Source organism: Candidatus Neomarinimicrobiota bacterium, assembly GCA_017656425.1.
Classification (GTDB): Bacteria; Fidelibacterota; UBA2242; order UBA2242; family B5-G15; genus JACDNV01.
This window is the reverse complement of record JACDNV010000010.1, coordinates 1-56,682: the sequence shown is the minus strand read 5'-3', so window position 1 is coordinate 56,682 and position 56,682 is coordinate 1. Positions and strand designations below refer to the sequence as shown.

Genomic DNA, 56,682 nt, shown 5'->3' with positions numbered 1-56,682 from the left:
AGGGTCAGGTACAATAAATCCTAAACTATCTCTCTCATTCGCCCATCCGTCATCAATAACAACATATTCGTATCCAGCATCAAGTAATCCATATTCAACCATAGCATCAGCTACTTCTTTTATTACTTTTTCATTAATATTCATACCAAAAGTATTCCAGCTATTCCAACCCATTGGTGGAGTTAATGCCAGCTTTTCAAATTTCTGTGGGAAAACCAAATTTCCTATAATTAAAAATACAATCAATAATTTCCTCATCACTCACACCCTCCTCTGTGCATGATCATACAATTTAGCAATCGATAATATCTTTAAGACTTTTTATAGAATCAAGGATAAATTGAGACTTTATCATGGCTTTATTAAATACATCAATATTTATCTGTTTTTACCAGACATGTGCTCATACCAGGATTAATCGTACCATTCTATCAGTGTTTATATTATCACTAACTATAATCACATTTTTAAATGAGACTCAAATATTATTTATAACTATCCTAAAAATTTCTCTTAAGGGCTTTCCTGCCATAATGCTCTCTTTCCAGGATGTATAATCGAGCGTATATATAGAAATATCGGCATCTAATATATAACCACCCTTTGTCACCCGGTATATATTATTTTGTTAAAAATCTGCTTTTAAATTTCTGCAATTAAATTCACCTCTTATATATCCTATTACCATACATTTGATATTATCTCCAACAATATCAAATTTCTCAAACTTTTCTTAGTTCTTTATCACTATATAATTAAATTTTTCTAACACTCTTTTTAATTAAAATTTCCTTAATTAATGGCTTTAGAAACAATAAATATTTTATTAATGTTTATCCAAACTCGAATTTAGTCAACTCCACTTTTATAATTATCTCTTTAAATTGAATGAACCTATAAATGCTTTTGTACAAGTATAAACATTTACACATGTATAAAAAATATTAGGAAACTTAAAATACCTCTTGATGTTATGTAGTAGACTACTTATATTAAATTTGCGGTAATTGAAAACAGAATGAATAAATAGAGCTTCCTGCAATGGCAAAGTGCTGTATTGCTGGGACCAACACCACAAGAAAGGGAGCTCAACTCCGGGCGCGGAAAGCAGGCCTCTTCGTCGAGGAAGCTTGAACCGCTCGGGAGGCACCCACCGTGACTAAGCTGGGTTCCAGTTAATCTCACTTTGCCATTGCAGGATCTTTTATTTTGATAACACACTCAGTTTATTTTTTAATTTCTTATACAAAGATTCTTTTATCTCAGTTGTAATCTTTACCACATCCTCTTTATAATCTAGGTTATAATCTAGATTGTTAGACCTTAATATATTTACAATATTGGGCAGTTCTTTATAACCAACGTAAAAACAATCTTTTATTATTTTCTCATACGCAGTAATTCCCGCCTTCTCTACGGTTCTTGTCGTTATATTACTGTATGCTCTTATCAGTCCCCCTTTACCAAGTTTTGTTCCGCCAAAATACCTAACAACAATGCAGATCAAATTTACTAAACCCCTGTTACTCAGTACTTTTAATATAGGTTTACCTGCTGTACCAGAAGGTTCTCCCGCATCATCAAAATAATAATACAATTGTCCGGTATCTTGGTCCAAGTATCGCATTGCCCAGCATACATGAGTAGCTTTTGGATGCATTTTCTTTACCTTTTCTATTTTACCATAACCCTCATTTTTAGTCTGTATTTTATAAACATAACCGAGAAATTTCGAATCAACAATTTTTTCGGTATATTCAACCTCATTTACAATCTCATTATACATACTACCTCAGAAATGTTACTTTTTTATAAATATTATTTTCCCCCAGTTTCACATGAACTATATAAACACCCGATGATAGGTTTATTTTAGTAAATTCGCTAATATCTATATCAATGATATTTATACCCAACTCGATATCTTTTTCAATATATCTGGAATATACTTTTCTACCCAGTATATCAAATAAATTCACACTAACTTTATCATAACTATTATCGGAAAATAATTCGATACTTAATCGAGAATCATCTGTAAATAACGGGTTCGGATAAATCTTTGTTATTTCACTAGAAATTTCAACACCTTCTGGTATTGCCAATGCATTAAAAGAAACAGAAATACTGCTATCCAGACTTGTGTTAGTTATAAAAAATGCAAGAGTATCATGAGAACCAAACCATCCAAGGGGAAAATACCTTGAATTTCCAATAACCCCGAATATATCATCCTTCAAATATCTATCAATCAAATACCCGAAGATTGTAAGTTCAAAATTTTTACTAATATCAGTAATTTGAATAATACACCTATCGTTAAATGTCAGAAGTACAGGTAAAGTCGCATATCTGTTGACTCTCTTACCTATACAGATAGTATCCCTGTTAAAAAAGTTACCAACAAAAGAATAATTCAAAGGAGGAAAGAACTTCGCATCAGCACAAAGTGACCTATCTGGATCATATTTATTATTTGAATAATATATTTTATAAAAAAATCCATTCCATAGCTCAGCCATATTTGTATTATAACCACTCATTATCTCATTAAATGCATCCATGGCATACTTATTCTCACCGATCTTATCCCATATCTCTTTTATTATCTTCTCTCCATATAAATCAAAAACATATCGTAAAAAAATACCCAGAGAATAGCTATAACTATTATCCCAGACTGATTTATATGGGAAATAAAAAAATTGTCCTAAATAGTTCAAATAATCATTGGCTTCAGGATATGCTCTTTCCTCAAACCAAACGGAGCACCACTCTAAAAAAAACGTATCTCCATTCGTTTGGTCAACATTATTTGACTGATACCAATTATACCCCAATTGTACCATATGAAAAAATTCATGAGATATTGTAACATGAAGTGCATCAATCCCCTTTGTATTGTATGCCGTCTCTGAATAGTCATTGTCTATTTCCAGGTAAGAAGTATAATCATACTCACGCTTAGTTGAAGTTACCGCATTTTCAGGCCAGGTTATTCCGTAATAATTCCCTTTTAAATTTCTTACATATATATCAATCTCATCTCCATCTACACCATCAATAGGCGGAGGTTCAAAGCCAAGTGTATCAATAAGAAGTCTATAGGCCCTTTCCGCTGTCCTGGACACCTCATCTATATAATCAGGTATCCCATTATTATCTTTATCATCTATACTTACAGAATCCTGACCTGTAGTTGTATAATGTATTTTAAAATGTCCATCAGTACTCAGTATATATTCGGGTAGCTGTGGACGAGATGATATTTTATATAATCCTTTCTTATTTATATACGCTATTAAACCCAGGTCATCCTTACTATTAAAACTCGTTAACTCCCTCTCGTCAATACCCAATTGCTCTAAAAGTGAAGTGGAATAAATGGTGGATAATGAAAACAAACATATAAAGATCACATTTTTAAAAGACAAATCTATTTCCCTCTAAAAAGTAACTTTATTGGAACGCCCATAAAATCACATATTTCCCTTATTTTATTCTCTAAAAATTTTCTATAGTTTTCTTTTATTCCTCTTGGCTCATTGCAAAAGAAGACGAAAACAGGAGGGGCTTGTTTAATCTGGGTTACATATTTTATATGAATAAATTTACCTTTATAGGAAGGAGGAGGCATTGCTTTTATTATCTGAAGTATGCTATCGTTCAGTTTACTTGTTGGAATGCGCCTTGTTAGATTTTCATATATTTGCAGTGCAGTAGGATATATTTGAAATATTCTCTTTTTTGTAATAGCCGATGTAAAAAGTATTGGATAATCTTTTAATATATTTAATCTACTTATTAAATTTTTTTTATATATATCCATAGTGTCATGTTTTTTCTCGATCAAATCCCATTTATTTACAATAATCATCATTCCTTTTCCTTTCTCGATAACCTTTCGAATGATATTTATATCATTTACCCCTATACCTTTAACAGCATCAATTACAACAGCCGCAATGTCACATCTTTCTATTGCTTGAATTGTTCTAATTGCACTGTAAAACTCTATATCACTCTTTACAGCGCTTTTCTTTCTAAGTCCAGCAGTATCTATCAATACTATCTCGTTTCCATAATACTTGACAGTCGTGTCCACAGTATCTCTCGTCGTTCCCGGTATCTCTGTTATTATACTAACTTCTTTACCTAATAGTGCGTTTAATATCGATGATTTCCCTACATTCGGCATACCCACTATTGTAAGTTTAATTTTATTCTCATCTATCTCTTTATCTGCTGTTACAAATGGTAGTTTCTTAATAATTAAATCCAGCAAATCACCCGTATTTGAGCCATGAAGAGCAGAGATTAAAACGGGTTCGTCAAAACCAAGCTCATAAAATTCAACTACATCATTTTGAAGTTTCTCATTATCAACCTTATTCACAACCAATATCACTTCCTTTCCCGATTTCCGTAACAAACTCGCTACTTCTCTATCCTCAGAAACAATTCCACTCTTCACATCCACAATAAATAGTATAAGATCTGCCTCATTAACTGCAAACTCCACCTGCTTCCTGATAGCCTTAGAAATTACATTTTCATCAGTACTATACCCACCAGTATCGACAAGGACAAACCTATTGCCACCCCAGGTAACTATTTCACTAATCCTATCTCTGGTTATCCCAGCTTCAGAGTGAACTATAGCTCTTCTCTTTTTTATTAATCTATTAAATAAGGTAGATTTTCCCACATTGGGACGTCCAACTATTGCAACAATTGGACTATTTCTGGACATGATTTATTAAATCAAAAAAATTTTCGTTAAAAACAATTACTTTTTTGCCCAATTCCCGTTCAATATCTTCTATGGTCATATCATCTATGAATAAGCAATCTTCATTTATACACCGGGGCGGTAAAACTATCACGTCATAACTATTTACAATATCCTTCAACTGTTCTACAATATCTACACCTGCCAACAAACCCGAAACAGTTATAGAATCGCCAAAAAAATTATTAATAACACTTACAGTATCAACATGTAATCCATCAATAGTATTCAAATAGGATATTACGTAATTATTAAGTACTGATCTTGCAAGTACTCCCGTTACAAATAATGCCCTCTTATTACCTTTGATTTTCTTCGGTAATTTTTTGATTATCTTCCTGAACTCATCCAGCATATATCTGGTCAGTCCTACACCATTATCCAATTGATAATAGAAACCATAATAACTTGAAACTGGTATAGTCCTATTTGCCAGAAGAAAAATCTCATCTGATAAGTAGACAAATTTATTCCCCTCCGAATTAAAATAATTTTTTGTCCAATTTTTTGAACACCTTATTAGCTTCCTTGCGTATTCAGAGTCAACAGGTGTCAGTTTGTATCTGTTTTTTCTAAATTTAGTCAGTCCCACTGGAACTATAGCCACTGATTTGATTGAACTTTTATAATGATATAAATCAGAAATTGTTTTCTCTAAGGCTTCTCCATCATTTATCCCTGGCATTAAAACAATTTGAGCATGAAGCTCTATCTCGCCTCGCATTAAATAGTCCAATTTATCAAAAAGATAATCATCACTGTCCCGTTGAAAAATCTTTTTCCTCAGATTCTTATCTGTTGCATGTACTGAAATATATAATGGAGATAATCTCATACGCACTATGCGTTCAAGATCAGATTCTTCAAGATTTGTCATCGTTATATAATTACCATATAAAAAGGAAAGTCTATAATCCTCATCCTTAAAATATAATGCTTTTCTAAGGCCAGGAGGATTTTGCATTGCGAAACAGAAAATACAATTATTATTACATGATCTAACTTCAAAATCTTCAATAACTATACCGAGCTCATCATCATAATCCTTCTCTATTTCATAATCAATAAATTGCCCATCCCGTTTTGTCCTCACATTAATTGTTTCATCAGCAACGTAGTACTTCAGGTCTATTAAATCATTTATCTCGTGTCCATTTATGGAAACAAGGAAATCACCCGGTAAAATTCCAACTTTCATTGCAATGCTATCCATTTCAATCTTTAATATTTTAACCATTTAATTCATACTTTAATTTTGTTTTAAAATTACAAAGAGGGAAAATCGAGCGGGTGAAGGGAATCGAACCCTCGTATCCAGCTTGGGAAGCTGGTGTTCTACCACTGAACTACACCCGCTTATCAAAAATCATTATAATAAATTTAAGAAATGATAAAAAATATTAAAAATCATTTTAAGCACATTGTTCTAAGACCATTTTTAACTAATTTAGATAAGCTAATCGAATACTTAAAAAATACAAGTAATTGTTATCTTTATTAGTTCAAATACAAAATATTGTATAATATTGTATTGCAAATTGGTAATTTTATTTCTATATTATTTTTAGTATGGTGTGGGTAAAAATAGGGAAACAATAATGGGGGAAATGTCAATGGGAGAGTTAACTGAAATTACGATAGATAGAAATGAATTCTATGGTAATGGAACTCTGTTAGAACCTCATTTTTCAAGGAATGCAATGGAAGTGCTTCAGCGCCGATATCTTAAAAAGGATAGTAACGGTAATATCATCGAAACACCTGAGGATATGCTGTGGCGAGTAGCGAGCACGATCGGTAAAGTAGATTTTCTATACAATGCTTCCAAAGATGAAGTAAAAAAGACAATCATTGATTTTTACAACTTAATGGCAAATAAAGACTTCATGCCAAACTCTCCAACCTTAATGAATGCTGGAAGAGAGCTCGGTCAACTTGCTGCCTGTTTTGTATTGCCAATAGAAGATTCAATGGAATCAATATTTCAGACGTTGAAAGATACTGCACTTATTCACAAAAGTGGTGGTGGAACAGGATTTTCTTTTTCAAGAATAAGACCAAAAAATAGTATAGTAAGGTCTACAAATGGAGTAGCAAGTGGTCCAGTCTCTTTTATGAAAGTTTATAACTCAGCAACAGAAGCTGTAAAGCAGGGTGGCACAAGGCGCGGAGCCAATATGGGCATTTTAAGGGTCGACCATCCTGATATTATCGAATTTATTAACTGCAAACTTGACCCAAATGAGCTTAGCAATTTCAATATATCAGTTGCTGTAACAAATGAATTTATGGAAAAAGTCAAAAAGGGAGAAGATTACGAGCTAATTAACCCAAAGGATGGTAAAGTATCAGGTAAATTAAATGCAAGAGAAGTTTTTAATTTAATTACAGAAAATGCCTGGAAGTGTGGAGACCCTGGTATTATTTTTATTGACAAGATAAATGAACACAACCCTACTCCAAAGTTGGGTCAGATAGAAGCAACAAACCCATGTGGCGAACAACCCCTGTTGCCATATGAATCATGCAATCTTGGTTCAATTAACCTCGCTAATTTTGTTGTTAATGATAGTATAGACTTTGATAGACTGGCAGAAGTGGTAGAAAAAGCAGTGCATTTCCTTGATAATGTCATAGATATCAACAAATTTCCTATAAAGAAAATTGAAGAAATGGTTAAAAAAACAAGAAAAATTGGTCTCGGAATAATGGGTTTCGCTGATATGCTTATAAAATTACGTATACCGTATAATTCAGACAAATCGCTCGAAATTGCAGAAAAAGTAATGAAATTCATCAGTGAGGTAGCAAAGTTAAAAAGCATTGATTTAGCAAAAGAAAGAGGAACATTTCCTGAATGGAAAGAGAGCATTTTTTATCCTGACGGTCCAAAATTAAGAAATGCTACCGTTACAACAATTGCCCCAACAGGTACTATTTCTATGATCGCAGAATGTTCAAGCGGCATAGAACCTTTATTCTCACTTGTTTATACTAAAAGTGTAATGAATGGGACCAATCTTCTCTATATAAATCCATATTTTGAGGAAGCATGCCGCGAAGAAAACATATATACAAGCGAACTCATGGAAAGAATAGAAAAAAAAGGATCGATACAGAATATACCTGAGATACCCAAATGGATTAAAGAGGTATTTGTAACCGCCCATGATATTTCCCCAGAATGGCACGTCAGAATGCAGGCTGCTTTCCAGAAATACACAGATAATGCCGTAAGCAAGACATGTAATTTCAGAAAAGAATCATCGGTAGAAGATGTAAAAAAAGCATACATGCTTGCTTATGAACTTGGCTGTAAGGGTATAACCATTTATAGAGATGGAAGCAAGGATCAGCAGGTATTATATATCGGCAAGAAAAAAGAACATAAAAAAGAATCATCTAAACCCCATAAGATTCATCCCCGGACAAGACCTACCGTAACAAAGGGAATAACAAAAAGGGTAAAAACTGGCTCAGGTAACTTGTATATAACAATAAATGAAGATGAATACGGATTATGTGAGGTCTTTACAAATATAGGTAAGGCAGGAAGCCAGGCTCAGGAAGAATCTGAGGCAATCGGAAGATTAATTTCCCTTGCTCTGAGATCAGGAATTGATGTAAAAGATATTATAAAGCAGTTGAAAGGTATTGGTGGGCCAAGTCCCGTATGGGAAAACGGCGAAGTTATACTTTCAACACCCGATGCCATTGCCAAATCCCTTGAATGGTATATTAATGAAAAAGAAAAACAGAATAAAAATGTAAGTGGAAATGGGAAGAATGGTATTGAACTACATAATAGTCCAATAGAATTGCAACAGCTCGATGCAAAGATTGGCGACGATCATTCCAGTAATACAGATAACAAAAAATTAATAACTACATGTCCAGAGTGTGGCACTACCGTTTATCACGAAAGCGGATGCCTGACATGTCCCATGTGCGGATGGTCAAAATGCTAATAAAAAATACACACGAAAAGGGAATTATTATAAAATTTATATCTATAAATAAAATTTTAATTTTCCATAAGTTCTTTTTCTTTGCTCTTTAACATTGAATTTATCTCTTCTATATATTTATCAGTCAATTTCTGTACTTTTTCAAGATAGAGCTCTGCCTCATCCTCGGATATTTCATGGTTTGTTTTCAGTTCCTTAATCATATCATTTGCATCTCTTCTTATATTTCTAATTGCAACTCTTCCATCCTCCGCAAGCTTATGAACGATTTTTACCAGTTCTTTCCTTCTTTCCTCAGTCAGAGGAGGTATAGGTATCCGAATAACATTACCATCATTCATTGGATTTAATCCAAGATTTGCCTGAATAATGGCTTTCTCAATAGACGCCAGTGCCGACCTATCAAAGGGATTTACAACTATTAACCTCGCTTCAGGAGTCACAACATTTGCTATTTGCCTTAAAGGTACCATAGAGCCATAATACTCAACTTTTATTCCATCTAATAGAGTAGGAGTAGCTCTACCTGTCCTAATTGTTAAAAGCTCATGTCTGGTATTCTCAACACTTTTTTTCATTCTTTCTTCGGCATCTTTTAATATCTCATCCAGCATATTTATACCCCATGAATTATACTACCAAGCTTCTCACCAGTTATTATTCTTTTTAAATAACCTCTTTTATTCATATTATAAATAATAACAGGAATGTTATACGTCTGACACATTGCAAAAGCTGTCATATCCATAACATTTAAACCTTTTTTAAGAACATCATTAAATGTAATATCCTGTATAAATGTCGCATCAGGATAAACTTCGGGATCTTTATCATAAATACCGTCAACTTTTGTGCCTTTTATTATTGCATCAGCCGAAAACTCACATGCCCGTATAGCTGCCGCTGTATCAGTACTAACAAAAGGCCTACCTGTACCACCAGCAAAAATTAAGACTTTCCCTTTATCCAATTCCACATTCAACTTATCTATAAAAAGAGGAACTGTAACATTTTCAACATTTATAGCGGATGTAACTACAGCTTCTATCCCCTTTTTCCTGAAAAAATCTCTGAGTGCAAGGGCATTCATTATGGTAGCCATCATTCCCATATAGTCTGCAGTAATTCTTAAAAGCCCTGTACCTTCGGAATTTACACCACGTATGAAATTCCCACCACCAACAACTATACCAACCTTCGTCCCCAACTCCTTTATTGACTTTATCTCTTCAACAATATATTCTGTAATCTCAGGATCAATACCGTTATGTTTTTTACCACCAAGCGCTTCACCAGAGAATTTCAATATTACACGCTTAAAAATTGGTTTTGTCATTATTTTTTTAATTTATATTATTCGTAAACGCCAAGCTGGAATCTTACAAACCTTGATATGACTATATTCTCGCCAAGCTTTGCTACCATTTCCGTCAGGTAATCTTTTATTGTCTTCTGAGGGTCTTTTACAAAAGGCTGCTCCATTAAACAAGCTTCCTGAAAATATTTTTCCAGTCTTCCCTCAACTATTTTTTCTATAACAGCTTCAGGCTTACCCTGAGCTTTTGCTTGCTCAGCATAGATTTCCTTCTCTTTTTCAATGATTTTTGGATCAATATCTTCCCTTGTAATAGCAAGAGGATTTGTCGCCGCAATTTGCATTGCTATATCTTTTGTGAAATTCTTAAAATCATCTGTCCTAGCAACAAAATCTGTCTCACAGTTAACTTCCACCAAAACTCCTATCTTATTACCGGGATGAATGTATGACCAGATAAGACCTTCCTTCACTTCTCTCCCTGCTTTCTTCTCCGCTTTTGCTATTCCTTTTTTGCGCAGAATTTCTACAGCTTTTTCTATATCACCATCAGCTTCTTTCAAAGCCCCTTTGCAGTCCATTACTCCACTGCCTGTCATATCACGAAGCTTTTTCACTAATTCAACATCAATTTTCATCTTCCATCCCCTGTGCCTGCTCCTGTTTTTCTACACTCTCTTCGTGGACACTTTCTTTTGTTTGTCCTTCATCTACAAAACTTGAGCCTTTTGCTTCTATTATAGCATCGGCAATCTTGCCTACCATTAACTGTATAGTTTGTATTGAATCGTCATTCGCTGGAATGGGATAATCCACTAATGTAGGATCCCCATTGGTATCTACAATCGCAACTACTGGAATAGCAAGTCTATTTGCTTCTAAAACCGCGGTTCTCTCATGGGCTTCATCTACAACAACCAGCACGTCTGGTAAAAATTTCATATCACGGATACCACGATGCAAGATAGCTAATTTTTCCCTCTCCCTTTCCAGCATCAATCTCTCTTTTTTAGTATAAGATTCACCGTAACCAGTCTTTTTAAGCTCTTCAAGCTCCTGCAGCCTCTTTATACTTTTTTTTATCGTTTGGAAATTCGTGAGAGTACCACCAAGCCACCTTTCGACTACATAAAACATTCCACATCTATCAGCTTCTTTTTGAACAACTTCCTTTGCTTGCTTTTTTGTACCCACAAATAGAACAGTCCCACCATTTCTTACCGTTTCCCGAATAAATCTCAACGCATCCTCAAGACACTTCTGGGTTTTCTTTAGATCAATTATATGTATCTTATTTTTCTCTGCAAATATATAATCCCGCATTTTGGGATTCCATTTACTCTTTAGATGCCCAAAATGCGCTCCAGCTTTCCATAACGTTTCAAATGTTATCTCTGCCATACACAAACCCTAATTTAAAATATTATCGTTTAGAAAACTGAAATGCACGCCTTGCACCTCTTAAACCGTACTTCTTTCTCTCTTTTACTCTTGGATCCCTTGATAATAAACCAGCAGGTTTCAATATCTTCCTCAATTCCGGATCATATTTCTCAAGTGCTCTTGCAACAGCATGCCTTACAGCATCAGTTTGTCCTGTTATACCACCACCACTAACCTTTACCCTGACGTCAAACTTTCCAAACAAATTTGTAACCTTGAATGGCTGTATAACCCTACTTCTATGATCTACACGGGTAAAATATTCTTCCACAGGCTTTCCATTTACAATAAATTTACCGCTTCCTGGCTTCATTCTAAGCCTTGCGACAGATGTTTTTCTTCTACCTGTAGCTACATATTCCTCAACAGACATTAGATATTACCCTTCTATTTCTATTTCTTGGGGTTTTTGAGCCTGGTGGGGATGCTCAGTTCCAGAATAAACCTTTAATTTCTTAAAAATTTTCCTTCCCAATCTATTTTTTGGTAACATCCCCCAAACAGCATGTTTTATTATTCTCTCTGGATGCTTGGCTAACATCTCTTTAAAAGGGATCTGCCTCCACCCACCAAGATATCCTGAATGCTTAAAGTAGGTTTTCTGACTAGCTTTTTTACCTGTCAATCTCACTTTATCTGCATTAATCACTACTACAAAATCACCTGTATCAAGATGTGGGCTAAAATAAGGCTTATTCTTACCTCTTAAAATACTTGCTATTTTACTCGCCAACCTACCAAGGCTTTTACCCTCGGCATCTACTAACACCCATTCGCGCTTTATATCATCCCTTTTTGGAAAATATGTTTTAAACATTTTCTTACTCATATATCATTCACCTTAATAATTAAAAAGCCAAAAAACTTACAATTACTCGAGGTCATAATCAAGATTTTTTTAGCAAATTAGGAGGTAATTTTAAATCTATCTTATTTATTCTTATATATTCTCTTATCAGGTAAAATTAAATTTACATTACTAAAGATGAAGATTAATAACCTTGATTAAATATTGAACATCAAAAATCAAATTAAATCAAGTTACAACAATCTACGTCTATTCCCATAAAGCTCATAAATATCCTTTTCTCTTATTCTAAAACCCGTTCCTCTATTTCTAACCGTTTCATTTTCTTTCAAATGCATTCTTAAATCAATCCCAACAAGTGAATTTTTAATGGCATCTATAAAGTTTCTTGGATTTGGTTCTGTTAAAAGGTAGGCTTCATTAAAGTGAAACTCCTCATGACCTTGAACAGCACGCCTATCAGCTAGAACAAACAATAATCGACTTAATTTTGAAGAAAAAACTCCGACTACAACATAGATATCCCATTCTGCCAACAAAATATCATTGGAAGACAATAGTCTTATTACTTTTTTACTTTCGTCAATTTCTATAATTAATCCCAAAGAATTTGGTCTATTAAAAAATATTGTTGATTTTAAAGCTTTCCTTCCGTTTTTATCCTCATAACCAAATTGTTCTATAATTTCTTTTTGTTTCCTTAACCAAACACCTCTATTAAAGGTAAAAAGCGTAACAAGCGACGAACTATCTTTGCGAGTCGTTTTTATTTCAACCCTTCCTCCTATATCAGGAATTGGAATATTTGTCTCCTCTAATCCAAACAGTGACTCAAAAGTATAACCGATTCCTGTGCTCCCTCTTCTTAAAGCTCTTATATATCCCATATCACTTATATTTTGCAATCTATTAGTTAATTCTTTCAAATTCATATACAAGTACCTTTTTTAATTTTCGACCTTTTGCATAACAACAATATATTCATAATTCATTGTAGAATCCTTTTCTCCTTTTATATTCGTTGGGCTATTTTTTAATGGCATTCTTTTATTAGGAATCCTTCTAATTATTGTTTCAATATGGTGAAATCCATTAATTTTAAAAATTTCAGATGTTATTTCATCTGTGGGCAAAGTTATAGATTTGACTCTTCGGTTTCCAACCACAAAACATGCAAATCCATTCTTTTTTATTACCTTGGAAATGTTATTTATAGAAGCCAAATAATCCTTATAAAAAGAATAAACATCTTTTACTCTTTTTTCATCTTTGTTACCAACTTGCTCTATTGTTTCATCAATGATTTTAATTCCAAATTTTCCTATTTCTTTGGGTTTTTTACCTCCCATCAATTCGTTATCTAATTTTGAAGCTGTTTCAAAACCTAACCATTGATTGGCCAACCTAGAAAACTGACCATAAGCAACTGTTGTTCGAGAATCTCCATAAGGAGGCGATGTTACAACTATATCTACAGAATCGTTTGGCAATATTTCTTCGGGAATATTGTAAACTGTATTAAAACAACAAATTTGTGAAGTAGAATTATTTTGCTTATTATTCAAAAACTCAATTAAACCTTTCCTATTTCTAGATAGTTTACTCTCCATAATTCCATATACATCGGGATTAAAGGTTTTGATATCCTTTTCTGCAATTCTATAAAGTTTGAATTCACCATTTCTGGTTAAAGAACTTTCCCTAACAGTTTCACTAAAAGCTACCAAAAAAAAGTTTTTTATAGGTTCGTTATCTATGTTATCAATATAATGTTTTAAAATTGCTAATTTCTTTTGAACATCATCGGTAAACCAATAATCGATATTATCAAATACAGGTATGTCAAAGTGAGTATATTTTTTTATTCCAAATCGTAAATTGAAAATCAAATCATAAAAGTCCTTCAGGTATAGATCGAGTATTTCAATACTTATTGGAGTGGTTTTGGCTTTAGCAATTAAACGAGCAAGTGGATTTAAATCTGTTCCAATAGCATTAATATTTCTCATATTTGCCTCTACCAATGATGTTCCTGTACCACAATAAGGATCAAATAATAGATCTGCATTTCTCCCATATTTTTCTATAAGTCTTGCTGCAACCTGAGGAATCATCATTGCAGGATAGTTATGAAAACAATGGGTTAGAGTTTTTGTATTCGCATCTTCAAAATCCCAACTTTCATCTATATATTTTTTCTCTAAAATTAATCCCATGTCTTATTCTTTATCATATCTTAGAATTATACTATCTATAAATTAATTTTAAATGCACAAATATAAAAAAGCAATTTTTTTCTGAGATTTCATAATCCCCGTCATTCAATAGATTCGACATTGAAATAAAATTCATATTAACTATTAAAATCTCACAATCAATCTTTTCCCTTTATATTTTATAGTTTTTGTTGGGTTTTTTGTCTCTTCGACACCTACACCTTTACCCGGTACCACAATAACTACATTGAATGTTCTCTCTTTAAGCATTCCAGGGTAGCTACCTTTCCTTTTATCGATTGTTAATGTTTTATTTTCATCATCCCATATAAAATCTATCGTCGAATATATACCCATTTCATAATTGTACCCATCGCCTTCATCTTCATATAATGTAAATCTACTGTCTTTACCAGGATAAATTCTAATTTCAATTGGATCAGCAGGTTTTTGGTCAGCAAATTCAATAAATGGTCCCATAGGCAAAATAGAGCCAGCTTTTATATATATCGGTATTTTGTCAATAGGAGCTTCGGCAACAATCATCTGACCACCCTGATAAACATTGCCTGTCCAGAAATCATACCATAGATTACTCCGTGGTAAGTACACATTTCGAATCTTAAACCGCTCTACATTTTGCTTCTCACGAGTGAATATACTTGGTGTTTTCCAATAAAGTTTCATTTTCGCTGCACCCGTAGATCTATTCTGTAGTTCTAATCGAAAATCATATTTTTTACCTGATTTGAGAAAAATCGGTTCTGTATACTGCTCTACACTTGTATAAACATAATCCAATTTTCTTCCATTGATATAAATGTTCTTATAGTCATAGCTAATCAAGTGAAATTGATGTTTACCTGTCTCATTGGGAATTAGGTATCCTTCCCATATTACAGAAAAAGCGGAATCGGTCATATATTCTGGCCTTCCTGTATACCACATATGGTTAATGCAAGGTTCTATCTGAGTATGCGATTGGATTTTAAAATCGGAATCAATAAAATATTTAGCAAGCACTCCTCGCTCACCATCCTTAGTCATAAAATGTTCAGGTGTTATTAGGATACTATGTTCTGGTGGTTTATAATACATATAAGTTGTAACAGGGCAGATAAGCATCGACGGGCCAAACATATATTCATCATCAATATCATAGGTATCAAGGTCATCAGGAAAATCCATTGCCAAGCCCCTCATATAGGTATACCCTTCAGATGTAACTTTCCATGCAAGGGAATAAATATATGGAAGTAAGCGATATCTTAGATTGACAAATTTTATTAGTATATCTGTAAACTCTCCAAATTCCCATATCTCTCTGGGTGTCTCAGAACCGTGAGCACGAAATATTGGACAAAATGCACCAAATTGAAACATCCTGGTATATAACTCCTGATATGAAGGATCTTTCCCTCCATTGATAAATACACCCCCATAAGCACCAATGACAAAAGCTCCTATATCAAAAGTCCAATAAGGAATCCCTGACATGCAAAAATTCAATCCAGCTGAGATCTGCTTCCTGTAAATATCCCAGCTCGCTCCTATATCACCGGACCAGGTAGTAGCAGCTGTTCGCTGCTGTCCTGCAAATGCAGATCGAGTTAATAGATAAACTCTCTTTCTGTCTGTTACATTTCTAAGCTTTTTATATAATGCGTCCATCATTACAAGCGAATAAGCATTCAGGTATCTCGCCCATGAACCAAGATAACATTTTCCAACTTTCTTCATTTCATATTCCTGTGATTCTTTTGTTGTAGCATTCACAATATCTGGCTCTGTGGAATCAATCCAGAATGCATCAATTCCCTTATCGTATAACCCTTTTTTCAAATACTTCCAGTAAATATCATTGGCAGCTGGGTTGAAGGCGTCATAATACTTGAAGTTTGCCCATCCAACAATATCATATAAATATCCATACTTCTTCATTTCTTTATATATTTCAGTGTTTTGTCCCAATCCGGGCCAAATGGAAATCATAAGATGAAAATTCAAATCATGAAGCTCCCTTACCATAGTATCGGGATCGGGATATCGAACAGGATCAAAAACCATACCGCTCCATTTGTCATTATCCCCCCAGTATCTCCAATCCTGTATTATGTTATCAATTGGTATCTTTAACTTACGATACTTCCTCGCTACACTGAGTATTTCTTCTTGAGTATCATAATGTTCTTTACTCTGCCAATAACCATAAACCCACTTACCATAAAGAGGAGCATCTCCAGTCAGGTATCTATAGCCTTTTATCACATCGTCCATACTTTTGCCGCAAATGAAATAATAATCTATATTATCTCCAACATCAGACCACATTTGCATGTATTGCTCCTTATCTTCAAAAATGGTCTTACTATAATTATCCCATAACATCCCAAAATTTCCAGTGGATATTAGAAACGGATTAACAGCATCTGTATTTGACTGAACCAAGACCACCTTTTTACCTCTATAATTCATGTAACCATACTGATGCTGGCCAAGACCATATATACCATCGGCATCGTTAAGAATAAACTTCTGTGAAATATGAAATGAATTCTCGTATTGATCTTTGAATGGCTCAAATACAGGACGCCCGAACTCAGCTAAAATGGTCTTCCCATCATTATTACCGTAAACGATACTACCATTTTTTCTATTAATTTTCAACGTCATTGCTGATGTTTCAATGGATATTTTTTCACTATCTTTTTCCATTCGATATTTAACGCGGGGGATTCTGGTAACAACCACTGATAGACTCAATTTCTTATCAGTTCCCGATGGAAACCATTTCACAACCCTTACTATATTATCTGAATAAAACTGTATTTTTATATTGAGACTATCGATTTTAACAACTACGCCATTTTTAATCATTTCGATATTTCTATTACCAACATTACAGGCATTAAGAAAAACTATTATCACTATCAAAGCGGCAGCACACAATTTTCTTACATCCATAATTCCCTCACATATATTTGTTAAAATATAAAATTTTAATCAGTCTATCACAAGATATAAGAGGAAAGTGATTTCATAAAAGTCCAAGATAGAAAAAATAAATATATCTATTCTATTTCACTTTCGTGATGTTTAATTACTTTTCCCGAGACAATAAAAACAACATCCTCTGAAATATTTGTCGATAGATCAGCAATTCTTTCAAGATTACTGGAAACACGCAACAAATGAAGGGATCTCTCAATAGTAGAAGGATCTGAAGCCATGTAAGTCAATAGCTCCCTTAAGACCTGATCAGCCAAATTATCTACAATATCATCTCGTTCACATACAGTCTTAGCAAGCCCTATATCTCCGTTAACAAATGCTTTAACTGCATCTTTCAGCATCTTAACCGAAATCTCAGCCATCCTTGGAATATCTATCAGAGGTTTCACTTCAGGTCTTTGGATCAAAAACAGTGCACTCTCACTGGCATTTACAGCATGGTCTCCCATTCTTTCAAGATCATTATTCATTTTGAGAATCATTAAAACCGTTCTGAGATCGATAGCTCGAGGTTGATACTTGACAATAAATTCAGCACAATTTCTGTCTATTTCTATTTCATATGCATTCGCTCGACTCTCCATATCATCAATTACTTTTGTTAAAATATCTCTATTTTTTTCAACGAGCCCCTTCACACTACCTTCCACCATATCTATTATAAGGTGGGAATATTCAATAATTTCTTCTATTAATAAATTTAATTCTTTATTAACCATATCATCTCTCGCAAATACAAAAATAACCTCTATTAACCAAATTTTCCAGTTAAATATTCTTCTGTTCTTTTATCCTTCGGTACAGTGAATAGTTTCTGGGTCTCTCCATACTCTATAAGGTTTCCAAGATATAAAAAGGCTGTATAATCGGAAACCCTTGCTGCTTGGGCTATGTTATGAGTTACCAACAACACTGTCACATTATTTTTTAAATCCACAATCAACTCCTCAATCATTGCCGTAGCTTTTGGATCAAGTGCAGAAGTTGGTTCATCAAGAAGGATTATCTCAGGTTTCATAGCAAGCGCTCTCGCTATACATAATCTCTGCTGCTGTCCACCAGATAAAAAAGTCCCTTTTCTATGAAGCACATCCTTTACCTCATCCCATAGAAATGCCTTCCTTAAAGCATCCTCCACAATTTCATCTTTTTCTCTCTTGGAAAGTTTTAACCCATTCAGAATATAGCCCGAAATAACATTATCATATATGCTCATAGTAGGAAATGGATTTGGTCTTTGGAACACCATCCCGATTCTTCTTCTAAGAAGTATAGGATTTATCTCAAAAATATTTTCATTATCCAGATAAATTTCACCCTTTGCCATTGCTCCATCAGTCAGTTCGTGCATGCGGTTTATACACCTTATCAGTGTTGTCTTGCCACACCCCGAAGGTCCCATAATAGTTGTAACCCTATTCTTATAGATTGATAGATTAATATCTTTCAATATCCATCCACTATCATTATAACCAGCAAAGAGATTTTCAATCCTTAAAACCGTGTTCTCCATTTCGCTCCTGCAATTTTTACAAGAACATTAAGAATTAAAACAAATACCAGTAATACAAAAGATGCTCCCCAGGCGATGCGATGCCAGCTTTCATAAAGGCTCATTGCATAGTTAAATACAAGCAAGGGCAATGCATCAATAGGTTTAAAAGGATTAACATTCAAAAATGAACTACCAAAGGCAGTGAACAAAAGCGGAGCGGTTTCACCAGCAACTCTTGATATAGCTACAATTAATCCAGAGGCTATACCACCAAATCCCGAGGGAATTACCACTTTTAATATTGTCCGTGTATAGTTAACTCCAAGAGAATAGGAGGCCTCCTTCAATGTATCAGGAATCATCTTTATAGTTTCTTCTGTTGATTTAATTACCACTGGCAGCATCATAATCGCTAATGCGACACCACCTGCAAATGCACTAAAACCACCCATTGGAATAACAATCCAGATGTAAACGAGGATTCCTATCACAATCGATGGGATTCCCTGTATTATATTTATTAAAAATCTTAAATTGTTACTAAACCTGTCTTTAACTTCAGCCAGAAAAACACCGGTAAATATCCCCAATGGAGTAGCAATAATGAAAGCTATTATAACAAGGATTAAAGTCCCAACAAGTGAATGTAAAATTCCCCCGCCTTCCTCTCCTGGTGGTTTGGGCAATCTTATAAAAAATTCAAAATCAATAACACTTATGCCGTTTTTTACTATGTGATATAGAATTAAAAATAATGGGATAATTGTAAATAGAGATAGAGATATTATCAGCACCTTAAACAAATGGTTTAAAAATATTCTTTTCCCTATATTATTTTTCAATTTCAAACCTCTTAATTACAAGACTCCCGGCAAAATTTATAATAAGAGTAACAATGAAAAGAAGTAAACCAAGCTCTATTAATGCACTAAGATGAATATCGCTGGAAGCTTCAGCAAATTCATTAGCAATTACCGAAGCAAGAGTATTCCCTGGTTCAAAAAGAGATTTGGGAATTCTATTTGCATTCCCAATAACCATAGTAACCGCCATTGTTTCACCAAGAGCCCTGCCAAATGCAAGCATTATACCGGCAAATATACCAGATTTTGAATAGGGAAGGATAATTTTTCTTATAACTTCAAAATGGGTCGCTCCCATAGAATATGCAGCTTCTTTTATATCACTAGGAACAAGCCTTATAACCTCTCTTGCCACAGAAGAAGAGAAAGGAATTATCATAATTGATAGGATTAATGAAGCAGTTAATATTCCAACTCCGTATGGAATTATCCCCAATTTCATTTCAATATATCTAACGACAGGCATCAGCACAAATAGACCCCAGAATCCATATATTACCGATGGTATTCCAGAAAGCAAGTCGGTTGCATAATTCAATATTTTACTTATTATCCCTGATTTAAAATACTCACTAAGAAAAAGAGATACAGCAAGAGAAAAGGGAATAGATATCAGAAGTGCCATAATGGATGTTAATAACGTCCCGATAAAAAATGGTAAAAATCCAAATTCTTCTAAAACTGGATCCCAGGTCGATGAGGTTAAAAATCTTATCCCAAAGGCTTTTATAGCAGGTATACTTTCAATCAATAGAGATATAAAAGAAGCAATAATCAGTAGCATCGTTATAAAACCAGCCAAAAATAATCCAGCTTTGAAAATTTTATCGATATTCATCTAATCCTGCTAATCTTAGTCAAGTAATTTTTTACCCTCATAAGTTATTGACCTTAGTATAATTTCTGCTTTTTTTTGAGCTAAATCAGAAAGAGGAGCATAATGTAAATTTACTGTATACTTTTGTCCATCATGGACCATCCACCAGAGAAGATTTATCAGCTCTTTCGCTTTTTCATATGTTAAACCACCATTCTTTAATTCTTTGTAGACAATTAACCATGTAAAGCCGGTGATAGGATATCCTTCAGGTGCATCTGTATCTGTAAGGGATACTCTCATATCATCTGGTAGCTTAGTTTCCGCAGATAATTTTACTGTTTCAATAGAGGGTTTTATGAATTTGCCACTTTTATTTTTAATAAGTGCTATCGGCAACCGATTCTGTAAAGCATAAGCAAACTCTACATAGCCTATAGTACCAGGGATTTGTTTTATCATCCCTGTAACACCAGAATTACCTTTTGCTCCAACCCCAACAGGCCATCGCAAAGACTTACCGGCACCGACTTTCTTTTTCCACTCCTTACTAATCTTACTTAGATAATCGCTAAAAATATATGTCGTACCACTACCATCAGACCTGTGCACAACTAAAACCTTTAGATTGGGCAACTTAACCTCTGGATTCAACTTTTGTATCTTCGGATCATTCCATTTTGTTATCTTTCCAAGAAATATATCCGCTATAACATCCTGGGAAAGTTTTAACTCTGGATTCCCAGGTAGATTATAGGTAATCACTACAGCACCAGCACATATAGGGATGTGGACTACCTCATCGGAAAACATTTTCATTTCTTCATCACTCAAAAACGCATCTGAAGCACCAAAATCAACAGTCTTTTCCCTTATCTGCCTTACGCCCCCTCCAGAACCAATTGCCTGGTAATTGACTTTTATTCCATATTGCTTCTTATATTCACTGAACATTTTCGAATACAATAGATATGGAAATGTGGCTCCTGCTCCTATAAGATCGGCAGGATTTGCTCTAAAAAAGACTGATAAGATTAAAATTGTAACTATAATCAGTTTTTTCATAACTTCCTCTCATTTTTCATCAGAACTGTGAAATTACATCGTATTTAACAAAATGAGTATTAAATAAGAGTAAATTTTATGTAAACTTTTTGTAAATAGGCCTCTATTCAACTATTTCTTGAATTAAACCTAAGGTAATTAAACCAGAAGTTATATTAGTTAAATATTAAAAAAATAAAAGATAACTCAGAAAACTATTATTCATTATCCATAATTGAGATAAAATTCTTGTTTATTACATGCTTTACTTTACCTAACAATTCACAACCGATAAAGGGAGTGTTATATGATTTTGAATAAATATTTTCCCTTTTGAATATCCACCACTCATCGGAATCAAATATGGTTACGTTGGCTTCTTTGCCCACTTCAATACCAGATGCTGGTATATTAAAAATTTTCATTGGATTAATCGTAATTTTTTCAAGTATATCTATCAATGGAATCTTTCGTTCATGCACAAGGTGCGTAACGAGTAATCCAAATGCAGATTCAAGCCCTATCATACCACTTGAAGCTTCATTTATTGTCGTTTCTTTGGTTTCTATGGGGTGTGGCGCATGATCAGTTGCAATTATATCAATCGTACCATCTTTCAATCCTTCAATAAGCGCTTCCACATCTTTTTTGTTTCTCAGAGGAGGTTGCACTTTCCCATTGGCATCAAAATCAATCATATAGTCTTCTGTTAACACTAAGTGATGTGGAGTAACCTCCGCTGTAACCTTGACGCCCTCTGCTTTTGCTTTCCTTATTAACTCAACAGCTTTTGCGGTTGTAACATGAGCAATATGTATATGCGCACCTGTGAATTTAGCCAGAGCTATGTCTCTATAAACTGCAATCTCTTCCGCAACAGCTGGATTTCCTTTAAGTCCTAGTCTCGTAGAGACTTCACTTTCATTCATAACACCATTATCTTTTAACAATTCATCTTCAGCATGATCAACAATTGGTCGATTGACAAGCTTTGAATATTCCATTGCTAATCTCATAACCAGTGGATTCTGGACATAACTACCATCGTCCGAAAAAGCCATTGCACCAAACTCGGCAATCTCTGCCATCTCTGTTATCTCCTGTCCCTTCCTCCCCTTTGTTATAGCAGCTATTGGATAAATGTTGATAGGGAGTGATTCTGACCTTTCATAAACATATTTTACCATCTCCGCATTGTCAATCGGAGGCTCTGTATTCGGCATACAAAAAACATGTGAAAAGCCACCTGCCAGCGCGGCTTTTGACCCTGTCTCAAGCGTCTCCGCATTTTCATAACCCGGCTCTCTAAAATGCACATGCACGTCTATAAATCCTGGGGATATTACATATCCTTTCAAATCATAAACCTTATAATCATCGCCCACATTGATACTTTCCTTTATTTCTCTAATTTTTCCATCTATTATTAAAATGTCTTTTTTAATAAAATCACGATTGTCAAAATCAACTACCAGACCATTTTTTAATAAAACCTTCTTTTCTAATTTTTTTATTTTCATTTTTTTACTCCTTCTTTCCACCAAGTAGTAGAAACAACACTGCCATCCTTACCGCTACTCCATTCAGAACTTGATGCAATATAATTGAGTGCTCGCTTTCAGCAACTTCAGAATCTATCTCTACACCTCTGTTCATAGGACCAGGATGCATAATGACAAGCCTCCTTTTTATTTTATCAAGCCTTTCTTTCGTCAATCCAAAACGAGCTCTGTATTCCCTCAAAGATGGGATATATCCCCTACCCTGTCTCTCTCTCTGAATTCTCAAAACATTTACTACATCTGCAATTTCCAGAACCTCATCAATATCCTTTAAAACACGTACACCAAGGGTCTCAACTCCTACAGGAATAAACGTGGGAGGTCCACACAAAAACACATTGGCTCCCATTGTTTTTAATCCAAATATATTCGAAAGAGCAACTCTACTGTGCTTTATGTCTCCAACTATTGCTACATTAATATCCTCAAGTGTACCCAGCTTTTCCTTTATCGACATCATATCAAGTAAAGCCTGTGTGGGATGCTCATGAGTCCCATCTCCAGCATTTATTACTGCGGCATCTACAAATTTTGTAAGTAGTTTTGCGGCACCAGGGTCCGAATGCCTTATTACTATTCCATCAACCTTCATGGCTAGTATATTCTGTACTGTATCTTTTAAACTTTCACCCTTTTCCAAACTGCTCACACTTGCCGAAAAGTTTATAATATCAGCCGACAGTCTCTTTTCAGCTATTTCAAAGGATAGCCTTGTCCTAGTTGATGGTTCAAAAAATAGATTTACGACTGTTTTACCCTGAAGTGAGGGCACCTTTTTTATAGGTCTTTCTAGAACCTCTCTAAATGAAAATGCTGTTTCAAGTATCGCCTCTATATCTTCCTTTGGCACACCATCTAATCCTAACAAATGCTCTATACTAAGACTCATCTACCACCTCCACTATAAAAACTCCATCTTCACCGTCTACTTCTTTTACTTTAACTCTGACTTCCTCACCAACAGATACTGGTAACTTCATACCTATATAATCAGGGCAAATTGGCATCTCCCTACCACCACGATCAACAAGAACCGCTAACTGTATCTTCGCAGGTCTACCGTAATCAACTAAAGCATCGAGTGCTGCACGTGTAGTCCTGCCAGTATAGATTACATCATCAACCAATACAACAGTCTTATCATCAATTTCGAATGGAATATCGCTTATCTGTACTTTTGGTATTTTCGTTCTTAATCTTAGATCATCCCGGTAAAGCACCACATCAAGCACTCCTATCTGCATTTTAACGTTCTCAATTTTCTCTATTTTCTCGGCAACCCTCTTTGCAATATACTCTCCTCTTGTCCTTATGCCCACGATTACCAGATTGTATATACCTTTATTTTTCTCAAGTATCTCATGGGTAAGCCTTGTAATTGTTCTGTTTATACTATTTTCATCGGCTACTTTTAATTTAACCCTCTCATTCATATCTTCTCTCCAATTAAAAAAAATCCACCTTAAAAGGTGGATTAAATTTGTCTTCTATGGTTATCTTTTTTAATAAGAATTCGAAAGTGTGGGGTATTTGAAAATTTCTTATCCCACTCTTCCGCTTCAATAATTTTCCTTTTGAATCCGCGGCTTATGATCATTTTCATCATAGAATTTATTCTAATAAAATAATAAAATCTATTAGTTTTCTGCATCTATTAAAATTTTTAAAATTCTATCAGCCACCTGCACAGGCTCTTCTCCTGGTTTCACATCAATCCATTTGCCATCAAGCTGATGTCTGAACCAAGTCAACTGCCTTTTAGCATATTGCCTTGTATTCTTTTTCAAATTTTCTATCATCTCCTCTTTCGTACATTTATTATCCAGATAATGAATGACCTCTTTATAGCCCAGAGTTAATAAATATTCAAGATGACTTCTTTTCCCCTGCTTCAAAAAACTCCTTACCTCATCAATTAATCCTTCCTGAATCATTAAATCAACTCTTTTATTTATCCTATCATATAGATAATCCCTTTTTGTATTTAAAATGAATATTCTAAAATTATACGGTAAGGTGACCGATCCCTCCTTAAAAAGTTCACTGGGTTTTTTACCTGTCATTTTATAAAGTTCCAGTGCCCTTGTTATACGTTTTGCATCATTTATATGAATTTTCAGTGCATAATCAGGATCAATGTCCACAAGTTTGTTATACAAATAAATATTACCGCGTTTTTTTAATTCCTGTCTTATCTCTTCTCTGATTAACTGATCAGTCCTACTGCTTTTAAATAGTCCTTTTACAATTGCTTTTATGTATAATCCCGCACCACCAACTAATATTGGTATTTTGCCTCTGGAAAAAATACCCTTTATTGCTTCATTGGCAAGCTCTCTACATCTGCCTGCACTTATCTTTTCTTCAATCTCAAGTAAATCTATAAGATGATGTGAGATTTCGGATTGTTGCCTTAATGTTGGTTTCGAAGTCCCAATATCTAAACCTTTGTAAATCTGGCGGGAATCAACCGAGATAATCTCACCATTAATTTTTTTAGCTATAGCTATACCAACGTCAGTCTTTCCTATTGCAGTAGGTCCTGTAATTACTGGCACTATCTTATTTTCTACCAAATCTTTTATCGATTTCATCAATGGTCAAATTTACTATAATTGGTCTACCATGAGGACAAAAATAAGGATTGTTTGTCATAAATAGCTTATTAACAAGGGTTATCATTTCTTCTTCAGTCAATTTATCGCCAGATTTGATTGCTGCTTTACATGAATAAGAAGCAATAACATTTTTAGTTGCACTTGGTTCATCTTTTTTATTCTCGAGATAGCCATCTATTATCTCCTTTATTATAGTTGATTCTATACCCCATCTCATACCTGCAGGGACAGCCTCTACAATCACAGCATTTTTACCAAAATCTCTCAATTTAAAACCTATCTTTTCAAGGTATGGAAGTATTTCAAGTAAAATAGAATAATCCTCATATGTTAATTCCACTACCTGTGGAAACAGAAGCTGCTGAGATTTCCAGTTTTTTTCTTTTATTGAATTATAAGCTTCTTCATAAAGTATACGCTCATGAGCAACATGTTGATCTATTATAATAATACCACTTTTAGTCTGTGTAATGATATACCTTTTTGCAAATTGAAAAACCGGTATTCCAACTTCCCCTGGCTGCTCCTCCTCTCTTCTTATCACCTCAGAAAATTTTCGTGCCCTCTCTTTCCAGTCAGGAGTACTTTTTCGAATAGCCTCCAAAAAAGACCCCTGTCTGTCTGATTCTTTCTTAATACCGTTCGTTAAGATTTTTCCCATCTCCTTTTCTTTTTTATAAAAATCAGTTATAGGGATATAATCAAAACCTGGAAGTTTTTCTCTTAGCTTATTTACATACTTAGCAAGTATATTTTTTATCTGGTTATAAATATTGTACTCATCTTTGAATTTTATTTCCATTTTAGAAGGATGAACATTAACATCAACCTGAAACGGCTCTATTGATAATTTTAGACAATAAAAAGGGTATTCTTCACCCGATATCAATGGTGAATAAGCACCCAATACAGCATTATTCAATGTTCTGTTAACAATATATCTTCCATTCACAAACCAAAATTGTTCCCCTCTACGATTTCTCAGTAAATTTAGATTCCCTATATAACCTGTTATAGAAAAAACTTCATTTCCATCATTAACCTCAATTAAATTGTCAACATAATCCTTTGAAAAAAGGTTGCCAATTCTATCAAGCAAATTCTCCGCATGTAAGATATAAATTTCCCTTTCATTATGAACCAAAGTGAACATCAATTCAGGAAATGACAAAGTGAATTTTCTAAATATACCAATGATATGTCTGAACTCAACCTCGGCGGATTTCAAAAACTTTCTTCTTGCGGGAACGTTAAAAAACAAATTTTTAACACTTATCGATGTACCACCTATATTAGGGCAAGGCTCTATCTTTTTAAAGGTACCTCCAACTACTTCAAGTCTATGAGCTTCTTCTTCACCTTTTATTCCGGATATTGCTTCTACCATCGACACTGATGCGATACTTGCAAGTGCCTCACCCCTAAAACCAAGAGTTTTGATATTATATAAATCTTTCTCGGTGTATATCTTACTAGTAGCATATCTTTCAAAGGCAAGCAGTAGATCATCTTTATCCATTCCACTACCATTGTCAACAACCTGTATAAGTGACCTGCCACCATTTTTTATAATAACATTTATTTCGGTAGCACCAGCATCAATGGAATTTTCTATAAGTTCTTTCACAACAGATGAAGGTCTCTGAACAACCTCACCAGCCGCTATTTTATTTGTTAATGTCTCAGGTAAAATCTTTATATTTGGCAAAATGCCCCTATACTTTAAATTTTAATACCAGTTATTTTCTCAATTTTATATTCGAGAATTTTTTCCTCAGGTTTAAACATATTCCACTTATTCAAACAGAGACCTTTTACTGCAGCATTTATTATTTCTTTTTCTTGAATACTATTTTTCTCCTCATTGCTCTTTCCGAGGAAGTATAATCCCGCTGAGATTATAGCTTCCTTTGGTACCAGACCAACAATCTCCGAACCAAACAACTCTACCCCTTTTTCTTTTGCCTTCCTCTCAACCTCAAGATATACTTTATGCAGAGGAGCAATCCTATAATCGGTAATATTTGTTGAAACCTGGGTAATGCCCAGCTCCTCTCTATACCATCCAATGGCTTTTACACTTTTAAATAAACCAGGTCTTCTCTTATTTCCTTCAGCTAACTGATTTATAGCGTTTCCACTTTCCCTAATCTCACCAGCAATTTCATCCGCTATCCTTTTATCTTTTGTGTTAAGATTTATATTATAAGCGATAAGAGGTTCCCTTACACCCATTACAATTGCACCACTTTTTGGAACAAAAACTGGCTTACCATAATCAGGATACCACTCAGGTTTTATTATCTTCTCGGCCAATTTTTCATAACCCCCTCTTCGAATATTTTCCAGTTTAACTCGTTGTGGAAATTGAGCCGATTTCTCATATAAATAGACGGGTATATCTAACTCATCAGAAACCATTTTTGCAAGCCTATGACTCACCTCAATACATTTGTTGATACTCACCCCGGTAATCGGAACAATAGGAAATACATCAACCGCCCCTATCCGAGGATGAATACCGTTGTGAAACCTCATATCAATCAATTCAATTGCCTTTTTTATACAGTCGAATGAAGCCTTAAAAATACCGTCAATATTCCCAACAAACGTAATTACTGTTCTATTTGTGTCCTGATCTGAATAGACATCCAGTACATATACCCCATTAACAGATTTTATTGCATTTACTATTTTATCAATGGCTGCCTTTTCTCTACCTTCACTAATATTCGGTATACACTCAACAAGCTGAACCATGGTACGAAGGACTCCCTACTCATAAAACTATCTGGCAATCTTATTGAGATAATATATCAACGCAAGCACAATTAAAGCCATAGCAATTAGCCACCACATAGGTCGTGTCATTCTCTTGGTATCATGGGTAATGCGTCTGAAACGAAATCGCCTGCCTTCAAAATACCCTCTCACCTTTTGACGGAAAAGGCGATTTAATACCATTTTAAATACCTCCAAATAGTCTCGTAAAAAAATCAACAAAAGGATAAATAATAGCACCAAATATCGAAATACCCGTTCCCCAGCTTATCATAATTATACCAAATAGAATTATTGAACCATATCTTTCATATTTAAATGCTACTTCTTCATACCTTTTTGGTAGTAAACTGAAAAATATTTTTGAACCATCCAAGGGTGGTATTGGAAGAAGATTAAAAATCGCCAGTGCGACATTTATTTGAATACTGAGAATAGTCATTATAGCAATAGGCTTTAAAATCTGATCGGGGAGAAATTCCAAAAATCCTCCCCTTAATATTCTCAAGAATAAACCACTTAACAGAGCAATTACCATATTTGCAGATGGACCTGCCAGAGACGTATATAACATTCCTCTTTTTGGATCGCGAAAGTAGGAAGGATTAACTGGAACTGGTCTTGCCCACCCAAAACGAACGATGAATAACATTATTGTTCCCAACGGATCAAGATGTATTAATGGATTAAGACTTAGCCTTCCAGCCATCTTTGGGGTAGGATCACCTAATTTATACGCTACATAGCCATGCATATACTCATGAAATGTCAATGCAAGTAATATTGGGGGAATTAAAAGTATAATCTCCTGTAAATTCATAACTTACCACCTCGGATGATATTTTTTGTGTACTTCCATTAAATATTTTCTATCCAGATGAGTGTATATTTGAGTTGTCGATATATCTGCATGCCCGAGCATTTCCTGAACAGCCCTAATGTCAGCTCCACCCTCAATAAGGTGGGTAGCAAATGAATGTCTGAATACATGAGGGCTAATTTTCTTTTTAATGCCTGCCATTTTCACATATTTTTTTATCAACTTCCAGACTCCAATTCTCGTCAATGGTTCACCCCTAAAATTTAAGAATAAATAATCTTTACTCACCCTTTTTCTTGTATAGAATCTTCTTGTTGTCTCGATATATCTGTGTAAATCTACTTTCGCTTTCTCACCAAAAGGTACAAATCTCTCTTTTGAACCCTTACCAATGATTCTGATCACATTTTCTTCCCAGAATATGTCCCCAGTTCTCATACCTGTCAGTTCCGATACCCTTATTCCCGTAGAATAGAGAGTTTCAATAATCGCCTTATCACGCAAACCTATATGTGTAGATGTATCAATTTGCTGAAATATCTGATCAATTTCTTGAATTGTTAATACGGTAGGTAACTTCTTAGGGAGCTTTGGACTCTGTACAAGCTCTGATGGATCTTTATCTGTTACACCCTCATCCACAAGAAAACGGTGGAAAGTTCTTATAGAACTGATATTCCTTGCTATACTTGAAGACATTAACCCTATCTCTGATAATAATTTTAAATAATTCTGTATTGTTAAAGTTGTAATTAAAGAAAAGCTATTTATTCCTATATCTTTGAGGTATTTTACATATCGTTCTAAATCTATTTTATATGAAGAAATTGTATTATCAGAAAGCTTTCTTTCAATTTTCAAATAGTTTAAAAATTCTTTTAATACTTTTTGCATTAAATAAGTCCATCTTCGATATCAGCCAAAAAGACCCTTTTCCATTATATCACACAAAATATGACCAATGGTTATATGGGATTCCTGTATTCTTTGTACATCATTTGATGGCACAATTATCATAATATCAGCCAGATTATTTATCCTGCCGCCCCCTTTGCCTGTCAAAACTATACTTTTTAAACCCATCTGTTTTGCCTTCTTGACAGCTCTTATTACATTTTCTGAATTACCGCTTGTGGTAATTCCAATAAGTACATCTCCTTCATCACCTAATGCTTCTACCTGCCTCGCAAAGAGATCTTCGAACCCATAATCATTTGTCATTGCTGTAATAAGGCTTGTATCGGTAGTAAGGGAAATAGCCCTGATAGGCTTTCTATCCAACCTTAATCTAACCACCATCTCGGCAGCTAAATGTTGAGCATCCGCTGCAGATCCACCGTTACCACATAAAAGAACCTTATGACCAGACTTTATGCAATCTAATAATGTTACAGCAGCCTCTTCGATAACATCTAAATACTCTACGGATAAACGTTTTTTCACTTTAGCGCTATCCAGCAATTGTGATTTTATTTCATTTCTCATATTATCAATCATTATTTATTTCCTTTTACATGAATCGCATCAGCAAATTCTTTTATCAAACTTAGATTAGAATTATCATTAAGCACATTGCCAGTAACTACGAAACTTGCTCCGGACTCAACCTTCTCCTTTGCAGTCTCAGGATCTCTTATTCCACCCCCTACAATTACAGGAATTTCCACATACCGGCTAACAATCTCGACCATCTCGTTAGGTACTGAATTTTCAGCACCACTTCCAGCTTCAAGATAAATCATTTTCATCCCCATATACTGGGCAGCTAGGGCATGAGCCGCCGCAATTTCTGGTTTGTCAGATGGCAATGGTTTTGTATTACTCATATATTCTGCAGTTGTCATTCTACCTGATTCTATAAGCATATAACCTGTCGAAATTGCCTCAATACCCAATCGTTTAATTACCGGTGCTGCAATCACATGCTCACCAAAAAGATAGTAGGGATTTCTCCCACTAATAAGAGAAATAAATAAAATCGCATCAGCATACCCGGAAATCTGCTTAACAGAACCTGGGAAAATGATAACAGGTATATTGCTTGCACTCTTGACTATCCTTGCACACTCTTGAAAATCTGAATCAAACAACAAACTCCCACCTACAAGAACCGCATCAACATCACTTTCATTAATTAGCTTAACGAATTTTTCTAAATCACTATCCTTCCTAGTGTCTGGATCAACCAGTATAAGGTAACCAGCTCCCTTTCGCTCTTTTACTTTTAACAAATAATTATAGACATCCATATCAACTTTCAAATTTTCTAAGAAAAGAAATAAATTGATCCATCTCCTCTTTGCTTCTTTTTTCAGTCACAGCTAATAGAATTTGATTTTCTCTATTTTTATCAAATTTTTCCAATTCCACTCCAGCAAAGAATCCCTCCCCCAATGCCGCTTTTATTATTTCTTTTGGTTTTGCTGGAGTGGAAATTACAAATTCTTTGAAAAATGGTTTGTTATACACTGATTTAAAACCCTTGAGTTGAATTATTTTATCATATAAATAATGGCTTTTCTTTATGCAAAGCTCGCCAACTTTCCTAATACCACTTTTCCCTAGTAATGATAAATATATGCAAGCTGATAAAGCCATAAGTGCCTGATTAGTACAAATATTGGATGTTGCTTTTTCTCTTCTTATATGCTGTTCTCTTGTTTGCAATACCAGTGTATATGCACGTCTGCCCTTTATATCCTCCGTAGCTCCAGCAATTCTTCCAGGCATGTATCTGATAAATTCTTTTCTCGCTGTCAATACTCCCAAGAATGGTCCTCCGAATGACTGATGAATACCTAAGCTTTGCCCTTCTGCCACTGCAATATCAGCACCCAGCTCACCCGGACTTTTTAAAATTCCAAGCGATATTGGATCAACAACCAGTATCAGTAACGTATTTTTATCCAATTTCGACTTTAATCCATTTATTTTTTCAATAGTACCAAGATAGTTTGGACTCTGAATAACAAGGCAAGCAGAATCTCTTGAAATATTTTCAATATCATTAAAATCTGTCGATCCATTATCCTCACCTAAGAACGATATTTCCATTCCACGACCCTCAGCATAGGTCTTTATAACTTCGATATAAAAGGGATTAAGCAGAGAAGAGATAACCGCCCTCCCTTTCCCTGTAATATTACATGACATAAATATAGCTTCTGATATAGCTGTTGCTCCATCGTACATAGAAGCATTGGAAATCTCCATCCCCATTAACTCACATATAAGCGATTGATATTCATAGATTGATTGTAAAGTACCCTGACTCACTTCTGACTGATAAGGTGTATAGGCAGTGTAGAATTCAGAGCGAGATATTAAATCATCAATTACAGCTGGGACATAATGATCATAAACTCCACAACCCAGGAAAGATATATAATTCTCTGTATTCAGGTTTTTTTTTGCAATATTTTGAACCAATTTTACTATCTCTAATTCAGAATGAGCATCAGGCAAGTTTATATTGCAGGTCTTTTTTAAATTCTCTGGAATAAATCTAATCAACTCTTCGAAAGAATTGTAACCAATTTCTTTAAGGATTTCCAGCTCAGTTTCTGGAGTATTTGGAATATATTTCATATCAAAGTAATTTTTTATAATCTTCTGCAGTTAATAAATCATTTATTTCATCTTTATTAGATATTTTCAATTTAAATATCCAGCCTTCTCCATATGGATCCTTGTTAATAATCTCTGCCGTATCTGCTAGCGTTTCATTTACTTCATTCACTTCACCTGAAAGAGGCGAATAAACATCAGCAACTGTTTTTACGGCTTCAATTGTCGACACAGCATCCCCTTTTGTAACCAGCTTCCCGACTTCGGGCAATTCTACATATACTATATCCCCAAGTTCATTTTGAGCGTAATCGGTAATACCAATAGTCGCAACACCATCTTCTATAAGCACCCATTCGTGATCTTTCGTATACTTTAAGTTTTTAGGTATGTTCATTATCTAAACCTCCTCCAATATTTCTTCCAGTTTAAATTTAAAACTATTTAAAAATTCTATATTAAAATTCCCTTTAATAAAATTTTCATCCTTCAATATTGCCATATGAAATGGAATAGTTGTACGTATTCCTTCAAAAATAGTCTCCTCAAGAGCCCTTTTCATACGTGTGATAGCTTCTCCCCTATCTTTTCCGTGAGTTATTAACTTTGCAAGTAATGAATCATAATGAGGTGGTATGGTATATCCAGCATAGACATGGGTGTCCATTCTAGTCCCCGGACCACCTGGGGCATGAAATGAAAATATATGACCTGGTGATGGCCTAAAATTATTTACTGGATCCTCTGCATTGATTCTGCATTCTATGGCATGCCCATGTGATTTAATATTACTATACCATTCTGGGATTCTCTCACCACTCGCTATTCTCAACTGTTCCTTTACTATATCTACCCCTGTAACCATTTCAGTCACAGGATGCTCAACCTGAACTCTTGTATTCATCTCCATAAAGTAAAAATTCTTATCCTCATCAAGTAAGAACTCAACTGTGCCAGCACTCTTATATCCTACACTCTTTGCAATTTTTACCGCTGTCTCACCCATTTTTTTGCGTAATTCTTCATCCACAACCGGTGATGGAGACTCCTCAATTAGTTTTTGATGTCTTCTCTGAATTGAACACTCTCGTTCGCCTAGGTGCACCGCATTACCGTACTGATCACACAATATCTGTATTTCAATATGCCGTGCTCCCCTTATTAACTTTTCAATATAAAGATCAGGGATACCAAAGGCAGCTTTGGCTTCACTACTTGCCATATTGTAAGCTGAATCCATTTCACCTTCGTCCCAGACAATCCTCATGCCTCTTCCACCACCGCCAGCACTTGCTTTCAGCAAAACTGGATACCCTATATCGTGAGCAATTTTTTTCGCGTCTTTCAAGTTTCTAACAACACCATCACTACCGGGAATAACTGGCCCTCCAGCTTTTTTGACTACCTCCTTTGCTAGAGCTTTCTCACCCATAAGAGCAATAACTTCTGGATTCGGTCCTATAAAAATTAAACCGTTATCTATACACATCTGTGCAAAGTCCTGATTCTCAGCAAGAAAACCATACCCGGGATGGATAGCATCGGCATTTGTGATTATAGCAGCACTTATAATCTGAGACGCTTTCAAGTAGCTTTCCGAAGAAGGTGGAGGTCCTACACAAACAGCTTCATCAGCAAATCTAACATGAAGAGAAAGCTCATCTGCTGTGGAATAAATGGCAACAGTTTCAATACCTAATTCTTTACATGCTCTTATAATTCTTAAAGCAATTTCTCCACGATTAGCTATTAAAACCTTTTTAATCACTTCACTAATTGAATCTATATGTTAATCTTTCTCAATTATAAATAATGTTTGATTATATTCCACAGGTTGACCATTTTCAACAAGTATCTTTTTTATTGTACCGGATACTTCAGACTCAATTACATTCATAATTTTCATTGCTTCAATAATACATAAAGGCTTACCTTGGGTAACATGGTCTCCAACCTTTACGTATGGGTCCGCATCAGGGGATGGTGCACGATAAAAGGTACCAACAATAGGAGTCTTTACTTCATAAAGTTTATCAGATTTTACCTCTTCAGCTACCTCTTCTTTTGGTAATTCCTTGTCTTTACCCTCTTCTATAGTTTTTACTAACTCAGGTTGAGTCTTAACATTGCCACCACGTGAAACTGCCGTTGTAATTGAACCATTCCTCCGTTTTGTTATTCTAATAGTCGTCCCGAACCATTTCTTTATCTCTATCTCCTCAATGTCGTGAGATTCAATTATTTTTACTAACTCTAAAATTTCCTGGGTTCCCATAAAACCTCTCTATTTAACTCTTTCAATGTATTCCCCTGCCCTTGTGTCTATTTTTACCATATCCCCCTCATTTATGAACAGAGGAACCTGTACTACCAGTCCTGTCTCTAATTTCGCAGGTTTTGTTGCACCGCTGACAGTATCACCCTTAATACCGGGCTCTGTCTCTACAACTTGCAAAATAACGTATGTTGGTAAATTTATATCAAGAGGTTCTGCATCATGAAATAAAACATTAACCTCATCATTTTCCTTTATAAAAACTTTCACACCTTCGATAAGCTCACTACTTATTGGAATCTGTTCGTAAGTTTCAGTATCCATAAAAATATAACTACTGCCGTCAAAATAAAGATACTGCATTTGTCTGGACTCCAGCCTCACCTCATCAAGTTTCTCTCCAGATCTAAATGTATTTTCCACAACCTGTCCGGTTCTTAAATTCTTAAGCTTTGTCCGAACAAATGCACCACCACGCCCCATTTTAACATGCTGGAATTCCAATATTTTCCAGTAACCATTGTTCCAAAATATTACCATTCCATTTCTGATGTCTGCTGTTGTTGCGATTTTCTATTCCCTCCTTTCTAATTAACTTACAGTCATGCAACCGGCAATTTAGTTTTATATTAAAATATAGTCAATAAAATTTTAAACTTTGAAATATAGCATATTCAGCTCAGTTTAAAGTATTTTTAATAGATAAAAAACTATAAAATGCTTATTAATATCTAAAAATATTAGTAGAAACATTTAAAAATAATAATTAAACTTTATAAAGTAAAAGTGAGGGGGATATTATGAAAATAATTCAAAGAAATGTTTCTGAAAAGATTACAATTCTATTGTTGAGCATAGGGTTATTTTCCTATCTAATCGCCCAGGAGCGAATTACCAGTTTCGATGAAAAAGGGAAACTCTATACAATAAATTCAAAACTGGGTAAAAAACTGAGTTTATTTAAAGAGTACCAGAATTTCCAGGAGGCTCGATTATTCCAGCTATCTGACTCGTTATACGTCCTTGAGATTTACTACAAACCAAAAAATGAGTTATTAAAAGCAAGGGTTTCTCTTGACTATAGCCAGGTTATGGATTTAAGACATAAAATCATCACTGAACTTTATCAAAAATCCCCTAAAACTATCCTTAATCAGGAAGGAAGATCAAGATTTGTATGGAATGCAAGGTTACTTTCTTTATTATATTATGGTTGGGCTACACCGATAGCACTCGATATTGATGATTCAAAATTGGCTGTAGCGACTTATATGCTTTTAGGTGGCATTGGTTTCTATCTACCATACTCGTACACATCAAATATTGAAGTGACAGATGCCGCTGCTACATTAAGCCATTATCTTGGAACACGCGGGATAATACATGGTTTCTTCATACCATCTTTGATAAACAAAAGCCCATCATATCGAACCCGTTTTACATATAGCATGCTAGCTAGCGTTACTGAATTTGTACTCGGTTTTAAAATCGCAAACAGATTAAAATTGACATCCGGTTCAGCTGAAGTCGTTGGTATTACCGGAGACTTTGGATTACTCTTAGGATGTGGAATCGCAGATTTACTAAATTTTACAGTTGAAAATAAGGCACGTGCAAGTTCAGCATGTATTTTAATCGGTTCGTACCTCGGATATAAATCAGGGCTATCAATATCCAAAACCCAGCCATTTACAAGAGGTGATGCATATATTTACAGAGCCACTGGAATTCTTGGCATACAAATTCCACAAGCCCTTGTCGATCTTTTTAAACCAAAGGAACACAGAATTTATACAGCTTCATCTATTGTAGGTGGTATAATCGGAGCTATGCTTGGATGCCATCTTGTTAGAAATAAAGACTTTACTTCAGATCAGGGCAAATTTGTATTATGGAGTGAGGCTGCTGGCGACTTTATCGGTAGTGGAATTGCTTATCTAATATCTTCTGAGAAAAAATATGATACAACCATTTATCTAACTTTAAGTTCTATTGGAGCAACAGCTGGATTCTGGCTAATGTATAAAAATTTTAAAGATAAAGCTCAAATAGAAGAAGCAAACCTTCCTTTAGAGATCGGCTTTTATCCTGAAACATTATTAACTGCACTAAATAGGAAAAATATAAACTCATTTCATCCAGCACCAAGAACATTCTTTTCAATAGACTATAAATTTTAAATGTATTAACAAGAATAATCTAAAAAACGCTATTAATTTGCATAACAAATAAAAGTTTTATAATGTATTATATACCGCTATGAGTAAAAGCAAAACCAGTCTGTTACACTCAGCACATTAATGTAAGAGGTAAAGAAGCAACCTGCCCCTACCCGTCACTGCGAGCGTCAGCGAAGCAGCCTACCCACTTACCCGTCGTTGCGAGCGTAAGCGAAGCAATCTGCTTTGAAAGAGTGTTCCAGTAACAGCTATGGGTTGCTTTTCCATACTGTCCTCAATTTTTCAGATTAGATTGCCACGTCGCTCACTATCGATCGCTCCTCGCAATGACATGGCAGGTGTCGCCCCACACCCGTCGTTGCGAGCGTAAGCGAAGCAATCTGCACCCACACCCGTCGTTGCGAGCGTAAGCGAAGCAATCTATACTCACACCCGTCGTTGCGAGCGTAAGCGAAGCAATCTGCTTTGAAAGAGCATCAATCAGTCTGAATGTAGAAACACAATCCATAATGCCTTCAAACTTAGCAGAGCAGATCACTTCGTCGCTCGTTTTACTCGCTCCTCGTGACGACTGGTAGGATTAAAATTAATATTGATTATTTTAAAAAATGTAATACAATAATCAAAAGGTATAATAAAAAATGCAAAAGCTTTATTACGTATATATAATGACAAATAAAAATAATACGGTATTATATACAGGTGTTACAAATAATCTAAAAGTTAGAGTTTATGAGCATAAGGTTGGTATTGGAAGCACATTTACGAAAAGATATAATATAAACAAGCTTGTTTACTATGAGATTTATGAAAATCCGATTGATGCCATTTCAAGGGAGAAGCAGATAAAAGCAGGGTCAAGAAGGAAGAAGATAGATCTTATAAATAGCGTTAATCCTGAGTGGATGGATTTTTACAGTTAGGTTGATTTTTCAGTTTAGATTGCCACGTCGCTCACTGGCGTTCGCTCCTTGCAATGACATGGCAGGTGTCGCCCCACACCCGTCGTTGCGAGCGTCAGCGAAGCAGCCTACCCACTTACCCGTCGTTGCGAGCGTAAGCGAAGCAATCTGCACCCACACCCGTCGTTGCGAGCGTAAGCGAAGCAATCTGCACCCACACCCGTCGTTGCGAGCGTAAGCGAAGCAATCTATACTCACACCCGTCGTTGCGAGCGTAAGCGAAGCAATCTGCTTTGAAAGAGCATCAATCAGTCTGAATGTAGAAACACAATCCATAATGCCTTCAAACTTAGCAGAACAGATCACTTCGTCGCTCGTATTACTCGCTCCTCGTGACGACCTGCTAATTAGACTTTGGATAAAATACAATATAATAATGGGAAATAACGCCTACACTGTCGCTACTACGCACTGAAAACGGAGAAGTAGTTTATTATAAGAAATTGCAAAGATGAAAAATATAAAATGCTAATTTATTTTATCCTTCTATTTTACATAGTATATTGCTATACTTCCTCGATTAAACACCTTACAGATGCGTAAATCCACACAAGGAGAAATCTCATTTTTCCTTTGCACTTTTTGAAATAGTTCAAAAAATTTAGCCCGTTATGTTAGAATTACTATTCGATAACCTCGAAAAACTATCAATAATTAGCCTAATATTTTTTTTATACGCTGAAATCCATCTATATATTCCAATTTTACGAGGCATTTTATACAAAAAACAACCTGAAATAATCTTCGATACACCCTACAGAGTCAATAGCGATTACCTACCTGTCCTCTTATTACTAAAAGACGCTGATAAATTCCCAATCTTTCTAGAACATATTATAATATCAATTTACGATAAATCAACAAGAACACTTCTGGATACAATACGGATAGATGAAAACATGACTATTAATCAAAAATGGTTTGGAAAAATTTATCATATAACAGTAAATGGTTTTATAGGAAAAACTTTGGAAATTAATTGTAAGGGTTTTTTTAAAATAAATGGTAAAGATTTAATTGTAAAAAATGATAACTACCCCGGACTTTCTCACAAAAACCTAACAGTTCATATTGATCCGGAATGCCTTCCATCAAAAGATGGATGGCACTGCGGAGACATTCACTGCCACTCATATTATACCGAGGATCAGGTAGAATTTGGCTTGCCCTTATTCTTATTCCCAGAAATAGCCAAACCAATGGGATTGTCTTTCAATGCTGTGACAGATCATTCATATGATCTAGATGATTTACTCGGTACATGGACAAAAAAGGATCCAAATCTGATAAAATTTAAAAATTCACGTAAAGAAATAGAGGAGATCAATAAAAAATACTCTGATTATATTATAATTCCGGGAGAGGAATTAACAGTCGATAATGGTCATGGCAGATATGTACATATGCTTGTATTGAATAACAAAAATTTTATTCCCGGTAATGCCGATGGCTTTGAAGGAATTTTCGACAATAAGATTGCTTACTTTTATGGTAAGATAGCAGAAATTGGTGATGATTCTATGCTCACAGCATCTGCTCACCCGATGACCCTGTTTCCATATGTTCAGCGGATATTACTAAAGAGGGGAATATGGAATTTCAATGACAAATCTGACAGCTTGGATGGTCATCAGATTCTAAATGGAAAAATTGATAACGCTTTCAGACTGGGAAAGGAAAACTGGATAAAACAGCTTCTTAAAGGTTCCAGAAAATACATCTATGCAGGGAATGATTCACATGGGAACCTTAATAGGTTTCGCCAATTGCGCACTCCTTTATTCAAATTATACGAAGGAAATTATCAAGTATTTGGGGAATGTCGAACGATAGTATTTACAGATATTTCAAAAGGTATTAATCAGCTTATAAAAAATCTCAAAAAGGGACAGGTTGTAATATCCAATGGTCCTTTCATAAACATAACGATAAAAGATAATGGGAACAACTTATATCACATAGGTAATCAGGCTCCTGTAGATGCCGTAAAACAAATATGTATTGAAAGTAAATCATCAGAATTCTTTGGAAAAATAAAGGAAATAAAAATTTTTAACGGACAGATAGACAATAAAGTTGAAAAACTTATTTTCGCTAAAAATTATCAGAATGTTAGTAATGTGAGGGAAAAAATAAAAATCCAAGAATTAAGAAGTGGACACCTTCGGGCAGAAGTATTTACAGAAAAGGATAAATTTTGTCTGACAAACCCGATCTGGCTTATTTAAATCACTTTATAAATCAGAAGCCCAACCATAACAATAAGAGCCACGACTATAAGAGCAACTCCGATATTACCCCTTCTTATCTCTTCCCATTCATCAATATTACTCGATAGAAGATCAAAAATCTTAATGGCAAAACCTATACCCACCGCAAATCCTATTGATGCAACCAGTGCCCAGCCAAAAGCTTTAAGATAAAGTATAAAGGTATATGCCCATGATGATTCCATATTTTCCTCCTTTTAAATAATCAATCATAAATAACATCTAATAAAATTTAATAACGTTTCTTAAGTCTTTTAACATTTCTTAAAATATAATACCTATTCTTCAAGTAATCATATGAAAAATAGACTATATTATTATATTCATTATCTATTGCAATCAAGGTCTTACCCCATGCCCCATATTCTGACTGATTATAAACTGCAATACCCATCCAGACTTTTTCATTTCCACAAAAGCTTGAAATTTCTCTCGCTATTTCTTCAAATCTTCTATCACTCTTTGTATAATTCATAGGAACTACAAAGTCCATATACCCCTTTTCCAACCAATTTATCCAATCCTGAAAATAATAGTTTCTTGCCTCTATTGGATCAGGTTTTACTGCCGCGCTCATGCTGACATTATATCCAGAAGTATCAATATAAATTTTAACCATTCTTACAAAATTTGTTATTCTTGATCTCAGAAAATTATTCCATCTGAAAAGCAGAGTATCAAAAATAACATCATCAATATCTTTCAAAAAGTCCTTATTTGAAATAGTAAAGAGCAGAGGATCAAATCCATATCTTTTCTTGAAAAGATATCTACCTTCCGGGTTATAGTCATAGTTACCATTAGGATAGCGTATATAATCAAAATGAATTCCATCTACATCATAGTTTCCGATGACTTCTTTTACAACCTCAAATAAATATTTATTGACATCACTAACCGTGGGGGAAAGAAATATCCCTTCTTTTTTGTTTTTTAGATATAGAATCTTTTCATATTCGCCAGCTAAATTACAACTTTTATCAATTGCACACCAATCTGGATGCTTAAGGACAATATGCCCCGGCCAGGGAAATTCCTTAGAACTCCATACAAAATATATGTTCATCCACGCATGCACTCTTAATCCTTTGTCTTTCGCTTTTGTAATAGTATACTGAAGCGGATCAAACGCTGGAGGCTTTATAAGTTCAGACTTCTTAACAATCTTTGAATTATAAAATGCATCATCTCTACCTCTTACCTGGACAAATATATCTGTAAAATTATTTTCACAGGCAAAATTGATAAAAGTATCAATCTCCTTCTTATTTACGACTCTATCTCTAACAACCCATATTCCTAGATTCCTTATCTGTGAATTTAATTGGAAAGTAATAAGAAAAAAAAAGGCAGCCACATTAACTGCCCTCTTAAAATAAACGATTTTCTTCATACATCTATTCAATCAACTTTCGACTTTTTCTTTGGTCTTAGTTTTCTTTTCTTTTATCTTTTCTTTGGATTTCTTTTCATCAGGTTTTTTATAATCTACAAATTCGATAAGTGATATTTCTGCTGCATCATTATCTCTAAAACCAAGCTTTAAAATTCTCGTATATCCTCCCTGTCGATTCATATACTGAGGAGCAATATGATCAAAAAGAAGTTTTACCAGCTTCCTATCCCGCAGTACTCTAAATGCCAGGCGTCTATGATGAACTGTCCCTTTTTTGCCATAGGTAATTAATCTCTCAATTACGCTCCTTAATGCCTTTGCTTTTGCGTGAGTTGTTTGAATTCTACCATGTTTAACCAGCTGAATAGCTAGATTTGATAGTAACGCTTTTCTATGACTTGACTTTCTACCGAGCTTTGGAACCCTCTTCTGGTGTTGCATTTTTCTTTCTCCTAAGGTGTTTAATCTTCATCCGAGTTCAAATACATTGAAACATCCATCCCAAATTGTAACCCCATTTCCTTCAATTTCATCATTAATTCGTTCAGAGACTTCCTACCAAAATTTTTAAATTTCAACATCTCCTGCTCATCCCTTGATACAAGATCAGCAATTGTTCTAATATTATTGGCTTTCAGACAGTTGTATGCTCTAACCGAAAGTTCCATTTCATCAACGGACTTCTTAAGAAGATTTCTTATTCTGATTTTTTCCTCATCGGGTTCTTCCGTCTTTATCTCAATAGGTTTAACCTCTCCAGTAACAAATAGCTGGAAGTAATCCATGAGTAAACTCGCAGCATAGCTAACTGCATCCTCAGGATTGATACTACCATCGGTGGTAACCTCAAGGGTCAGTTTTTCTAACACCTCCTTTGGTGTCCCTGGAAGATTTTCAACTTTCATTGCTACATTTTTTATAGGAGAAAATATTGAATCTATGAATATCGTTCCTATAGGTGCATCAGGAGTTTTATTTTTATCTGCAGACGTCCAGCCAGTTCCCTGAGATACCTTAAGTTCGATATTGAAGTCTGCATCTTCATTCATTGTACAAATATGGTGATCTGGATTCATTATTTCAAAATCATTTGTATGCTCAGCTATCATACCTGCTTTAAACTCACCCGGACCTTTAAGATGGATATTTACTTTCTCAGGCTTTGGATCGATTAACTTTATTCTTACTTGTTTAAGATTTAAAATAATCTCCGATACATCTTCAACAACTCCCTCAATAGTAGAGAATTCATGCATAATACCTTCGATCCTTATTGATGTGATAGCTGCACCCGGGATTGATGTAAGCAAAACTCTTCTTAAGGCATTACCAATTGTTGTGCCATAACCCCTCTGTAGGGGCTGAAAAGTAAATATCCCAAAAGTATTATCCCTAATATCCTTTTCAACTTTTGCTACTATTTCATTTTTATTTGGCATCGATTCTCCTCACTATTTTACTTTGAATACAACTCAACCACTAATGACTCTTTAACATCCAAATCTAATTGTTCCCTTTCTGGTGGTTGTATAAATATTCCTCTCATCTTTCCTTTCTCAAGAATAAGCCATGGTAATTCATGTTCACCTTTTATTCTCTTCATTGATTCATGTATTGTCGCTAATTTTCTGCTCTTCTCTTTGACTTGAATAACATCACCTGGTTTTAATAAATATGAAGGTATATTTACCGGTCTATTGTTTATAACAAAATGCCCGTGACTTATAAGCTGTCTTGCTTTGCTTCTGGATTCAGCAAATCCAAGTCTATATACCACATTATCAAACCTTGATTCCAATATTTTCATTAAGTTATCTCCTGTTTTGCCTTTCATCCTGCTTGCCATTTCAAAATATCTTTTAAACTGACGTTCTAAAACCCCATAGATTCTTTTTATCTTCTGTTTCTCCCTTAATTGAAGTGCATAATTCGAGGGTCTTCTAATTAATGTTCGTCCATGTTGCCCTGGTGGATAAGGTCGTTTATCAAAAGAACACTTATCGGTTAAACACCTTTCTCCTTTCAGAAAGAGTTTCATACCCTCTCTTCTACATAATTTACACCTTGGTCCTGTATATCTTGCCATATTTTAACCTCTTTTTATTTCTTTATATTCTCCTTCTTTTTGGTGGTCTGCAACCATTGTGTGGAATAGGTGTTACATCTTTAATAGCTGTTATTTGCAACCCAGCGGAATGTAGGGACCGTATAGCTGCTTCTCTACCTGACCCTGGTCCTTTTACCCACACTTCGACCCTTTTTAAACCAAGGTCCATTGCCTCCTTCGCCGCTTTAATAGCAGCCTGCTGAGCTGCAAAAGGAGTGCTTTTTCTCGTACCTTTAAAACCAACCGTACCACCCGATGCCCACGATATAACATTTCCATATTTATCAGCCAGTGTTATAATTGTATTATTGAAAGTTGCCTTTATATGTGCTATACCATCAGACTCAACTTTGACTTTTTTCTTCTTTTTTGTAGTTGAACGCTTTGCCACTTCTCCCCCCTAAATTAACCTTTCTTACCAACTTTTTTCTTTTTCTTTCCTACTGTCTTTCTCGGACCTTTTCTTGTTCTTGCATTCGTTCTTGTTCTCTGCCCCCTTACAGGTAGTCCACGTCTGTGCCTTAATCCCCTATAGCAACCAATATCAATGAGTCTTTTAATATTCATTTGGACTTCAGTTCTTAAAGCACCCTCTACTTTCTCTCCCTTTTCAATTATTTCTCTAATCGCTCTTACTTCCTGATCTGTTAAGTCTTTTATTCGCTTTTCAGGATCAACGTTTGCTTTTTCCAAAATCTTCGCCGCTTTTGATCTCCCAATTCCATATATATATGTTAAACCTATTTTTGCTTTTTTATCTCTCGGTAAATCTACACCAGCTATTCTTGCCAAATCGACCTCCCTTTACTTTTAGCCCTGTCTTTGCTTATGCTTAGGATTTATACAAATTACCCTAACAACACCTTTCCTTCTAATTATCTTGCACTTATCACATATTTTCCTAACTGAAGCTCTAACTTTCATTTATAACCTCTCACTTATATCTATAAATAATCCTACCTCTTTTCAAATCATAGGGAGAGAGCTCAAGTGTAACTCTATCACCAGGCAAAATCTTTATGAAATGCATCCTCATCTTCCCAGAAACATGTGCTAATACCTCATGCCCATTTTCAAGTACCACCTTAAACATCGCATTTGGCAGACATTCTTTTATTATTCCGTCAACTCTTATTAACTTCTCCTTTGCCATCTATTATACACCTAATCTCTCGTTAAAATTTCGGGACCATTATCGGTTATTACAATAGTATGTTCAAAATGAGCTGATGGTTTCCCATCAAGTGTCACCACAGTCCAACCATCTTCAAGTGTATAGACTTCGAATGTTCCAGTATTAACCATTGGTTCGATTGCAAGGGTCATCCCAGTTCTCAACTCTGGACCTCTACCTGGTTCTCCATAATTAGGAACCTCAGGACTCTCATGCAAATTTCTACCAATACCATGACCCACAAGCGTTCTAACAACAGAAAATCCATTAGCTTCTACATGGGATTGAATAGCGTGCCCGATATCCGACAAATAATTTCCGGGGACTGCTTTTTCAATGCCCTTATATAACGCTTTTTCGGTTACTTCCAGCAATCTTTTTTTCTCATCATCAATATCACCGACAGCATAAGTATATGCTACATCACCATAATAACCGTTCTTTAGTGTACCAATATCGACACTGACAATGTCACCTTCCTTTAAAATCCTATCTCCAGGGATTCCATGAACAACCTGTTCATTTATGCTTATGCATATTGTAGCCGGATAACCTTTGTATCCTTTAAACGCGGGCTTAGCATTTTTTGAAACAATAAATTCGTAGGCAAGTCTATCTAGCACCTTTGTTTTAATCCCAGGTTTTATATATTTACCAAGCATTACAACAGTCTGATAGGCTATTTGACAACTTTCTCTCATTTTTTTAATCTCTTCATCATTTTTTATATATATCATTCTTACTATCGTCTACCACGAATTTTACCTGTCTTCAAAAATCCATCATAGTGTCTCATTAGCAAGTGTGATTCAATCTGTTGTAATGTATCAAGTGCCACACCCACAATGATCAACAAACTAGTACCGCCATAAAACGATGCGAGGTCATAATTAATTTTTGTCACCTTCATTAATACATATGGAAAAACAGCTATAAATGCAAGAAATATTGAACCCGGCAGAGTAACTCTTGTCAAAACGTTATCAATAAATTCCGAGGTTTTCTTTCCCGGTCTTATACCAGGAATAAAGCCACCATATTTTTTCATATTATCCGCTACTTCCACAGGGTTAAACACAATAGCAGTATAAAAATATGTAAAAAATATAATAAATATTCCGTAAATAATCCAGTATATTACTGATTGTATGCTGAAAAATCTCATTATACCCTGAATAAATTCGCTATTCGGGAAAAAGGTGGCAATTGTACTCGGTAAGAACATAATCGCCTGTGCAAATATTATAGGCATTACTCCAGCAGAATTCACTCTTAAAGGGATATGAGTAGCCTGCCCACCGTAAACCTTTCTTCCAACAATTCTTTTTGCATATTGTACCGGAATTTTTCTTGTGCCTTGAGTAAGTAATACTACAAATCCAACAATAACAAACATTAAAGCAATCAAAATCACTTCGGTGAATATTCCCCTTACCCCCTCTTTTATTAGAGTAATCTCACTTATTACAACATTTGGAAATCGAGCAAGAATACCAACCATTATTATAAGTGATACACCATTACCAATCCCTCTCTCTGTTATTCTCTCTCCTATCCACATTAGTAATATCGTACCAGTAGTTAATGTGAGCATTGTAAGTAGTACAAATCCAACTCCTGGATTTGGAACTACAGGATATAGTCTATCCCCAATTCTTGCTGACATCTGCGGACTCATTAAAAATTGGCTTATACCAAATGCCTGTAAAAGTGCTATCAATACTGTTAAATATCTCGACATCTGCGTTATCTTTTTTCTTCCTTCTTCACCTTCCCTTTGTAATTTCTGTAAATATGGGAATACAGCACCAAGCAATTGCAATATAATAGAAGCACTAATATATGGCATTATTCCAAGAGCGAAAACCGTAGCCTTTCTGAAAGCACCACCAGCAAATAAATCATATAAACCAAATAATGTATTAGAGAAATTTCTTATAGCAGCACCAAGTACTTCCGTATCAATACCTGGTATAGGTATATGAGCACCTATTCTAAATACAGTTAATAAACCTAGAGTATAAAGAATTCTCCTTTTAAGCTCAGGTATTTTAATAATATTCTGAAATTGCTGAATCATATTACCTCTGCTTTTCCGCCAGCTTTTTCAATCTTTTCTTTTGCTGATTTACTAAAAGCATTAGCATAAATAGTAACCGCTTTTTTAATCTCACCATCTCCAAGGATCTTAACAGGCTTGTTTAAAGTTTTAATCAACCCTTTTTCTTTTAGATCTACAATTTTTATTACATCCGCATCAATTCTCTCAATATCTCTAATATTAACAATCTGATATTCAATTTTATTGATGCTTTTAAATCCTCTCTTTGGTATCCTTCTGTAAAGGGGCATCTGCCCGCCTTCAAACCATGCTCTCCTCTTTGATCCTGATCGGGACATTTCACCCTTATGCCCTCTTCCTGAAGTACCCCCATGACCAGAAGCATCTCCTCTACCAACTCTCTTTCTTTTCTCCACAGACCCTTGAGCAGGTTTTAGTGATGATAATATATTTGTACTCATTGCTCTACTTCCTCAACTTTCAGTAAATGAGAAATTGATCTTATCATACCCCTTATCGCTGGATTATCAGCCTTTATTACAGTTTGATGCATTTTTCTTAATCCTAAGGCCTGAAGTGTTAATTTAGCTTTCTTTCTATACCCAATAGCACTCTTTATTTGAGTAATTTTTAACATTTTTTGTTTTTTCTTAGCACTCATTTGCCAAACAACTCCCTTACAGTTATGTCTCTCATCCTAGCAATCGTTATAGGATCCCTTAGCATTAATAAAGCTTTCATTGTGGCTTTGGCAACATTATGGGGATTGGTTGAGCCTATAACTTTTGTCAGGACATCCGTAACACCCAATTCTTCCATTATGGCACGTATAGGACCACCCGCAATAATACCAGTTCCTGGAGCAGCAGGCTTCAATAGGACAGTTGATGATCCGTATTTTGCCTCCGCTTCATGTGGAATTGTTCCATTTATGATAGGTATTTTATACATATTTTTTTTCGCTGCTTCTTTAGCTTTTGCTATAGCTATAGTTACTTCTCCCGCTTTTCCGAGCCCAATTCCAACATGGCCCTTTCCATCCCCTATAGCAACTATCGCATTAAAGCTAAATCTTCTACCACCTGTCACAACTTTAGCTACACGTTTTACTTTTATTATTTTCTCTTCTAATAACTCAAGTTGTGAAGAATCCACAACTTTTCTTCTTTTCAACATCATTTCAACTACTCTCCCTTAAAATTGCAAACCGCCTTCTCTGGCTGCATCAGCTAATGCTTTAACTCTCCCGTGATACTTGTATCCATTTCTATCAAACACAACCTGTCTTATTCCGTGCTCAAGAGCCTTTCTCGCCAAAGCTTTTCCAACTAATCTACTTTTATCTATCTTTCTCATGCTCACGTTGATTTGTGTTCTTACCTCTGGACTCAAATCAGAAACTCCCAATATCGTTTTGCCGTCCTCATCATTAACAAGTTGAGCATATATGTGTTTCAAACTCCTATATACAACTAGCCTCGGTCTCTGTGAAGTTCCAAAAACTTTTTTACTCACTCTCTTCTTTCTTCTTAACCTTGCCAACCTTTTCTTTAATATTCTGTCCATAACGTACACCTATTCTCTTATGCTCCGACCTTCTTTCCAGCTTTTCTTCTAACGTATTCACCTTCGTAACGTATTCCTTTGCCTTTATACGGTTCAACAGGCCTTATGCTTCTTATCATAGCAGCAACTTGTCCGACCCTCTGTTTATCTATACCACGTACAACAACTGTCAATGGTTTAGGAATTTCAATTGTTATCCCTGGAGGTGGAGTAAATAATACAGGATGAGAATAACCAACGTTCAGCTGTAAAGATTTACCTTTCATTTCGACAGAATAGCCTATTCCCTCAAGTAATAGAACTTTTTCATAACCCTTTGTCACACCCTCAACCATATTTGCGATTAACTGCCTTGTTAATCCATGGAGTGATTTATGTCTTTTACTGTCTGTTGGTCTTTTCACAATTAATTGATTATCTAATAGCTCAAGTGTCATGTCTGGATGTATATCGAGATCCAGCTCACCTTTAGGACCTTTTACTTTAACATACCTCCCTTTTATCTCAACATTAACTCCCTGTGGTATTTCTATCGGTTTTCTACCTATCCTTGACACTTTTCTATCTCCTTACCTTCTACCAAATATAACATAAAACTTCGCCTCCAACATTCTCTTTTCTTGCTACTTTATCCGTAATCACTCCTTTTGAAGTAGACAAAATTGCTATACCGAGGCCACCAATTACCCTAGGTATCTCATTAGAGGATACATATACTCTCCGTCCGGGTCGACTAATTCTCTTTAAACCCTGAATCACTGGAATACCATCCTTTGCGTATTTAAGGAATAGGCGGACAATACCCTGCTTACCATCTTCGATTATAACAAAATCCCTTATAAAACCCTCATATTTCAATATAAGGGATATCCTTTTTATCATATTCGAAGCAGGAGCGTCAACCCATCTATGCCCTGATTTTTGTGCATTTCTAATTCTTGTTAAAAAATCAGCAATTGGATCAGTAATAGACATATCCCTCTCCCTACCAGCTTGCCTTTTTTATCCCTGGTATTTCGCCCTTTAAAGCTAATTCTCTAAAACAAAGACGGCATAATCCGAACTTCCTATAGTATCCTCTTGGTCGCCCACATATACTGCATCTGTTAACTTTTCTTGTTGAAAATTTTGGTTTACGTTTTGCCTTTTCTATTAATGATTTCCTTGCCATATCTAATTACTCTCCTCAACCTCTTCAATTTTTGGCTGCCTCTTTCTCCTAAATGGAAATCCCATTAAAGATAATAATTCAAAAGCCTCTTCATCAGTTTCGGCCGTTGTAGTTATTGTTATATCCATTCCTCTGATTCTATCAATAGTATCATAATTTATCTCAGGAAAAATTATTTGTTCCTTTATCCCAATAGATAAATTCCCCTTCCCATCAAATGATTTATCAGAAAAACCGGTAAAATCACGAATACGTGGAACAGCGATCGAGATAAACTTATCGAGAAATTCATACATCCGCCATCCCCTTAATGTTACAAAGCAACCAACAGGGTCACCAGCTCTTATTTTAAAATTTGAAATTGACTTCTTTGCCCTTGTTATAACCGGTTGTTGCCCTGATATTACCTTTAAATCTTCCATCGCATTCTTTAGGTTTTGCGGGTCTTCTTTCGCACGCCCTATTCCCATATTTATTGTTATTTTCTCGAGTTTCGGCACCTGATATTTATTTTCATATTTAAAAATTTTCATCATCTTTGGTATTACAACATTCTCATAAACTTCAAGTAATCTTGGTCTATATTCAATACCATTCTCTTTCTTTGATTCTTTCTTTGCCACCTTTACACCTCAATCTTTATGTATCTATTACTTCACCCGTTTTCTTTGAATATCTCACCTTCCTACCATCCTTCAGAATTTTAAATCCAACTTTCGTAGGATTACCATCATGATACAGCATCACATTAGAAATATGAATGGGAGCTTCTTTTTCAATAATTCCACCTTGTGGATTTTTCTGGCTTGGTCTTGTATGTCTCTTTATAAAATTAACACCCTCAACAATAACTCTATTTTTCTTTGGAAACACCTTTAATACCTTTCCAACTTTCCCCCTATCGTCACCAGAAATCACCATAACCATATCACCCTTTTTTATCTTTAACATATTAAATAACCTCCGGTGCCATTGAAATAATTTTCATATAATTTCTGTCTCTCAATTCCCTGGCAACAGGGCCAAAAATTCTTGTCCCCCGTGGTTCTAAATTATTATCAACCAGTACAACTGCATTATCGTCAAACCTTATATATGAGCCATCTTTTCGCCTCACCTCTTTTCTTGTTCTCACAACAACGGCCTTAGACTTATCTCCCTTTTTTACCATTCCATTAGGAGTTGCCTGTTTCACCGAGACTACAATTATATCGCCAAGTGAAGCATACTTCCGCCCTGAACCGCCTAGCACCCTTATACACAGCACTTCCTTAGCTCCCGTATTATCTGCAACCTTTAATCTACTCTCCTGCTGAATCATTGCACCCTACCTCATCAATATTGCTTAGCTATTTAGAATCAACTATTTCCAACAATCTCCAACGTTTTAATTTGCTCAATGGCCTTGATTCTATTATTTTTACTACATCACCCTCTTTACACTTATTTTCTGGATCATGAGCATAAAACTTGCTAGTGCGTCGAATATATTTTTTATATAATGGGTGTTTTACCAATCTATCAACTGCAACAATAATGGTTTTATCCATTTTATTACTAACTACTCGACCAACAAAAATTTTCTTCTTTACTCTTTCTCTCATACGACAAATTCCTCTGCCTTCGATTTAACTCTCCTTTTTCTTTCTTATACCTAGCTCATACTCACGTAATACCGTTTTTATCTGAGCTATTTCTTTTTTTATCTGCCTTATTTTAGCAGGATTTTCAAGCTGTTGCAAAGCTTTTTGAAATCTCAAATTTGAAAGAGTCTCAATATCCTCAGCAAGTTTAGCTTTTAATTCCTCTATAGACATTTCTCTTAACTGCTGTTTTTTCATATTCACTCACCAACTTCTTTTCTCTTAACTATTTTTGTCTTAATAGGTAATTTGTGAGAACCAATTCTAAAAGCTTCGATAGCCTGGCTTTCATCCTCAACTTCCACCTCAAAGAGTATTCTCCCCGGTTTAACAACTGCTACCCAAAATTCTGGGCTACCTTTCCCCTTACCCATACGAGTCTCTGCTGGCTTCTTGGTCACAGGTTTATCAGGGAATATCCTGATCCAGAGTTTCCCATGTTTCCTGACTTTTCTTGTAATAGCTACTCTAACTGCCTCAATCTGCCTTGACGTTATCCAACCAGGTTCAAGAGCTTTTAGCCCATATTCTCCGAAACAGACTTCATTTCCCCTGGTTGCGATACCTTTCATTCGACCTCGTTGTTGTTTCCTGTACTTAACTTTTTTTGGCGCTAACATTATTCACCTTCTACCTTGATTTTTTCACCTTTACATATCCATACTTTTACCCCAATACATCCGTAGGTTGTATATGATGCTTCACAGGCATAATCTATGTCTGATCTCAAAGTTTGCAATGGGATTCTCCCCTCTTTATAAGTCTCCTTTCTTGACATTTCAGCACCACCTAATCGACCGGATACTTGTATCTTAATACCCTGAGCTCCCTGCCTCATAGCCGATTGGATTGCTTTTTTTACAACTTTCTTATAAGATACTTTTCTTGCTATTTGAGCCGCAATATTCATTGCAACAAGCCTCGCATCAAGCTCAGGCCTTTTTACTTCATTAACATTTATATACACATCTGTACCAGTAAGCTTCTTTAATTCGGCTTTTAGTAGATCTACCTCTCTCCCTTTCTGTCCGATTACCATACCGGGTCTTGATGTATGTATAATCACAGTTATAAGCTTGGGAGTCCTTTTTATTTCAATTTTGGAGATACCAGCATTGGGTAATCTATTATTTAAATACCTTCTGAGATAAAAATCCTGCAATAATTTATCCTTGTAATTACGTTCATCAAACCAAATACTATCCCAAGTTTTGTTAAACCCTATTCTAAAACCTATTGGATGTGTCTTTTGTCCCAAAGCTCCTCCCTACTTTTTACTTTTCTTTTCAATTTCGGCTACAATTACATTTAAATGACTTGTACGCCTTCTTATTAAACTGGCTCTTCCCATCGAAGCAGGTCTTACTCTTTTCCACATCGGACCCGGATCAACCCATATACTTTTTATATATAATTCTTCAGGAGTAATGCTATGGCCGGATTCCGAATTGATTAAATTAGAAACAGCAGACCTGATGGTCTTTTCAATATACTTAGACGCTCTTTTCTTACTAAAGTGCAAAGTGTTAAGAGCTTCTTGAACTCTCATACCCTTAACTAAATCCACTAACTGTCTCAATTTTCTTGGACTCTGTCTAATATACCTACTAACTGCTCTTGCTTCCATTTTTATCTCTTTTTTCTCTCCTTCTTATCTCCTGCGTGTCCTCTAAAAGTTCTTGTTGGTGCAAATTCACCAAGTTTATGTCCAACCATGTTTTCTGTTATATATACTGGAATGAATTTATTTCCATTATGGACAGCAAAAGTGTGTCCTACAAATTCAGGTATAATTGTAGACCTTCTTGACCAGGTTTTAATAACTTTTTTCTGACCTGTTTCGTTTAACTTTTTTACTTTCTTAAGCAACTTTTCATCAACATATGGACCCTTTTTTAGAGATCGAGCCATTTAATCTCCTCTATTTATCGTATCTTCTCTTTATTATTAGTTTATCACTTGCTTTTCTCTTTTTTCTTGTTCTATAACCCTTCGTTGGCTTACCCCATGGAGTTGTCGGGTGTCTACCTCCTGAACTTTTACCTTCACCACCTCCCATTGGGTGATCTATAGGATTCATAGCAACTCCTCTGGTGTGAGGTCTTCTTCCAAGCCATCGACTCCGACCCGCCTTACCAAGAGATATGTTGATATGATCTTTATTTCCAACTTCCCCAATTGTTGCATAGCAATTAGCATTGACTTTTCTCATTTCACCAGACGGTAATTTCAATATTGCGTACTTTTTCTCAATCCCCATAATCTGTACAGACGAACCAGCACTCCTTGCAATCTTTCCACCTCTTCCAGGATAGAGCTCTACATTATGAACAAAAGTTCCAGGGGGAATATTTCTTAATGGTAAAGCGTTACCAACCTTGATAGGTACATTTTCACCAGATATTACAGTATCTCCTACTTGCAAACCTTCAGGTGCTATTATATACCTTTTTTCACCATCTTTATATACAAGAAGCGCAATTCTAGCACTTCTATTTGGATCATATTCAATAGTCTTTACTTTAGCTTCAATACCGTGTTTATCTCTTTTAAAATCTATGATTCGATATTTCCTTTTGTGTCCACCACCACGATGCCATACTGTAATTCTACCTAGATTATTTCTGCCACCTGTCTTTTTCAATGGTACAACAAGACTTGGCTCGGGCTCTGTGGTAGTAATCTCCTCGAATGTGCTGACGGACATATATCTCGTGCTTGACGTTACTGGTTTTAATTTCTTTATACCCATAGCTTACACCGCCGTTTCTCCCTGATAAAAATCTATTTTGTAACCCTCTTCTAAGGTAACTATCGCTTTCTTCCACGAAGGTGTTCTACCCTCAGTCCTGATTACTCTTCCACCACTTCTCACCGTCATTCGTCTAACTTTACCTTTTATACCCATGGTATTAACTTTTTTTACCTTTACATTAAATTTCCTTTCAACTGCGGCCTTAATTTCGTGCTTATTTGCAGCACTATGGACTTTAAAAGCATATTTGTTCTGCTCTTCCTGTAATTTCGTCATCTTCTCTGTTAGAATAGGCTCAATTATTATATCACCTTTTATAGACATCGTAAAACCCTAACTTTTTATTCTAAAAGTTGACTATTTAACTCCATTAAACCTTCTGGTTCAAACAAAATAATTTCATTGTCAAGTAAATCAATAGTTGAAGCATTCCGTGCTTCAAATAGGGCGATATTATAAAAATTTCTACAGGAAAGTGCAATATTCCTGTTCATTCTATAAACCAGAATTGTAACCTTTTTATCCATAAGATTAAAAGCACTCAATAATTCTCTTATATTTTTGGCTTTTGGCTCATCAAAAATCAAGTTTTCCACAACCCTTATTGCCTCAGACCTATATTTATATGCAAGAGCACTCCTTCTTGCAAGCCGCTTTACTTTCTTATTAATCTTTAAGCTATAATCTCTAGGTTTAGGCCCAAAGACGACTCCACCGCCTACCCAGAGTGGGCTCCTTATCGATCCAACCCTTGCTCTTCCAGTACCTTTTTGCCTCCAGGGTTTTCTTCCACCTCCTCTAACTTCTGCCCTTGTCTTAGTGCTATGTGTACCCTGACGACTATTTGCACGTTCCACCTTAACAGCAAGGTAAATAGCATGATCATTTGGCTCAATATCAAATGAAGGATTTTCTATTATTAATTTCTCTCCAGACTTGGTTCCATCCTTTTTATAAATCGGGAATTCAACCTTCAACTCTCTTGCCTCCGTATTATTACTAAGCCGTTTCTTGGTCCGGGTATCGAACCCTTGACAAAGAGCAAATTATTTTCTTTATCTATTTTTAAAATAGTCAAGCCTTTTACTGTTACTTTTTTTCCCCCCATCCTCCCAGCCATTCGTAATCCCTTAATTACTCTGGAGGGAAAAGAGGACGCCCCAATAGAACCAGGTGCTCGAGTACGGTCGCTTTGCCCATGTGTTCTAGGACCGCCCCCAAAACCATGCCTTCTCACAACTCCCTGAAAGCCCTTACCTTTTGTAGTACCTGTAACCTTAATAATATCTCCTTCAGTAAAAACATCAACCGTTACTTCTTTCCCAGGTTCACAATACTCGTTATCAAAATCTCTAAACTCCCTTAAGTATCGGAAAGGTACTACCCCGGCTTTTTTAAAATGTCCTAATAGAGGTTTATTCACTAAACGCTCTTTTTTGTGTTCGAACCCAAGCTGGACTGCATCATACCCATCGTTTTCTTTCGTTTTCACCTGCACAACTTTGCATGGACCTGCTTCAATAACGGTAACTGGAACCGCCTGCCCATCCTCTGTAAATATTTGTGTCATACCTATTTTTTTCCCTAATATTCCCAACATATCTCTACCATTAAACTTTTATTTCAATATCAATTCCTGCCGGTAATTCTAGCTTCATCAAAGCATCAACTGTCTTTGAAGTCGAATTAAGTATATCTATCAATCTCTTATGAACTGTTGCCTCGAATTGCTCCCTACTCTTCTTATTCACGTGAGGCGACCTTAAAACAGTATATACAGTACGTTGAGCAGGAAGGGGTATGGGACCTCGTACCACTGCCCCTGTTGCTTTTGCTGTAGCTACTATTCTTTTTGCGCTTTTATCAAGTAAATTATGATCGTAAGCTTTTAAACTTATTCTTATTTTTTGTCCAGGCACCTCTAACCTCGCTACCTTTTGATCATTCAATAATCTGAGTTACGACACCGGCACCAACTGTTCTACCGCCTTCCCTAATAG

71 protein-coding genes, 1 tRNA gene and 1 other RNA gene (1 of these 73 only partly in view) are annotated in these 56,682 nt (G+C 35.3%); 5 read left to right on the top strand and 68 right to left on the bottom strand.

From position 1 onward, the window contains the following. Positions 1–258: the 5' end (the start) of a glycoside hydrolase family 27 protein gene (locus H0Z29_08355; protein ID MBO8131510.1), read on the bottom strand. 954 nt of this gene lie to the left of the window's left edge; the window shows 258 of its 1,212 coding nt (coding positions 1–258); it begins with the start codon at positions 256–258; its stop codon lies off the left edge, out of view. 772 nt (positions 259–1,030) lie between these two features. On the opposite strand from H0Z29_08355, the gene ssrS reads away from it, so the two are divergent. Continuing rightward, positions 1,031–1,205, top strand: a non-coding RNA gene (gene ssrS / locus H0Z29_08350) — 6S RNA. Here ssrS and H0Z29_08345 read toward each other — a convergent pair. The 5 genes from H0Z29_08345 to H0Z29_08325 form a co-directional block, all read right to left on the bottom strand. After that, positions 1,205–1,786 carry a YigZ family protein gene (locus tag H0Z29_08345; protein ID MBO8131509.1) on the bottom strand — a complete coding sequence of 194 codons (582 nt, stop codon included), beginning with the start codon at positions 1,784–1,786 and terminating at the stop codon, positions 1,205–1,207. The genes ssrS and H0Z29_08345 overlap by 1 nt on opposite strands. A 1-nt stretch (position 1,787) precedes the next feature. Then, positions 1,788–3,434: a T9SS type A sorting domain-containing protein gene (locus H0Z29_08340; protein ID MBO8131508.1), complete on the bottom strand. Its 1,647-nt coding sequence runs from the start codon at positions 3,432–3,434 to the stop codon at positions 1,788–1,790. Between the two features lie 2 nt (positions 3,435–3,436). Then, positions 3,437–4,753, bottom strand: a complete 1,317-nt coding sequence (der, locus tag H0Z29_08335) for a ribosome biogenesis GTPase Der (GenBank protein ID MBO8131507.1) — start codon at positions 4,751–4,753, stop codon at positions 3,437–3,439. Further along, complete coding sequence (locus H0Z29_08330; protein MBO8131506.1) at positions 4,740–6,029, bottom strand: DUF512 domain-containing protein; 1,290 nt, start codon at positions 6,027–6,029, stop codon at positions 4,740–4,742. The genes der and H0Z29_08330 overlap by 14 nt, the downstream gene beginning before the upstream one ends. A gap of 48 nt (positions 6,030–6,077) precedes the next feature. After that, positions 6,078–6,148 (bottom strand) — tRNA-Gly (locus H0Z29_08325). Between the two features lie 257 nt (positions 6,149–6,405). Here H0Z29_08325 and H0Z29_08320 point away from each other — a divergent pair. Next, positions 6,406–8,760 (top strand): vitamin B12-dependent ribonucleotide reductase, encoded by a 2,355-nt coding sequence (locus H0Z29_08320; protein ID MBO8131505.1) that lies wholly within the window; start codon positions 6,406–6,408, stop codon positions 8,758–8,760. 56 nt (positions 8,761–8,816) lie between these two features. On the opposite strand, the gene frr is transcribed toward H0Z29_08320, so the two are convergent. The 30 genes from frr to efp form a co-directional block, all read right to left on the bottom strand. Then, complete coding sequence (frr, locus tag H0Z29_08315) at positions 8,817–9,374, bottom strand: ribosome recycling factor (protein MBO8131504.1); 558 nt, start codon at positions 9,372–9,374, stop codon at positions 8,817–8,819. Positions 9,375–9,376: 2 nt separating this feature from the next. Continuing rightward, on the bottom strand, positions 9,377–10,096 hold the full coding sequence (locus H0Z29_08310; protein ID MBO8131503.1) for a UMP kinase: 720 nt from the start codon (positions 10,094–10,096) through the stop codon (positions 9,377–9,379). Between the two features lie 17 nt (positions 10,097–10,113). Beyond that, positions 10,114–10,713 carry a translation elongation factor Ts gene (gene tsf, locus H0Z29_08305; GenBank protein MBO8131502.1) on the bottom strand — a complete coding sequence of 200 codons (600 nt, stop codon included), beginning with the start codon at positions 10,711–10,713 and terminating at the stop codon, positions 10,114–10,116. Then, positions 10,703–11,476 carry a 30S ribosomal protein S2 gene (gene rpsB, locus H0Z29_08300; GenBank protein MBO8131501.1) on the bottom strand — a complete coding sequence of 258 codons (774 nt, stop codon included), beginning with the start codon at positions 11,474–11,476 and terminating at the stop codon, positions 10,703–10,705. Before rpsB ends, tsf begins: the two co-directional genes overlap by 11 nt. A gap of 22 nt (positions 11,477–11,498) precedes the next feature. Next, complete coding sequence (rpsI, locus tag H0Z29_08295; protein ID MBO8131500.1) at positions 11,499–11,891, bottom strand: 30S ribosomal protein S9; 393 nt, start codon at positions 11,889–11,891, stop codon at positions 11,499–11,501. A 6-nt stretch (positions 11,892–11,897) separates the two neighbouring features. Then, the gene (rplM, locus tag H0Z29_08290) at positions 11,898–12,347 is read right to left on the bottom strand and encodes a 50S ribosomal protein L13 (protein MBO8131499.1); all 450 of its coding nucleotides are present in this window, start codon (positions 12,345–12,347) and stop codon (positions 11,898–11,900) included. 212 nt (positions 12,348–12,559) lie between these two features. Continuing rightward, the gene (locus H0Z29_08285; GenBank protein MBO8131498.1) at positions 12,560–13,258 is read right to left on the bottom strand and encodes a hypothetical protein; all 699 of its coding nucleotides are present in this window, start codon (positions 13,256–13,258) and stop codon (positions 12,560–12,562) included. 15 nt (positions 13,259–13,273) lie between these two features. Continuing rightward, positions 13,274–14,542: a DNA methyltransferase gene (locus H0Z29_08280; GenBank protein MBO8131497.1), complete on the bottom strand. Its 1,269-nt coding sequence runs from the start codon at positions 14,540–14,542 to the stop codon at positions 13,274–13,276. Between the two features lie 144 nt (positions 14,543–14,686). Next, positions 14,687–17,506, bottom strand: coding sequence for a DUF5110 domain-containing protein (locus H0Z29_08275; GenBank protein MBO8131496.1), 2,820 nt, complete (start codon positions 17,504–17,506; stop codon positions 14,687–14,689). 107 nt (positions 17,507–17,613) lie between these two features. Next, entirely contained in the window at positions 17,614–18,273 is a 660-nt protein-coding gene (gene phoU / locus H0Z29_08270; GenBank protein MBO8131495.1) for a phosphate signaling complex protein PhoU, read from the bottom strand. Positions 18,274–18,305: 32 nt separating this feature from the next. After that, positions 18,306–19,067 carry a phosphate ABC transporter ATP-binding protein gene (gene pstB, locus H0Z29_08265; GenBank protein ID MBO8131494.1) on the bottom strand — a complete coding sequence of 254 codons (762 nt, stop codon included), beginning with the start codon at positions 19,065–19,067 and terminating at the stop codon, positions 18,306–18,308. Beyond that, on the bottom strand, positions 19,049–19,891 hold the full coding sequence (pstA, locus tag H0Z29_08260) for a phosphate ABC transporter permease PstA (protein ID MBO8131493.1): 843 nt from the start codon (positions 19,889–19,891) through the stop codon (positions 19,049–19,051). The genes pstB and pstA overlap by 19 nt, the downstream gene beginning before the upstream one ends. Beyond that, complete coding sequence (gene pstC, locus H0Z29_08255; GenBank protein ID MBO8131492.1) at positions 19,881–20,750, bottom strand: phosphate ABC transporter permease subunit PstC; 870 nt, start codon at positions 20,748–20,750, stop codon at positions 19,881–19,883. The genes pstA and pstC overlap by 11 nt, the downstream gene beginning before the upstream one ends. A 15-nt stretch (positions 20,751–20,765) precedes the next feature. Continuing rightward, on the bottom strand, positions 20,766–21,794 hold the full coding sequence (pstS, locus tag H0Z29_08250; protein ID MBO8131491.1) for a phosphate ABC transporter substrate-binding protein PstS: 1,029 nt from the start codon (positions 21,792–21,794) through the stop codon (positions 20,766–20,768). Between the two features lie 197 nt (positions 21,795–21,991). Next, positions 21,992–23,293, bottom strand: coding sequence for a dihydroorotase (locus tag H0Z29_08245; GenBank protein ID MBO8131490.1), 1,302 nt, complete (start codon positions 23,291–23,293; stop codon positions 21,992–21,994). Positions 23,294–23,297: 4 nt separating this feature from the next. Then, positions 23,298–24,224, bottom strand: coding sequence for an aspartate carbamoyltransferase catalytic subunit (locus H0Z29_08240; protein MBO8131489.1), 927 nt, complete (start codon positions 24,222–24,224; stop codon positions 23,298–23,300). Next, positions 24,214–24,768: a bifunctional pyr operon transcriptional regulator/uracil phosphoribosyltransferase PyrR gene (gene pyrR / locus H0Z29_08235; protein MBO8131488.1), complete on the bottom strand. Its 555-nt coding sequence runs from the start codon at positions 24,766–24,768 to the stop codon at positions 24,214–24,216. Before pyrR ends, H0Z29_08240 begins: the two co-directional genes overlap by 11 nt. Before the next feature lie 204 nt (positions 24,769–24,972). Next, positions 24,973–25,929, bottom strand: a complete 957-nt coding sequence (gene miaA / locus H0Z29_08230) for a tRNA (adenosine(37)-N6)-dimethylallyltransferase MiaA (protein MBO8131487.1) — start codon at positions 25,927–25,929, stop codon at positions 24,973–24,975. Beyond that, positions 25,898–27,661, bottom strand: coding sequence for a DNA mismatch repair endonuclease MutL (gene mutL, locus H0Z29_08225; GenBank protein ID MBO8131486.1), 1,764 nt, complete (start codon positions 27,659–27,661; stop codon positions 25,898–25,900). Before mutL ends, miaA begins: the two co-directional genes overlap by 32 nt. Positions 27,662–27,675: 14 nt before the next feature. Continuing rightward, positions 27,676–28,713, bottom strand: a complete 1,038-nt coding sequence (gene ftcD / locus H0Z29_08220; GenBank protein ID MBO8131485.1) for a glutamate formimidoyltransferase — start codon at positions 28,711–28,713, stop codon at positions 27,676–27,678. Positions 28,714–28,740: 27 nt separating this feature from the next. After that, on the bottom strand, positions 28,741–28,917 hold the full coding sequence (locus H0Z29_08215; GenBank protein ID MBO8131484.1) for a hypothetical protein: 177 nt from the start codon (positions 28,915–28,917) through the stop codon (positions 28,741–28,743). A gap of 1 nt (position 28,918) precedes the next feature. Further along, on the bottom strand, positions 28,919–29,554 hold the full coding sequence (locus H0Z29_08210) for a site-2 protease family protein (GenBank protein ID MBO8131483.1): 636 nt from the start codon (positions 29,552–29,554) through the stop codon (positions 28,919–28,921). 3 nt (positions 29,555–29,557) lie between these two features. Continuing rightward, positions 29,558–30,448 (bottom strand): site-specific tyrosine recombinase XerD, encoded by an 891-nt coding sequence (gene xerD / locus H0Z29_08205; GenBank protein ID MBO8131482.1) that lies wholly within the window; start codon positions 30,446–30,448, stop codon positions 29,558–29,560. A 21-nt stretch (positions 30,449–30,469) separates the two neighbouring features. Beyond that, a complete protein-coding gene (locus H0Z29_08200; protein MBO8131481.1) occupies positions 30,470–31,039 on the bottom strand; it encodes a D-sedoheptulose 7-phosphate isomerase in 570 nt (189 codons plus the stop codon). An 11-nt stretch (positions 31,040–31,050) separates the two neighbouring features. Further along, positions 31,051–31,803: a geranylgeranylglyceryl/heptaprenylglyceryl phosphate synthase gene (locus tag H0Z29_08195; GenBank protein MBO8131480.1), complete on the bottom strand. Its 753-nt coding sequence runs from the start codon at positions 31,801–31,803 to the stop codon at positions 31,051–31,053. A 1-nt stretch (position 31,804) separates the two neighbouring features. Beyond that, on the bottom strand, positions 31,805–33,142 hold the full coding sequence (gene gcvPA, locus H0Z29_08190) for an aminomethyl-transferring glycine dehydrogenase subunit GcvPA (GenBank protein MBO8131479.1): 1,338 nt from the start codon (positions 33,140–33,142) through the stop codon (positions 31,805–31,807). A gap of 1 nt (position 33,143) precedes the next feature. Continuing rightward, on the bottom strand, positions 33,144–33,518 hold the full coding sequence (gene gcvH, locus H0Z29_08185) for a glycine cleavage system protein GcvH (GenBank protein ID MBO8131478.1): 375 nt from the start codon (positions 33,516–33,518) through the stop codon (positions 33,144–33,146). Between the two features lie 3 nt (positions 33,519–33,521). Continuing rightward, positions 33,522–34,889, bottom strand: a complete 1,368-nt coding sequence (accC, locus tag H0Z29_08180; protein ID MBO8131477.1) for an acetyl-CoA carboxylase biotin carboxylase subunit — start codon at positions 34,887–34,889, stop codon at positions 33,522–33,524. 21 nt (positions 34,890–34,910) lie between these two features. After that, positions 34,911–35,396 (bottom strand): acetyl-CoA carboxylase biotin carboxyl carrier protein, encoded by a 486-nt coding sequence (gene accB / locus H0Z29_08175; protein MBO8131476.1) that lies wholly within the window; start codon positions 35,394–35,396, stop codon positions 34,911–34,913. Between the two features lie 9 nt (positions 35,397–35,405). Further along, positions 35,406–35,966, bottom strand: coding sequence for an elongation factor P (gene efp, locus H0Z29_08170; protein MBO8131475.1), 561 nt, complete (start codon positions 35,964–35,966; stop codon positions 35,406–35,408). Positions 35,967–36,196: 230 nt separating this feature from the next. Between efp and H0Z29_08165 the strand changes: the two genes are divergently transcribed. The 3 genes from H0Z29_08165 (at position 36,197) to H0Z29_08155 (ending at position 40,766) form a co-directional block, all read left to right on the top strand. Then, positions 36,197–37,576, top strand: coding sequence for a hypothetical protein (locus H0Z29_08165; GenBank protein ID MBO8131474.1), 1,380 nt, complete (start codon positions 36,197–36,199; stop codon positions 37,574–37,576). 641 nt (positions 37,577–38,217) lie between these two features. Continuing rightward, on the top strand, positions 38,218–38,499 hold the full coding sequence (locus H0Z29_08160; GenBank protein ID MBO8131473.1) for a GIY-YIG nuclease family protein: 282 nt from the start codon (positions 38,218–38,220) through the stop codon (positions 38,497–38,499). 650 nt (positions 38,500–39,149) lie between these two features. Continuing rightward, a complete protein-coding gene (locus H0Z29_08155) occupies positions 39,150–40,766 on the top strand; it encodes a hypothetical protein (protein ID MBO8131472.1) in 1,617 nt (538 codons plus the stop codon). On the opposite strand, the gene H0Z29_08150 is transcribed toward H0Z29_08155, so the two are convergent. Genes H0Z29_08150 through rpsJ form a run of 32 tightly spaced genes read right to left on the bottom strand, consistent with a single transcriptional unit; the run spans position 40,763 to position 56,601 of the window. Beyond that, the gene (locus H0Z29_08150) at positions 40,763–40,993 is read right to left on the bottom strand and encodes a DUF350 domain-containing protein (GenBank protein ID MBO8131471.1); all 231 of its coding nucleotides are present in this window, start codon (positions 40,991–40,993) and stop codon (positions 40,763–40,765) included. The two genes, H0Z29_08155 and H0Z29_08150, sit on opposite strands and share 4 nt — an antisense overlap. A 47-nt stretch (positions 40,994–41,040) precedes the next feature. Then, a complete protein-coding gene (locus H0Z29_08145) occupies positions 41,041–42,201 on the bottom strand; it encodes a family 10 glycosylhydrolase (protein ID MBO8131470.1) in 1,161 nt (386 codons plus the stop codon). 12 nt (positions 42,202–42,213) lie between these two features. Next, positions 42,214–42,645 carry a 50S ribosomal protein L17 gene (rplQ, locus tag H0Z29_08140; GenBank protein MBO8131469.1) on the bottom strand — a complete coding sequence of 144 codons (432 nt, stop codon included), beginning with the start codon at positions 42,643–42,645 and terminating at the stop codon, positions 42,214–42,216. A gap of 20 nt (positions 42,646–42,665) precedes the next feature. Continuing rightward, positions 42,666–43,643 carry a DNA-directed RNA polymerase subunit alpha gene (locus H0Z29_08135; protein ID MBO8131468.1) on the bottom strand — a complete coding sequence of 326 codons (978 nt, stop codon included), beginning with the start codon at positions 43,641–43,643 and terminating at the stop codon, positions 42,666–42,668. Positions 43,644–43,660: 17 nt separating this feature from the next. Next, positions 43,661–44,290 carry a 30S ribosomal protein S4 gene (gene rpsD, locus H0Z29_08130; protein ID MBO8131467.1) on the bottom strand — a complete coding sequence of 210 codons (630 nt, stop codon included), beginning with the start codon at positions 44,288–44,290 and terminating at the stop codon, positions 43,661–43,663. Between the two features lie 22 nt (positions 44,291–44,312). Next, positions 44,313–44,702, bottom strand: a complete 390-nt coding sequence (gene rpsK / locus H0Z29_08125) for a 30S ribosomal protein S11 (GenBank protein MBO8131466.1) — start codon at positions 44,700–44,702, stop codon at positions 44,313–44,315. Between the two features lie 14 nt (positions 44,703–44,716). Next, positions 44,717–45,103, bottom strand: a complete 387-nt coding sequence (rpsM, locus tag H0Z29_08120; protein ID MBO8131465.1) for a 30S ribosomal protein S13 — start codon at positions 45,101–45,103, stop codon at positions 44,717–44,719. Positions 45,104–45,121: 18 nt separating this feature from the next. Then, on the bottom strand, positions 45,122–45,235 hold the full coding sequence (gene rpmJ, locus H0Z29_08115; protein ID MBO8131464.1) for a 50S ribosomal protein L36: 114 nt from the start codon (positions 45,233–45,235) through the stop codon (positions 45,122–45,124). Positions 45,236–45,245: 10 nt separating this feature from the next. After that, the gene (infA, locus tag H0Z29_08110) at positions 45,246–45,464 is read right to left on the bottom strand and encodes a translation initiation factor IF-1 (protein ID MBO8131463.1); all 219 of its coding nucleotides are present in this window, start codon (positions 45,462–45,464) and stop codon (positions 45,246–45,248) included. Between the two features lie 11 nt (positions 45,465–45,475). Further along, positions 45,476–46,222 (bottom strand): type I methionyl aminopeptidase, encoded by a 747-nt coding sequence (gene map / locus H0Z29_08105; protein MBO8131462.1) that lies wholly within the window; start codon positions 46,220–46,222, stop codon positions 45,476–45,478. Positions 46,223–46,227: 5 nt separating this feature from the next. Then, entirely contained in the window at positions 46,228–47,565 is a 1,338-nt protein-coding gene (gene secY / locus H0Z29_08100; protein MBO8131461.1) for a preprotein translocase subunit SecY, read from the bottom strand. Further along, positions 47,562–48,008 (bottom strand): 50S ribosomal protein L15, encoded by a 447-nt coding sequence (rplO, locus tag H0Z29_08095; protein ID MBO8131460.1) that lies wholly within the window; start codon positions 48,006–48,008, stop codon positions 47,562–47,564. Before rplO ends, secY begins: the two co-directional genes overlap by 4 nt. Next, positions 48,005–48,208, bottom strand: coding sequence for a 50S ribosomal protein L30 (gene rpmD / locus H0Z29_08090; GenBank protein MBO8131459.1), 204 nt, complete (start codon positions 48,206–48,208; stop codon positions 48,005–48,007). The genes rplO and rpmD overlap by 4 nt, the downstream gene beginning before the upstream one ends. Continuing rightward, entirely contained in the window at positions 48,205–48,723 is a 519-nt protein-coding gene (gene rpsE, locus H0Z29_08085) for a 30S ribosomal protein S5 (protein ID MBO8131458.1), read from the bottom strand. The genes rpmD and rpsE overlap by 4 nt, the downstream gene beginning before the upstream one ends. A gap of 18 nt (positions 48,724–48,741) precedes the next feature. Continuing rightward, positions 48,742–49,113, bottom strand: a complete 372-nt coding sequence (locus tag H0Z29_08080) for a 50S ribosomal protein L18 (protein ID MBO8131457.1) — start codon at positions 49,111–49,113, stop codon at positions 48,742–48,744. A gap of 17 nt (positions 49,114–49,130) precedes the next feature. Then, entirely contained in the window at positions 49,131–49,670 is a 540-nt protein-coding gene (rplF, locus tag H0Z29_08075; GenBank protein ID MBO8131456.1) for a 50S ribosomal protein L6, read from the bottom strand. Positions 49,671–49,689: 19 nt separating this feature from the next. Continuing rightward, the gene (rpsH, locus tag H0Z29_08070) at positions 49,690–50,088 is read right to left on the bottom strand and encodes a 30S ribosomal protein S8 (GenBank protein ID MBO8131455.1); all 399 of its coding nucleotides are present in this window, start codon (positions 50,086–50,088) and stop codon (positions 49,690–49,692) included. Positions 50,089–50,098: 10 nt separating this feature from the next. Beyond that, a complete protein-coding gene (locus H0Z29_08065; GenBank protein ID MBO8131454.1) occupies positions 50,099–50,284 on the bottom strand; it encodes a type Z 30S ribosomal protein S14 in 186 nt (61 codons plus the stop codon). 2 nt (positions 50,285–50,286) lie between these two features. After that, positions 50,287–50,874: a 50S ribosomal protein L5 gene (rplE, locus tag H0Z29_08060; protein MBO8131453.1), complete on the bottom strand. Its 588-nt coding sequence runs from the start codon at positions 50,872–50,874 to the stop codon at positions 50,287–50,289. Between the two features lie 49 nt (positions 50,875–50,923). After that, entirely contained in the window at positions 50,924–51,235 is a 312-nt protein-coding gene (gene rplX, locus H0Z29_08055; GenBank protein ID MBO8131452.1) for a 50S ribosomal protein L24, read from the bottom strand. A gap of 1 nt (position 51,236) precedes the next feature. Next, a complete protein-coding gene (gene rplN, locus H0Z29_08050) occupies positions 51,237–51,605 on the bottom strand; it encodes a 50S ribosomal protein L14 (protein ID MBO8131451.1) in 369 nt (122 codons plus the stop codon). A gap of 28 nt (positions 51,606–51,633) precedes the next feature. Beyond that, a complete protein-coding gene (gene rpsQ / locus H0Z29_08045) occupies positions 51,634–51,888 on the bottom strand; it encodes a 30S ribosomal protein S17 (GenBank protein MBO8131450.1) in 255 nt (84 codons plus the stop codon). A gap of 24 nt (positions 51,889–51,912) precedes the next feature. After that, on the bottom strand, positions 51,913–52,125 hold the full coding sequence (gene rpmC / locus H0Z29_08040) for a 50S ribosomal protein L29 (protein ID MBO8131449.1): 213 nt from the start codon (positions 52,123–52,125) through the stop codon (positions 51,913–51,915). Positions 52,126–52,127: 2 nt separating this feature from the next. After that, positions 52,128–52,547: a 50S ribosomal protein L16 gene (rplP, locus tag H0Z29_08035; GenBank protein MBO8131448.1), complete on the bottom strand. Its 420-nt coding sequence runs from the start codon at positions 52,545–52,547 to the stop codon at positions 52,128–52,130. Beyond that, positions 52,547–53,185: a 30S ribosomal protein S3 gene (gene rpsC / locus H0Z29_08030; GenBank protein MBO8131447.1), complete on the bottom strand. Its 639-nt coding sequence runs from the start codon at positions 53,183–53,185 to the stop codon at positions 52,547–52,549. The genes rplP and rpsC overlap by 1 nt, the downstream gene beginning before the upstream one ends. Before the next feature lie 9 nt (positions 53,186–53,194). Next, positions 53,195–53,554 (bottom strand): 50S ribosomal protein L22, encoded by a 360-nt coding sequence (gene rplV / locus H0Z29_08025; GenBank protein MBO8131446.1) that lies wholly within the window; start codon positions 53,552–53,554, stop codon positions 53,195–53,197. A 2-nt stretch (positions 53,555–53,556) separates the two neighbouring features. Then, a complete protein-coding gene (gene rpsS / locus H0Z29_08020) occupies positions 53,557–53,838 on the bottom strand; it encodes a 30S ribosomal protein S19 (GenBank protein MBO8131445.1) in 282 nt (93 codons plus the stop codon). A 10-nt stretch (positions 53,839–53,848) separates the two neighbouring features. Then, complete coding sequence (gene rplB, locus H0Z29_08015) at positions 53,849–54,679, bottom strand: 50S ribosomal protein L2 (protein MBO8131444.1); 831 nt, start codon at positions 54,677–54,679, stop codon at positions 53,849–53,851. 3 nt (positions 54,680–54,682) lie between these two features. Further along, entirely contained in the window at positions 54,683–55,006 is a 324-nt protein-coding gene (gene rplW / locus H0Z29_08010) for a 50S ribosomal protein L23 (protein MBO8131443.1), read from the bottom strand. Positions 55,007–55,023: 17 nt separating this feature from the next. After that, a complete protein-coding gene (rplD, locus tag H0Z29_08005; protein MBO8131442.1) occupies positions 55,024–55,659 on the bottom strand; it encodes a 50S ribosomal protein L4 in 636 nt (211 codons plus the stop codon). Beyond that, entirely contained in the window at positions 55,656–56,282 is a 627-nt protein-coding gene (gene rplC, locus H0Z29_08000; protein MBO8131441.1) for a 50S ribosomal protein L3, read from the bottom strand. The genes rplD and rplC overlap by 4 nt, the downstream gene beginning before the upstream one ends. A 10-nt stretch (positions 56,283–56,292) precedes the next feature. Beyond that, entirely contained in the window at positions 56,293–56,601 is a 309-nt protein-coding gene (rpsJ, locus tag H0Z29_07995; protein MBO8131440.1) for a 30S ribosomal protein S10, read from the bottom strand. Positions 56,602–56,682 lie beyond the last annotated feature (81 nt).

What these genes read in the sequence shown, in the direction of transcription:
- H0Z29_08345 (MBO8131509.1), bottom strand. Translation starts at nt 1,786, where the DNA reads ATGTATAATGAGATTGTAAATGAGGTTGAATATACCGAAAAAATTGTT.
- der (MBO8131507.1), bottom strand. Translation starts at nt 4,753, where the DNA reads ATGTCCAGAAATAGTCCAATTGTTGCAATAGTTGGACGTCCCAATGTG.
- H0Z29_08330 (MBO8131506.1), bottom strand. Translation starts at nt 6,029, where the DNA reads ATGGTTAAAATATTAAAGATTGAAATGGATAGCATTGCAATGAAAGTT.
- H0Z29_08320 (MBO8131505.1), top strand. Translation starts at nt 6,406, where the DNA reads ATGGGAGAGTTAACTGAAATTACGATAGATAGAAATGAATTCTATGGT.
- frr (MBO8131504.1), bottom strand. Translation starts at nt 9,374, where the DNA reads ATGCTGGATGAGATATTAAAAGATGCCGAAGAAAGAATGAAAAAAAGT.
- H0Z29_08310 (MBO8131503.1), bottom strand. Translation starts at nt 10,096, where the DNA reads ATGACAAAACCAATTTTTAAGCGTGTAATATTGAAATTCTCTGGTGAA.
- tsf (MBO8131502.1), bottom strand. Translation starts at nt 10,713, where the DNA reads ATGAAAATTGATGTTGAATTAGTGAAAAAGCTTCGTGATATGACAGGC.
- rpsB (MBO8131501.1), bottom strand. Translation starts at nt 11,476, where the DNA reads ATGGCAGAGATAACATTTGAAACGTTATGGAAAGCTGGAGCGCATTTT.
- rpsI (MBO8131500.1), bottom strand. Translation starts at nt 11,891, where the DNA reads ATGTCTGTTGAGGAATATGTAGCTACAGGTAGAAGAAAAACATCTGTC.
- rplM (MBO8131499.1), bottom strand. Translation starts at nt 12,347, where the DNA reads ATGAGTAAGAAAATGTTTAAAACATATTTTCCAAAAAGGGATGATATA.
- H0Z29_08285 (MBO8131498.1), bottom strand. Translation starts at nt 13,258, where the DNA reads ATGAATTTGAAAGAATTAACTAATAGATTGCAAAATATAAGTGATATG.
- H0Z29_08280 (MBO8131497.1), bottom strand. Translation starts at nt 14,542, where the DNA reads ATGGGATTAATTTTAGAGAAAAAATATATAGATGAAAGTTGGGATTTT.
- H0Z29_08275 (MBO8131496.1), bottom strand. Translation starts at nt 17,506, where the DNA reads ATGGATGTAAGAAAATTGTGTGCTGCCGCTTTGATAGTGATAATAGTT.
- phoU (MBO8131495.1), bottom strand. Translation starts at nt 18,273, where the DNA reads ATGGTTAATAAAGAATTAAATTTATTAATAGAAGAAATTATTGAATAT.
- pstB (MBO8131494.1), bottom strand. Translation starts at nt 19,067, where the DNA reads ATGGAGAACACGGTTTTAAGGATTGAAAATCTCTTTGCTGGTTATAAT.
- pstC (MBO8131492.1), bottom strand. Translation starts at nt 20,750, where the DNA reads ATGAATATCGATAAAATTTTCAAAGCTGGATTATTTTTGGCTGGTTTT.
- pstS (MBO8131491.1), bottom strand. Translation starts at nt 21,794, where the DNA reads ATGAAAAAACTGATTATAGTTACAATTTTAATCTTATCAGTCTTTTTT.
- H0Z29_08245 (MBO8131490.1), bottom strand. Translation starts at nt 23,293, where the DNA reads ATGAAAATAAAAAAATTAGAAAAGAAGGTTTTATTAAAAAATGGTCTG.
- H0Z29_08240 (MBO8131489.1), bottom strand. Translation starts at nt 24,224, where the DNA reads ATGAGTCTTAGTATAGAGCATTTGTTAGGATTAGATGGTGTGCCAAAG.
- pyrR (MBO8131488.1), bottom strand. Translation starts at nt 24,768, where the DNA reads ATGAATGAGAGGGTTAAATTAAAAGTAGCCGATGAAAATAGTATAAAC.
- miaA (MBO8131487.1), bottom strand. Translation starts at nt 25,929, where the DNA reads ATGAAATCGATAAAAGATTTGGTAGAAAATAAGATAGTGCCAGTAATT.
- ftcD (MBO8131485.1), bottom strand. Translation starts at nt 28,713, where the DNA reads ATGGTTCAGCTTGTTGAGTGTATACCGAATATTAGTGAAGGTAGAGAA.
- H0Z29_08215 (MBO8131484.1), bottom strand. Translation starts at nt 28,917, where the DNA reads ATGGTATTAAATCGCCTTTTCCGTCAAAAGGTGAGAGGGTATTTTGAA.
- H0Z29_08210 (MBO8131483.1), bottom strand. Translation starts at nt 29,554, where the DNA reads ATGAATTTACAGGAGATTATACTTTTAATTCCCCCAATATTACTTGCA.
- xerD (MBO8131482.1), bottom strand. Translation starts at nt 30,448, where the DNA reads ATGCAAAAAGTATTAAAAGAATTTTTAAACTATTTGAAAATTGAAAGA.
- H0Z29_08200 (MBO8131481.1), bottom strand. Translation starts at nt 31,039, where the DNA reads ATGAGAAATGAAATAAAATCACAATTGCTGGATAGCGCTAAAGTGAAA.
- H0Z29_08195 (MBO8131480.1), bottom strand. Translation starts at nt 31,803, where the DNA reads ATGGATGTCTATAATTATTTGTTAAAAGTAAAAGAGCGAAAGGGAGCT.
- gcvPA (MBO8131479.1), bottom strand. Translation starts at nt 33,142, where the DNA reads ATGAAATATATTCCAAATACTCCAGAAACTGAGCTGGAAATCCTTAAA.
- gcvH (MBO8131478.1), bottom strand. Translation starts at nt 33,518, where the DNA reads ATGAACATACCTAAAAACTTAAAGTATACGAAAGATCACGAATGGGTG.
- accB (MBO8131476.1), bottom strand. Translation starts at nt 35,396, where the DNA reads ATGGGAACCCAGGAAATTTTAGAGTTAGTAAAAATAATTGAATCTCAC.
- H0Z29_08165 (MBO8131474.1), top strand. Translation starts at nt 36,197, where the DNA reads ATGAAAATAATTCAAAGAAATGTTTCTGAAAAGATTACAATTCTATTG.
- H0Z29_08160 (MBO8131473.1), top strand. Translation starts at nt 38,218, where the DNA reads ATGCAAAAGCTTTATTACGTATATATAATGACAAATAAAAATAATACG.
- H0Z29_08155 (MBO8131472.1), top strand. Translation starts at nt 39,150, where the DNA reads ATGTTAGAATTACTATTCGATAACCTCGAAAAACTATCAATAATTAGC.
- H0Z29_08150 (MBO8131471.1), bottom strand. Translation starts at nt 40,993, where the DNA reads ATGGAATCATCATGGGCATATACCTTTATACTTTATCTTAAAGCTTTT.
- H0Z29_08145 (MBO8131470.1), bottom strand. Translation starts at nt 42,201, where the DNA reads ATGAAGAAAATCGTTTATTTTAAGAGGGCAGTTAATGTGGCTGCCTTT.
- rplQ (MBO8131469.1), bottom strand. Translation starts at nt 42,645, where the DNA reads ATGCAACACCAGAAGAGGGTTCCAAAGCTCGGTAGAAAGTCAAGTCAT.
- H0Z29_08135 (MBO8131468.1), bottom strand. Translation starts at nt 43,643, where the DNA reads ATGCCAAATAAAAATGAAATAGTAGCAAAAGTTGAAAAGGATATTAGG.
- rpsD (MBO8131467.1), bottom strand. Translation starts at nt 44,290, where the DNA reads ATGGCAAGATATACAGGACCAAGGTGTAAATTATGTAGAAGAGAGGGT.
- rpmJ (MBO8131464.1), bottom strand. Translation starts at nt 45,235, where the DNA reads ATGAAAGTTAGAGCTTCAGTTAGGAAAATATGTGATAAGTGCAAGATA.
- infA (MBO8131463.1), bottom strand. Translation starts at nt 45,464, where the DNA reads ATGGCAAAGGAGAAGTTAATAAGAGTTGACGGAATAATAAAAGAATGT.
- map (MBO8131462.1), bottom strand. Translation starts at nt 46,222, where the DNA reads ATGATATATATAAAAAATGATGAAGAGATTAAAAAAATGAGAGAAAGT.
- secY (MBO8131461.1), bottom strand. Translation starts at nt 47,565, where the DNA reads ATGATTCAGCAATTTCAGAATATTATTAAAATACCTGAGCTTAAAAGG.
- rplO (MBO8131460.1), bottom strand. Translation starts at nt 48,008, where the DNA reads ATGAGTACAAATATATTATCATCACTAAAACCTGCTCAAGGGTCTGTG.
- rpmD (MBO8131459.1), bottom strand. Translation starts at nt 48,208, where the DNA reads ATGAGTGCTAAGAAAAAACAAAAAATGTTAAAAATTACTCAAATAAAG.
- rpsE (MBO8131458.1), bottom strand. Translation starts at nt 48,723, where the DNA reads ATGTTGAAAAGAAGAAAAGTTGTGGATTCTTCACAACTTGAGTTATTA.
- H0Z29_08080 (MBO8131457.1), bottom strand. Translation starts at nt 49,113, where the DNA reads ATGGACAGAATATTAAAGAAAAGGTTGGCAAGGTTAAGAAGAAAGAAG.
- rpsH (MBO8131455.1), bottom strand. Translation starts at nt 50,088, where the DNA reads ATGTCTATTACTGATCCAATTGCTGATTTTTTAACAAGAATTAGAAAT.
- H0Z29_08065 (MBO8131454.1), bottom strand. Translation starts at nt 50,284, where the DNA reads ATGGCAAGGAAATCATTAATAGAAAAGGCAAAACGTAAACCAAAATTT.
- rplX (MBO8131452.1), bottom strand. Translation starts at nt 51,235, where the DNA reads ATGTTAAAGATAAAAAAGGGTGATATGGTTATGGTGATTTCTGGTGAC.
- rplN (MBO8131451.1), bottom strand. Translation starts at nt 51,605, where the DNA reads ATGATTCAGCAGGAGAGTAGATTAAAGGTTGCAGATAATACGGGAGCT.
- rpsQ (MBO8131450.1), bottom strand. Translation starts at nt 51,888, where the DNA reads ATGAGAGAAAGAGTAAAGAAGAAAATTTTTGTTGGTCGAGTAGTTAGT.
- rpmC (MBO8131449.1), bottom strand. Translation starts at nt 52,125, where the DNA reads ATGAAAAAACAGCAGTTAAGAGAAATGTCTATAGAGGAATTAAAAGCT.
- rplP (MBO8131448.1), bottom strand. Translation starts at nt 52,547, where the DNA reads ATGTTAGCGCCAAAAAAAGTTAAGTACAGGAAACAACAACGAGGTCGA.
- rplV (MBO8131446.1), bottom strand. Translation starts at nt 53,554, where the DNA reads ATGGAAGCAAGAGCAGTTAGTAGGTATATTAGACAGAGTCCAAGAAAA.
- rpsS (MBO8131445.1), bottom strand. Translation starts at nt 53,838, where the DNA reads ATGGCTCGATCTCTAAAAAAGGGTCCATATGTTGATGAAAAGTTGCTT.
- rplB (MBO8131444.1), bottom strand. Translation starts at nt 54,679, where the DNA reads ATGGGTATAAAGAAATTAAAACCAGTAACGTCAAGCACGAGATATATG.
- rplW (MBO8131443.1), bottom strand. Translation starts at nt 55,006, where the DNA reads ATGTCTATAAAAGGTGATATAATAATTGAGCCTATTCTAACAGAGAAG.
- rplC (MBO8131441.1), bottom strand. Translation starts at nt 56,282, where the DNA reads ATGTTGGGAATATTAGGGAAAAAAATAGGTATGACACAAATATTTACA.